Annotated in this window: 39 protein-coding genes and 3 pseudogenes (1 of these 42 cut by a window edge); 16 read left to right on the top strand and 26 right to left on the bottom strand. The window is 59.1% G+C overall.

The features are described from left to right. A protein-coding gene (locus tag WH265_RS18610; RefSeq protein ID WP_339559250.1) for a hypothetical protein crosses the window boundary here: on the top strand, window positions 1-240 show its 3' portion. It extends 78 nt beyond the left edge of the window; the window shows 240 of its 318 coding nt (coding positions 79-318); its start codon lies off the left edge, out of view; the stop codon is at window positions 238-240. A gap of 159 nt (window positions 241-399) precedes the next feature. Here WH265_RS18610 and WH265_RS18615 read toward each other — a convergent pair whose 3' ends face one another. The 3 genes from WH265_RS18615 to WH265_RS18625 all read right to left on the bottom strand — a co-directional run bounded on the left by WH265_RS18615 (window position 400) and on the right by WH265_RS18625 (window position 1,571). Beyond that, a complete protein-coding gene (locus WH265_RS18615) occupies window positions 400-738 on the bottom strand; it encodes a hypothetical protein (RefSeq protein ID WP_339559251.1) in 339 nt (112 codons plus the stop codon). A gap of 88 nt (window positions 739-826) precedes the next feature. After that, complete coding sequence (locus WH265_RS18620) at window positions 827-1,195, bottom strand: hypothetical protein (RefSeq protein ID WP_339559252.1); 369 nt, start codon at window positions 1,193-1,195, stop codon at window positions 827-829. Next, a complete protein-coding gene (locus WH265_RS18625; protein WP_339559253.1) occupies window positions 1,167-1,571 on the bottom strand; it encodes a hypothetical protein in 405 nt (134 codons plus the stop codon). Before WH265_RS18625 ends, WH265_RS18620 begins: the two co-directional genes overlap by 29 nt. A 559-nt stretch (window positions 1,572-2,130) precedes the next feature. On the opposite strand from WH265_RS18625, the gene WH265_RS18630 reads away from it, so the two are divergent. After that, entirely contained in the window at window positions 2,131-2,475 is a 345-nt protein-coding gene (locus tag WH265_RS18630) for a hypothetical protein (RefSeq protein WP_339559254.1), read from the top strand. A 15-nt stretch (window positions 2,476-2,490) separates the two neighbouring features. On the opposite strand, the gene WH265_RS18635 is transcribed toward WH265_RS18630, so the two are convergent. From WH265_RS18635 to WH265_RS18695, 13 genes are all read right to left on the bottom strand, one after another. Further along, window positions 2,491-3,093 (bottom strand): TetR/AcrR family transcriptional regulator, encoded by a 603-nt coding sequence (locus WH265_RS18635; protein ID WP_339559255.1) that lies wholly within the window; start codon window positions 3,091-3,093, stop codon window positions 2,491-2,493. After that, a complete protein-coding gene (locus WH265_RS18640; protein WP_339559256.1) occupies window positions 3,090-3,686 on the bottom strand; it encodes an NAD(P)H-dependent oxidoreductase in 597 nt (198 codons plus the stop codon). The genes WH265_RS18635 and WH265_RS18640 overlap by 4 nt, the downstream gene beginning before the upstream one ends. A gap of 317 nt (window positions 3,687-4,003) precedes the next feature. Further along, on the bottom strand, window positions 4,004-5,311 hold the full coding sequence (locus WH265_RS18645; protein WP_339559257.1) for an MFS transporter: 1,308 nt from the start codon (window positions 5,309-5,311) through the stop codon (window positions 4,004-4,006). Between the two features lie 163 nt (window positions 5,312-5,474). Then, window positions 5,475-6,449, bottom strand: a complete 975-nt coding sequence (locus WH265_RS18650) for an NADPH:quinone oxidoreductase family protein (RefSeq protein WP_339559258.1) — start codon at window positions 6,447-6,449, stop codon at window positions 5,475-5,477. Then, entirely contained in the window at window positions 6,449-6,970 is a 522-nt protein-coding gene (locus WH265_RS18655) for a MaoC family dehydratase (protein WP_339559259.1), read from the bottom strand. The genes WH265_RS18650 and WH265_RS18655 overlap by 1 nt, the downstream gene beginning before the upstream one ends. A 9-nt stretch (window positions 6,971-6,979) precedes the next feature. Next, window positions 6,980-7,786, bottom strand: a complete 807-nt coding sequence (locus WH265_RS18660; protein WP_339559260.1) for an enoyl-CoA hydratase/isomerase family protein — start codon at window positions 7,784-7,786, stop codon at window positions 6,980-6,982. Between the two features lie 14 nt (window positions 7,787-7,800). Then, window positions 7,801-9,441 (bottom strand): class I adenylate-forming enzyme family protein, encoded by a 1,641-nt coding sequence (locus WH265_RS18665; protein WP_339559261.1) that lies wholly within the window; start codon window positions 9,439-9,441, stop codon window positions 7,801-7,803. Window positions 9,442-9,446: 5 nt separating this feature from the next. Further along, entirely contained in the window at window positions 9,447-10,448 is a 1,002-nt protein-coding gene (locus tag WH265_RS18670; RefSeq protein ID WP_339559262.1) for an NAD(P)H-dependent flavin oxidoreductase, read from the bottom strand. A gap of 47 nt (window positions 10,449-10,495) precedes the next feature. After that, window positions 10,496-11,293 (bottom strand): enoyl-CoA hydratase/isomerase family protein, encoded by a 798-nt coding sequence (locus WH265_RS18675; protein ID WP_339559263.1) that lies wholly within the window; start codon window positions 11,291-11,293, stop codon window positions 10,496-10,498. Between the two features lie 10 nt (window positions 11,294-11,303). Then, on the bottom strand, window positions 11,304-12,554 hold the full coding sequence (locus WH265_RS18680) for an acyl-CoA dehydrogenase family protein (protein ID WP_339559264.1): 1,251 nt from the start codon (window positions 12,552-12,554) through the stop codon (window positions 11,304-11,306). 21 nt (window positions 12,555-12,575) lie between these two features. Then, the gene (locus WH265_RS18685; protein WP_339559265.1) at window positions 12,576-13,634 is read right to left on the bottom strand and encodes a phosphotransferase family protein; all 1,059 of its coding nucleotides are present in this window, start codon (window positions 13,632-13,634) and stop codon (window positions 12,576-12,578) included. Window positions 13,635-13,937: 303 nt separating this feature from the next. Then, a complete protein-coding gene (locus WH265_RS18690) occupies window positions 13,938-16,607 on the bottom strand; it encodes a LuxR C-terminal-related transcriptional regulator (RefSeq protein ID WP_339559266.1) in 2,670 nt (889 codons plus the stop codon). 53 nt (window positions 16,608-16,660) lie between these two features. Then, entirely contained in the window at window positions 16,661-17,839 is a 1,179-nt protein-coding gene (locus WH265_RS18695; RefSeq protein WP_339559267.1) for an acetyl-CoA C-acetyltransferase, read from the bottom strand. Between the two features lie 183 nt (window positions 17,840-18,022). Between WH265_RS18695 and proP the strand changes: the two genes are divergently transcribed. Then, window positions 18,023-19,594, top strand: a complete 1,572-nt coding sequence (proP, locus tag WH265_RS18700) for a glycine betaine/L-proline transporter ProP (RefSeq protein WP_339559268.1) — start codon at window positions 18,023-18,025, stop codon at window positions 19,592-19,594. A 58-nt stretch (window positions 19,595-19,652) separates the two neighbouring features. On the opposite strand, the gene WH265_RS18705 is transcribed toward proP, so the two are convergent. From WH265_RS18705 to WH265_RS18725, 5 genes are all read right to left on the bottom strand, one after another. Continuing rightward, window positions 19,653-20,738, bottom strand: a complete 1,086-nt coding sequence (locus WH265_RS18705; RefSeq protein ID WP_339559269.1) for a hypothetical protein — start codon at window positions 20,736-20,738, stop codon at window positions 19,653-19,655. After that, on the bottom strand, window positions 20,705-21,028 hold the full coding sequence (locus tag WH265_RS18710; RefSeq protein WP_339559270.1) for a hypothetical protein: 324 nt from the start codon (window positions 21,026-21,028) through the stop codon (window positions 20,705-20,707). Before WH265_RS18710 ends, WH265_RS18705 begins: the two co-directional genes overlap by 34 nt. Before the next feature lie 31 nt (window positions 21,029-21,059). After that, complete coding sequence (locus WH265_RS18715) at window positions 21,060-21,428, bottom strand: TM2 domain-containing protein (protein ID WP_339559271.1); 369 nt, start codon at window positions 21,426-21,428, stop codon at window positions 21,060-21,062. Window positions 21,429-21,467: 39 nt separating this feature from the next. Then, window positions 21,468-21,809 (bottom strand): DUF4190 domain-containing protein, encoded by a 342-nt coding sequence (locus WH265_RS18720; RefSeq protein WP_339559272.1) that lies wholly within the window; start codon window positions 21,807-21,809, stop codon window positions 21,468-21,470. A gap of 157 nt (window positions 21,810-21,966) precedes the next feature. After that, window positions 21,967-22,875: a helix-turn-helix transcriptional regulator gene (locus tag WH265_RS18725; RefSeq protein WP_339559273.1), complete on the bottom strand. Its 909-nt coding sequence runs from the start codon at window positions 22,873-22,875 to the stop codon at window positions 21,967-21,969. A 499-nt stretch (window positions 22,876-23,374) separates the two neighbouring features. Between WH265_RS18725 and WH265_RS18730 the strand changes: the two genes are divergently transcribed. The 5 genes from WH265_RS18730 (at window position 23,375) to WH265_RS18750 (ending at window position 29,752) form a co-directional block, all read left to right on the top strand. Beyond that, window positions 23,375-24,358: a GTPase family protein gene (locus WH265_RS18730; protein ID WP_339559274.1), complete on the top strand. Its 984-nt coding sequence runs from the start codon at window positions 23,375-23,377 to the stop codon at window positions 24,356-24,358. A 60-nt stretch (window positions 24,359-24,418) separates the two neighbouring features. Continuing rightward, the gene (locus tag WH265_RS18735; protein WP_339559275.1) at window positions 24,419-25,195 is read left to right on the top strand and encodes a DUF3944 domain-containing protein; all 777 of its coding nucleotides are present in this window, start codon (window positions 24,419-24,421) and stop codon (window positions 25,193-25,195) included. 122 nt (window positions 25,196-25,317) lie between these two features. Further along, entirely contained in the window at window positions 25,318-26,190 is an 873-nt protein-coding gene (locus tag WH265_RS18740) for a hypothetical protein (RefSeq protein ID WP_339559276.1), read from the top strand. A gap of 879 nt (window positions 26,191-27,069) precedes the next feature. After that, window positions 27,070-28,038 (top strand): tripartite tricarboxylate transporter substrate binding protein, encoded by a 969-nt coding sequence (locus WH265_RS18745; protein WP_339559277.1) that lies wholly within the window; start codon window positions 27,070-27,072, stop codon window positions 28,036-28,038. Window positions 28,039-28,555: 517 nt separating this feature from the next. Further along, the gene (locus WH265_RS18750) at window positions 28,556-29,752 is read left to right on the top strand and encodes a tyrosine-type recombinase/integrase (RefSeq protein ID WP_339559278.1); all 1,197 of its coding nucleotides are present in this window, start codon (window positions 28,556-28,558) and stop codon (window positions 29,750-29,752) included. Window positions 29,753-29,796: 44 nt separating this feature from the next. On the opposite strand, the gene WH265_RS18755 is transcribed toward WH265_RS18750, so the two are convergent. Continuing rightward, the gene (locus tag WH265_RS18755; protein ID WP_339559279.1) at window positions 29,797-30,885 is read right to left on the bottom strand and encodes a hypothetical protein; all 1,089 of its coding nucleotides are present in this window, start codon (window positions 30,883-30,885) and stop codon (window positions 29,797-29,799) included. 343 nt (window positions 30,886-31,228) lie between these two features. Here WH265_RS18755 and WH265_RS18760 point away from each other — a divergent pair, with 343 nt between their 5' ends. Continuing rightward, on the top strand, window positions 31,229-31,420 hold the full coding sequence (locus tag WH265_RS18760) for a helix-turn-helix transcriptional regulator (protein WP_339559280.1): 192 nt from the start codon (window positions 31,229-31,231) through the stop codon (window positions 31,418-31,420). Window positions 31,421-31,893: 473 nt separating this feature from the next. After that, a complete protein-coding gene (locus tag WH265_RS18765) occupies window positions 31,894-32,547 on the top strand; it encodes an inovirus Gp2 family protein (RefSeq protein ID WP_339559281.1) in 654 nt (217 codons plus the stop codon). A 611-nt stretch (window positions 32,548-33,158) separates the two neighbouring features. On the opposite strand, the gene WH265_RS18770 is transcribed toward WH265_RS18765, so the two are convergent. Then, window positions 33,159-34,028, bottom strand: a complete 870-nt coding sequence (locus WH265_RS18770; RefSeq protein WP_339559316.1) for a LysR family transcriptional regulator — start codon at window positions 34,026-34,028, stop codon at window positions 33,159-33,161. 144 nt (window positions 34,029-34,172) lie between these two features. Here WH265_RS18770 and WH265_RS18775 point away from each other — a divergent pair, with 144 nt between their 5' ends. From WH265_RS18775 to WH265_RS18800, 6 genes and pseudogenes are all read left to right on the top strand, one after another. Then, window positions 34,173-35,345, top strand: a complete 1,173-nt coding sequence (locus WH265_RS18775) for a multidrug effflux MFS transporter (protein WP_339559282.1) — start codon at window positions 34,173-34,175, stop codon at window positions 35,343-35,345. A 152-nt stretch (window positions 35,346-35,497) separates the two neighbouring features. Beyond that, window positions 35,498-36,136 carry an NADPH-dependent FMN reductase gene (locus WH265_RS18780; protein ID WP_339559283.1) on the top strand — a complete coding sequence of 213 codons (639 nt, stop codon included), beginning with the start codon at window positions 35,498-35,500 and terminating at the stop codon, window positions 36,134-36,136. Window positions 36,137-36,192: 56 nt separating this feature from the next. Beyond that, window positions 36,193-36,366: pseudogene (locus WH265_RS18785) on the top strand (transposase); the annotation flags it as partial. Next, window positions 36,356-37,066, top strand: a complete 711-nt coding sequence (locus WH265_RS18790; RefSeq protein WP_339559284.1) for a LysE family translocator — start codon at window positions 36,356-36,358, stop codon at window positions 37,064-37,066. The pseudogene WH265_RS18785 and the gene WH265_RS18790, both read left to right, overlap by 11 nt. A 47-nt stretch (window positions 37,067-37,113) precedes the next feature. Then, on the top strand, window positions 37,114-37,932 hold the full coding sequence (locus WH265_RS18795) for an AraC family transcriptional regulator (RefSeq protein ID WP_339559317.1): 819 nt from the start codon (window positions 37,114-37,116) through the stop codon (window positions 37,930-37,932). Between the two features lie 104 nt (window positions 37,933-38,036). Beyond that, the gene (locus WH265_RS18800; protein ID WP_339559285.1) at window positions 38,037-38,261 is read left to right on the top strand and encodes a hypothetical protein; all 225 of its coding nucleotides are present in this window, start codon (window positions 38,037-38,039) and stop codon (window positions 38,259-38,261) included. 1 nt (window position 38,262) lies between these two features. On the opposite strand, the pseudogene WH265_RS18805 reads toward WH265_RS18800, so the two are convergent. From WH265_RS18805 to WH265_RS18815, 3 genes and pseudogenes are all read right to left on the bottom strand, one after another. Next, window positions 38,263-38,484: pseudogene (locus tag WH265_RS18805) on the bottom strand (IS3 family transposase); the annotation flags it as partial. A gap of 12 nt (window positions 38,485-38,496) precedes the next feature. Then, window positions 38,497-39,555 (bottom strand): IS110 family transposase, encoded by a 1,059-nt coding sequence (locus WH265_RS18810; protein WP_339559286.1) that lies wholly within the window; start codon window positions 39,553-39,555, stop codon window positions 38,497-38,499. 212 nt (window positions 39,556-39,767) lie between these two features. Further along, window positions 39,768-40,382, bottom strand: a pseudogene (locus WH265_RS18815) (IS3 family transposase); the annotation flags it as partial. Between the last annotated feature and the right edge of the window lie 284 nt (window positions 40,383-40,666).

Raw genomic sequence — 40,666 nt, forward strand, 5'->3', positions numbered from 1 at the left:
TTACTTGGGGAGTTGTGGTCACTCGGAACTCCACCGCCAGAGTCTTTGCCAGTTCTTTTCGGCGTATTTGAAAGATTTCCTGGCGACGATGGCGCAGGCGTCCTTTGGTTGATTGTCCATGGCATTGAAAGCCTGCCTTATGCCTACGATGCATTGCTCACCGAATCCTATCGCCGCTGCCCCTCCGAAATGGCTGAAATAATGTTAGCCAGACTGGCCAAGTCGGTAGCAGCAAGGTAGCCAAATACTCAAAATCAACGTCGGTCCATGGACGAGCCGATGGTGGGGAGAATAGCTGCTTTTGCTTTGCGTGAAGGCCCTCATTGGGTAGGTCTGCGACAGTCGCGGACCGGCCATCAGCCGTAGCTGAAGGAATGAAGAGTTACATTCAACGCCAGGTTAAAACGCGGACCTGTCGTTGGCAGGACCGACAGCTTGAACCACTGGTTGGGCGGCACGTTCTAGCGCCGCTTCGACAAACCCACGAACAAGGTCGCTGCACATCGGCATTGAGTGCTGCAACTCGTTAAGCCGACGACACAAGTGCTTCACATCCTCCGGCGACAGCAGACCGTTCTCGGAAATGACGCTGCCGTAAACTGGCGTGTTGCGTGAGGCAATTGAGCGCACAAGTGTGAATCCTACCTCACCGCCAGCGCCCGATAGGCTTAGCCAGAGCGAGCCGCCATCGGACGCGGCTGCACAATTTGAAATTAGGTTGAATTCGGTATAGGCCATAGGTGGGTCGTCCAACGTTGAAATGCAGCCGACCGGACGGCGTCGCCAGCCAGAGGCAACTGCGATGACTTGTTAAGCGCTTTTGATTTCATACTGACTTGCCACTTCGCTCAATGATGGACACAAGCTCTTTAAAGCGCTCATTATTAAACCGTAGCGGGGCAACGAAATCCATTGCCTCTTCCCAGCTTAGATGTCGCACTGGTTTCTTGTCATTGACGCTTTCTAAAAAGATCACCGGGGGGAAATGGCTTTCTTGCGCCGTCGGAATTTCAAAGGCCCGAGTGCCCAAGAAGAGCTCATACCAATTGCCATCATCGGAATCAAAGCAAAATCCATATGAACCACCATCACGGTACACATCGGCCGCCCAAATCTTTGCAACTTTCATCAAGCGAATGTAAGGTGGGCGACGGAGCGATGGACGACTACCAGAAAATTTTTTCTTCCGGGACATAAACCGCTGCTTTAGCTTCTTGTGTTAGCCAATCAGAAATGAAAAGGACTTCATTGGTATATGTTCTTGAAGGGTCTTCACCAAACAAGACGCGAATACGATTGCCACAGCTCTTTACCCAACTGGGTGCTCCAGCAGTGATTTCTGCAATGTGAGCTGAATCCGAGAGGACATATTCATCTTGCTCTTTAAAGAATCGAACCCACCAACCAGGAAGCACCACAAGAAGATTTTTTTTACCCCCAAATGGAGAATCTTCAAAATCAAAGCTAGGCTTTGATTGGGAGCTCAATAGCGGGGCCAACGCTTCTTGAATTTGCTCAAGAGAGAAGGCCTTTTGATTTGGCGGAAGCAGCGCATAAAAGCTTAAAGACATTTGATTCCCCAAAGCCTAACGCATAAGTTAACCGGCAACGATGCCGTCAGGGTTGAACACAATGTTGGGCCAGACGCTTGTATGATAGCTATTTCCTTCAGTGTAAACATCTGCACCTCGCACGGAGCGGTTGCCCAAAACTTTCTCTTTATTTATCACGTCACACGGTTGCTGGACGAGATCCGCTAGCGAATTCGTTACTAACACTATAGCTTACGCACTGAGCTGGCCTAGAAAGCAAAGGGAGAGCATGTTTGCAAAAAGAAACTGCTTGCGGCATCCGCTAGACCATTAGGCAGGTGGAAATCGAACATATGCTGGACAACAAGCTGCGGATGGCGGTCGCCACACAACCAGGCTTCATGCTCCAAAATTCATAGTCGGAGGGTCCTTCAGCCCGTTGGACTCCTCAGCGTTGAACATGCCGCCTAACTGAACGACGGCTTTGGAGCTTCTGGCTCGATCGCTGCTCAGGCTCGTTCAGCAACTGCCGCAGACCGACCCGTTTGAGGCATTCACCATTTGTTTCTCTGAACTAACTCTGTAGGGGCTGATAAAGATGCCGTCGCTGTTGATTCGACTTAACCCTCAACTTTTGTCTAATCCAGATCTGGACATTCGCTATGAGCTCCCTGACAGATTGCATGAGCTGTCGAATGGCCTGTTGAGGCCTGATGGCTTCGACTACGAAGATGGAGCAGACGGACTGCTCATCTTCATGGAGGCAGATGATTTGGAGGCAGTGATTCCTGTGGTGATCAACGCTCTGGAGAATGAAGAAGTTTTAGGCAATCGCTTGGCAATGGTTGCGAGAGTGGGTGCTTCGCCCTTCGACAATGCTGATGTGTTATCCGACTTTGTGGTTATCTATCCGCAAGATGAGGCCGGATCGCAGATGGTTTAAATCTTCTCAAGAGAGCTATGGCCCCCGCTGCGCCAGCAACACCACCATGTCCCGCAACTCATCCTGTGCTTGGCTAGCGGTGATGTCCCCCACCATCGCCGCCTGCGACAGCGCATCGGCCGCGCCGAGCATGGCCCAGAGGCTGGCCTTGGGGAGGCTTGGCGTAGCGACCCAGGGCGCCAATGCTGCCTGGCATTTGTCCAGAAACCCCAGCTGGCATTGGCGCTTGAGCTGGGCCAGCTCGGGCGAGCCTTGCAGCGCTGCCAGCACACCGGGGATCTCGCGGCCCTCGGCCAGGCAGCAGCCGATATAGCTGCTGGCAATCACTTCGGCCCGCTGTTGCAGCGTTGGGCCGCTGGCGGCGATGGCGGCGTCGATGATCTGGTTTTGGCGCGCATCGAAATCACGGTACAAGGCCGCCAACAAGCCCTGGCGCGTGCCGAAATGGTCATACACCGTTGGCTTGGTGATGCCCGCCGCCTCGGCCAGGCGCCCCAGGCTGAGCGCATCGGTGCCTTCGCTGGCAACCAGCTGCCAGGCCACATCGAGCAGCTGCGCCAGGCGCTGCTCCTTGGTAAAGCGCTTGCGGGGGCCTGTCGTAGCAGTGGTATCAGTCATGGCGAGGTGGTGGTCTCGGCCGCAAAAAGCGCCGCGCCGATGCGGCGTGCCTCGTCAAAATGCGATTGCGCAAAGCCCTCGTCAGCCTGGCTCAGCAAGCTGGCGCTGACGACCCGTGCGCCACAGTAGTCAAATATGCCGTGCTCGATTTGCGTCTTCATCGCCGTATCGTAGCCGCGTTTGGCATAGGTCTTTCTGCCAGCGGCCCCCAGCGCCACCAGATGCACCGGCAGGCGCTGCAAAATGCCGCGCTCCTCATGGTCATAGGCCCAGCCGTTGGTGAAGACCCGGTCGATCCAGCCCTTGAGCAGCCCCGGAAAAGACCACCAGTACACCGGATAGACAAGTACCAGCGCATCGGCCCGGTCTATGCGCGCCTGCTCGGCAGCGATTTCGGCCGGCAAAGGGCCCTGGTTGCGAAAGTAGGCCAGGTCAGCCGCAGTCTGCCGGGGGTCAAAGCCTTCGGCTGCGAGATCAGCCACTTCAAAGCTGTTCTGCGGATCGGCGGCGCTGATGCCCTGGGCCAGCTCGGCCGCCACCGCATGGGTCAGGGAGGAGAGTTCGGGATGGGCGACGACGATCAATGCATGCATGGAAACTCCTGGGGTGTGTGGCAGGGGAGGTCTTATCCAGACCGAAGGTGACCTTGACCGAAGCGCGCGCCCAACAGATGTGCCGCAGCATTTTTAGGTCAAGTCGATAACATACCAAGAGTAGGATACCTTTAGTATTTAACACTCCTGCGGTGCTGAAAGCCCTACGGTATTTACTGAAAAGTCTGGTCGCCAAGCCCAAGGGCACCGCATCTGCACCAATGCCTTGCCCCATTAAAAAAGGCTGCAAACCCCAGCTTGCAGCCTTTGCTTGAGGGCGCCTGCTACAACAGGCCACCCAATGTTTCCACCCGTCCTCAGGTCACCGAACGCGCCGTATCGCGGCGGATCGATAGCACGCCAATCAGGCCAATAATGGCCGCGGCAATCACAAAATACGCGGGCGACTGCCGGTTCTCGGTCATCTGCACCAGCTTCACAGCCACATAGGGGGCGGTGCCGCCGGCGATGATCACGCCGAAATTCCAGCCGGTGGCAACGCCGGTGTAGCGGTACTGGGGCTGGAACAGCAAGGGCAGCAAGGTGTAGGCGCTGACCTGGGTGGCGACGGTGTTGAGCATCAGCACCACATAGGCCCAGGCGGCAACCATCAAGCTGCGCTCCATCAGTCCCATCATCGGGTAGGTCAGGATGATGTAGCCGATCAGGCCCACGAGCATCAGGCGGCGCAGGCCTATGCGGTCGCCGATATAGCCGCCCAGCGGCATCAGCAGCGCAGACAGGCCAATGGCCAAGGTGGCGACCCAGTACACATTGCCAGCGGGGTAGCCCAGCTGCTTGACCAGGTGGATGCTCATGTAGGTGAGGCCGATGTAGGCCGTGCCATTGGTGGCGGCGCTGATCGCGGTCGATTGCAGCAAGGCCTTGGTTTGCAGGCGGAAGACGGCGCCAATGGGCGAATGCTCCTTCTTCTCGGGCTTGCCCTCATAGGTTTCGCGCACGCGCGTGCGGGCCCAGATGCACAGCAGGGTCAAGGGCAGCGCCAGCAAAAAGGGAATGCGCCAGCCCCAGGCGCTCATCTGCTCGGGCGTGGTGAGTGCAGTGACCGCACCGGCCACGGCTGCTGCCACGGCAAAGCCGCCCGTCGATCCCATGGGGGTGAAGGCGCCAAAGGTGGCCTTCATGTGCGGGGGCGATGACTCCGAGATAAAGGTGGCCGAGCCCCCTACTTCGCCACCGGCCGAAAAGCCTTGCAGCAGCCGCACCAGCACCAGCAAGGCGGTGGCAAAGTAGCCCATCTGCTCAAAGGTCGGCAGCAGGCCCATCAAGGTGCTGCCAATGCCCATGCAAATGAGGGTGCCCAGCAGCGCCGTCTTACGGCCGTACTTGTCACCGATATGGCCAAACACGATGCCGCCCAGCGGCCGCACAAAGTAGGCCGTGCCAAACACCGCCAGTGCGGCCAGCAGCGATACCGTGGGGTCGCCGCTGGGGAAGAACAGCGGCGCAATCACCACCGCCATATAGCCGTAGAGGCTGAAATCGTAGTACTCGATCAAGGTGCCCACAAAACCCGAAACCGCTGCGCGTTTGGCATCGGCGGGTGCTCCGCTCTCGCTGGCCTGCGCTGCTATGTCAGCGCTCAAGGTGTTCGCATTCGTCATGATTCATCCATTCGGAAAGGTGGTTTGGATAAGGGCAGCTGCCTGAGAACCTGTTCAAAGGGCCACCCCGGGGTTCACATCGGCGCCGAGGGCTTTATTGCCCCCTTGTCTCGTGGCACCGGTGTTCAAGACGGAAACCGGGAAATGCTGGGGTGGGTAGGTGCTAGGGCACGACGACTCCTTTGCCAATGGCCTGGCGCTGGCGCACGGCCTCCAGCGCAGCAGGCGTTTCCTCCAGCGAGAAGCGCTGGGAAATCAGCGGCCGCAGCCGCCCCTGGGTGTAAAGCTCGGCCAACGCCTCGATGTCTGCCACCACATGGGCGCGCTCGCGCTGCAGGTAGTCGCCCCAGAACACGCCAACGATGGCGCAGCCTTTGAGCAAGGGCAGATTGAGTGCGATGCGCGGAATCTCGCCCCCGGCAAAGCCCAGCACCAGAAAGCGCCCGCGCCAGGCGGTGCTGCGCAGGGCCGGTTCGCTGAAGCGCCCGCCCACCACATCGCAGACCACATCCACGCCCCGCCCACCGGTGATGGCCTTGAGCCGCTCGCGCAGGTCCTCGCGTTCGTAGTCGATGGTTTCATCCGCGCCATACGCGCGGCAGGCGGCCAGTTTTTGCGGCGACGAGGCTGCCGCAATCACCCTTGCGCCCAGGGCCTTGGCCAGCTCAATGCAGGCAATGCCCACACCGCCTGCTGCGCCCAGCACCAGCACCGTCTCGCCCGCTGCCAGGTCTGCCCGGTCGCGCAGCGCGTGGTAGGCCGTGCCATAGGTCATCAAGAGGGAGCCCGCCACCTCAAACGGCAGGCCGGCCGGCATGGGGAAGAGCGCAGCAGGCTGCACGCAGATCTGCTGCGCAAACGCGCCCCAGCCCACAAAGCCGATCACCGCCTGGCCTTGGCGCACGCCCTGCACGTCGGCACCCAGCTCTTCGACCACGCCAGCAAATTCGCCCCCAGGGCTGAACGGCAGTGTCGGCTTGAACTGGTAACGGTTTTCGATGATGAGGGTGTCGGGGTAGTTGATGCCGGCCGCCTTGACAGCGACGACCACCTCGCCGGGCGCGGGCTGCAGCGCAGGCAGATCGCGCAGCTGCAGCGCCGATGGCGGGCCAAACTGTTCGCAGACGACGGCCTTCATCACGCGCCTCCTTGCTTGAACATCCGGCGCACCACCGACTCGGCCACACAGGCCGGTTTGCTCTGGCCCTCCAGCTCTACCGTGGCGTTGAAGAGCATCTGCACCCCGCCGGCCACCAGGCTGAGCTCCGCCAGCACAAAGCGGCTGCGCACCCGGCTGCCCGCCCGCACCGGCTGCATAAAGCGCACCCGGTTCAGGCCGTAGTTGATGCCCAGGTCGCAAAACGGCAGCAGCCCGGGCATAAAGTCCTCGTAATGCTTGCCGAGCAGCGACAGCGTGAGAAAGCCATGCGCAATCGTGCCGCCAAAGCCGGACTCCTGCGCCGCGCGCGCCGGGTCTACATGCAGCCACTGAAAATCCCCGGTCGCCTCGGCAAAGCGGTCGATGCGGGTCTGGTCCACCTCCACCCAAGGGCTGACATACAGCTCGGTGCCGGTCAGCGCCTGCAGATCGTCCACGCTCTGGCAGGCGGGCACCTGCAGGCCAGGGTCCTGGGCGGGCGGGTTCCGTAAATCGTTCATATCGCCTCCTTAGCGCCCCATGAACACGGGGCTGCGCTTGTGCAAAAAGGCCTGCACCGCTTCCTGGAAATCCTCGGTCATGAGGCCCAGCACCTGGGCATGGTTCTCCAGCTCCATGGCTGCGGCCAGGCTCGGGGCGTCCAGGTTTTGCCACATCAGACGCTTGGTGTGGGCGGTGGCATACGGCGCATGGGCGGCGATCTGGCGCGCGCACTGCAAGGCCCGCTCCAGCAGCTCGGCAGCAGGCAGCACCTCGCTCACCAGGCCTATGCGCAGCGCCTCGTCCGCAGCGACGGGCCGGCCGCTCAGCATCAGCTCAAAGGCGCGCCCCGCGCCAATGAGGCGCGGCAGGTGGTAGCTGATGCCGCATTCGCCGGCGGTGATGCCGATCTTGATGGCCCCCACATGGAAGGCCGCCTGCTGCGCGGCAAAGCGCACATCGGCCGCCAAGGCCAGCGCCATGCCGGCGCCGACTGCCACGCCGTTGACAACGGCGATCACCGCCACGCTGGTCTCGCGCAGGCGCTGCACCAGGCCGGCAAAGCTCTGCTGCAAGTCCATGTTCTCGCGCACGGTGGCCGGCAGCTGCCCGTTCTCGTCCAGCAAGGATTTGAGGTTCAGCCCGGCGCAAAAGCCCTCCCCCTCGCCGCTGATGACCAGCACGCGCAGGCTCGCATCCGCCAGGCAGGCATCCAGCAGCGCATGCAGAAACTGCAGATCGGGCAGGCTCAGCGCATTGAGGCGCGTGGCACGCGTCAGGCGCAGCAAGGCAATGCCCGGCTGCAGGGATTCCAGGGTAGCGGCATCATTTGGCATGCGGGCGCCCTCCTTCAAGCCTGGGCGGCCAGCAGCTCTTGGCGCAGCACGCGCTTGAGCAGCTTGCCGTTGGCATTGCGCGGCAGCAGATTACGGCTGATGGTGAAGCTCTCGGGCACCTTGTAGTCGGCCAGGCGTTCTGCGCAAAAGCGGCGCAGCGCCTCGGCCTCGGTGTGCCTGTCGTCGCGCAAGGTCACAAACACATGCACGCGCTCGCCCAGCACCGGGCAGGGTTTGGCCACGACGGCGGCCTCCAGCACATCGGGGTGTTCGCACAAGGCGTTCTCCACCTCCACGCTGAAGATCTTGTAGCCGCCCCGGTTGAGCATGTCCTTGCGCCGGTCCATCACATAGACAAAGCCCTGCGCGTCCATGCGGCCCACATCGCCGCTGCGCCAGTAGCCAGCCACAAAGTTCTCCTGCGTGGCCTGTAGGTTGTTCCAGTAGCCCTTGGCCACCATCGGGCCCTTGAGCCAGAGCTCGCCCACCTCATCGGCCGGCAAGGGTCGGCCATCGTCGTCCATCACCGCAATATCGGCGCAAGGCAGCGCCAGGCCCACGCTGGCCAGATGCTCGCGCGTCAGCTGCGCGGGCATCACCGCCACGGGCGACGTGGTCTCGGTCGCGCCATAGCAGTTGGACAGGCGCAGACCCGGCAGCCACTGCGCCAGCCGGTCGATGGTCTCGGGCGGCATCGGCGCGCCGCCAAAGCCGCCCACGGTCCAGTGCGACAGGTCATGCTGGCGGTAGTTCTCCTGCAGCAACAGCAACTGGTACATCGCCGGCACCATGATCGTGAAGCTGATGCGCTCCTGGGCGGCCAGCGGCAGCATCTCGGCCGCCTTGAAATGCGGTACCACCACCAGGGTGCCGCCCAGGCCCAGGGTCACCGCCATCAACGCCACCAGGCCGGTGACATGGCTGAGCGGCACTACCGCGCAGCCCCGCACCGAGGCATCCAGACCCAGCGCCTGCGCGTAGTGCAGGATGGTATGCACAATGCCCAGGTGGGTCAGCATCGCCCCCTTGGGGAAACCGGTGGTGCCCGAGGTGTAGACCAGCATCGCCAGGTCTTCCTCATCCAGCGCCTCGCACTGCGGCAGCGGCGCATGGGCCAGCAGCTGCGCAAAGGCCTGGGCGGCATCGGGCGCGCCGCCCACCACCACCTGGTGCCGCAGCGCTGGCGTCTCGCCCCTGCCGGCCACCACGGCGCCCAGCGCTGCGTCATGGACCAGCACCACCGCTTCGCAGTCGCGCAGGATGTAGCCAATGCCGGCCGATTGGTCGCGGATGCTCAGCGGCACCACCACCGCGCCGATGGCCATCGTGGCATAGGAGGCAATGACAAACTCGGGGCCATTGCCCAGCAGCAGCGCCACGCGGTCACCCTTGGCCACACCGCGTGCGCGCAGCGCAGCCGCCACGCGCATGACCTGGTCTTGCAGCTGCGCCCAACTCAGGCGCTGCGCGCCGCAGACCAGGGCCTCGGCCTCAGGTTGGCGCCGGGCGGCCTGCAGCCACATACGGATGACATCGTTGGGCCGCTCGGCAAAGCAGCGCATCACACGCTGGTCGTAATGGGTTTCCAGCCGCAGCTGGGGGGTGGTTGTGGGGATGGGGGTGGTGGTTGTAGTGACGGGGGTGGACGCGGTCATGGTCATCAAGCCTCCTGCAGCACGGCTGCCTCGGGCATGCCAGCGCGGCGCGCGGCGCTGGCCAGCGCCTCCTGGCACTCGGCCACCATGCGCTGCACCAGCGCTTCGCAGCTGGGCACATCGTTCACCAGGCCCACCACCTGGCCGGCCCAGACCAGGCCGCCATCGACATCGCCGCTGTGCAGCGCAGCGCGGCCGCGCTGGCCGGCGACCAGCGGGTGGATCTCGGCAAACTCGCAGCCGCCGGACCGGCGCTCGGTGGCCACCACCTGGTCCGAGATCGCGTTTTTCAGCACCCGGCCGGTGTTGCGGAAGCTGCGAAAGATCAGCTGGGTATCGCGCTCGCCAGCGTTGACCAGCGCGCGCTTGATGTCGTCGTGGATCGGTGCCTCGACCGTCGCGCAAAAGCGCGTGCCCATGTTCACGCCCTCGGCGCCCAAGGCCAGTGCTGCGGCCAACCCCTGCCCATCGGCAATGCCGCCCGATGCGATCACCGGAATGCGCAGCGCGCGGGCGGCCAGCGGGATCAGCACCAGGCCGGCCACATCGTCCTCGCCCGGGTGGCCGGCGCATTCAAAGCCATCGATGCTGACGGCATCGACCCCATTGCGCTCGGCCGACAGTGCATGGCGCACGCTGGTGCATTTGTGCACGATGCGCATATGGCCGCGCTTGGCTTTCTCGATAAAGGCCACGGGGCTGTTGCCGGCGGTCTCCAGCACGCGCACACCGCTGTCGATGACCGCATCCAGGTAGGCCTCATAGGGGGGCGGCTTGGCCGAGGGCAGAATTGTCAGGTTCACGCCAAAGGGCTGGTCCGTCATCTCCCGGCAGCGGGCGATCTCGCGTGCCAGCGCCTCGGGCGTGGGCTGGGTCAGCGCCGTCAGCACGCCCAGGCCGCCGGCGTTGGAGACGGCTGAGGCCAGCTCCGCCGTGCCCACCCACTGCATGCCGCCCTGGATGATGGGGTAGCGGATGCCCAGCAATTGCGTAATACGTGTCTTCATAGGATGCCTGTGGCTTGCGTTCATGAATGGGTTGATCGATCAACGGCTCAGCGGCCTTGAAACCGCGCTGCGCGCTTGTCGCGGAAGGCGCTGATGCCTTCCTGAAAATCGGCCGTTCCGGCGCACTGGGTAAAGCTCTCCGCTTCCTTGTCCAGATGGGCGTCCAGCCCGCGCTCCAAGGCGCTGCGCAGCAGCTGCTTCATATGGCCCAGCGCATGCGTGGGGCCCTGGGCCAGGCGCTGCACCAGGGTTTCGGCCTCGGCTGCCAGGCTATCCTTGGCGACCACGCGGTTGACGAGGCCCAGGCGCAGGGCCTCGGCCGCCTCCACCGTGTCGCCCAGCAGCGCCAGCTCCATCGCCTTGCGCAGGCCCAGCACACGCGGCAGGCCCCAGGAGGTGGAGCAGTCGCAGCTTGCGCCGATCAGCGGATAGGCCACGCCAAAGCGCGTGCCCTCGGCAGCAATCGCCAGGTCGCAGGCCAGCATCAGCCCCAGGCCGCCCCCCGCCACCGCGCCTTGCACCGCACAGACCACGGGGGCCTGCAAGGCGGTCAGCAGGCGGATGCCGCCATGCATGCCGGCAATCAGCGTTGCTGCGGCCTGCTGCGGATCGGCGCGCATTTCATCGAGGTCGCCTCCGGCCATAAAGGCCCTGCCCTCGCCTGTGATGAGTACGGCGCGCACCAGCGGGTCAGCGGCGATGTCCTGGCAGGCCTGGTGAAAGGCGGCTGCCATGCCACGGTCAATGGCGTTGAGCGCCTGGGGGCGGTTGAAGCGGATATGGGCCACGGCGCCGTTGCGCCAGTGCAGCACGCTGCCATCGGGGTTCTGGTCGGGATAGGTCATCGCAGGCGCTTCAGTGGCTGGTGCTGTAGTAGGCGGCGGTGGCGCCCAGGTTGTCGCGTGCGCGGGCCAGCTCGGCGCGGGCAATCGCACGCAGGTGCACTTCGTCCGGGCCGTCAAAAAAGCGCATCGCCCGACCCCAGGACCAGAGGTAGGACAAGGGGGTATCGGGCGTGATGCCCATGGCACCGAACACCTGGATGGCGCGGTCCAGCACGCGGGTCTGCAGCTGCGCCGCCACCAGCTTGATGGCCGACACATCGATGTGCGCGGCCTTGTTGCCGAACATGTCCATCTTCCAGGCGGCCTGCAGCACCAGCAACCGCGCCTGGTCGATCTCGACGCGGGACTGGGCGATCCAGTCCTGCACATTGGCGTAATCGCTCAGGTGCTTGCCAAAGGCGCGGCGGGTGAGTGCGCGCTCGCACATCATCTCGACCGCCAGCTCGCACTGGCCGATGGTGCGCATGCAGTGGTGCACCCGGCCAGGGCCCAGGCGTGCCTGCGCCAGCGCAAAGCCGCTGTGCTCCTCGCCCAACAGGTTGCTGACGGGCACGCGCACATCGGTGTAGGTCACCTCGCAATGCCCTTCGGGCGCATGGTGGTGCATGATCGCCACATTGCGCACGATGTTCAGGCCCGGTGTGTCCAGCGGCACGATGACCATCGAATGGCGCTGGTGGCGGGGCGCATCGGGGCTCTCGTCGCTCACCCCCATGACGATGGCGAACTTGCAGTTCGGGTGCAGCGCACCGGTGGTAAACCACTTGCGGCCGTTGATCACGTACTCATCGCCCTCGCGGCGGATCGTGGTGCAGATATTGGTGGCATCGGACGAGGCGACATCGGGCTCGGTCATCGAAAAGCAGGAGCGGATGCTGCCGTCGAGCAAGGGCTTGAGCCAGCGCTCGTGCTGCTCGGGCGTCGCAAACAGGTGCAGCAGCTCGGTGTTGCCGGTATCGGGCGCATTGCAGTTGAACACCTCGGCCGACCAGTAGACCCGGCCGATGATTTCGGCCAGCGGGCTGTACTGCATATTGCTCATGCGGGTGCCGGGTTCATCGTCTCGCAGGCCGGGCAGGAAGAGGTTCCACAAACCGGCCTCGCGCGCCAGCTGCTTGAGCGGCTCGACCACCTCGGTCGGGTAGGCGCCGGTGGCCGCGATGCGCTCGTAGTCGTGGTAGCGGGGCACCACATGGCGCTCCATGAACTGGCGCAGCGTGCGCTGCATCTGCTGCGTGTCCTCGGGGTACTGGAAGTTCAAGAGCGTCTCCTCGGTAAAAATTCAAAACACTGCGGCCGGGGCCTCGATGGCCTCCAGCCCGCGCCGGGCCAGGGCCTGGGCCATGGCGCCCACCTCCGAGGCGTTGTCGGCCACCGCATTGCCCCGCGCGGCGCGGGCAGCAATGCCTTCAAAAATGACGGCCCAGCGCATGAACGCAAAGGCCCAGTGGAAAGGCGCGGCCTGGCGGGCCGGATCGCGGCGACCGGCGCGCTGGTAGAAATGCGCCAGGTAGTCGGACTCGGACGGAATGCCCAGCGCTGCCAGATCCAGCCCGCGCAGCCCGCCAAACTCCTCGGGCAGGGTGCGCCAGGCCACGGTGTTGAAGGCCACATCGGCCAGCGGATGGCCCAGGGTGGACAGCTCCCAGTCCAGCACCGCGACCACCTTGGCTTCGGTGGGGTGGAACAGCAGGTTGTTGAGCTTGAAATCACCATGGGTCAGCGTGGTTTCGTCATCGCTGGGGCGGTTGGCGCCCAGCCAGGCCAACAGCGCATCGATGGCCGGGTTGGGTGCAATGCGCGACAGATCCCACTGCTTTTGCCAGCGGTGCAGCTGCCGCTCAAAAAAGCCGCCCTCCTTGCCAAAGCCCTCCAGCCCGGCGGCGCGCCAGTCCACCGCATGCAGGGTAGCCAGGGTGTCGGCCATCGCCAGGTAGATCGCGCGGCGCTCTGCCGGGCGCATGCCGGCGAGCGCGTTGTCGTTGAAGACGCGCCCCTCGACCTTTTCCATCAGGTAGAAAGGCGTGCCGACCACATCGCTGCCCGCGTGGTAGAGCAGCATCTGCGGCACGGGCAGCGCCGTGCCTGCCAGCGCCTTCATCACGCGGTACTCGCGGTCTACCGCATGGGCCGATGGCAATACCTCGCCCGCAGGCTTTTTGCGCAGCACCATGTGCCGGCTGCCATAGCTCACAAAAAAGGTCGGGTTGGACTGCCCGCCGCCAATCGCCTGCAGCGCCATCTCACCCTGCAAGCCTGGCAACTGCGCGCGCAGAAAGTCGTCCAGGCGGGCTGGGTCAAAGGCTTGCGGGTGGCTAGAGGGGGTGCTGGAGGAGGTCATCGAGCAAGGGGTTGGGGTGGGTTGCAATGGCGTGCAGGCAAAGCTGCGCCCCGGCCGTCCGCAGACGGCATCGTGGGGTTGAGCTTGGAGAAAAGGCGCTTAGTGGCGCGCAGGACGGCGGGCCGCCAGGGCGGCCGAGCCAGGGCGGTGCAAGGGAGCAGCTGGGCTTTCCGCCAGGCGGATGAGGAATGCAAACATGGCTTGTCTCCTGTCTTTGCTATTTTTTGCCATCATGGGGCCAGCCACCCCACCCAGCCCCCACCCGATGTGGGTGGCTCGGGTTTCCCCCTGCGGTGTTGGCGATCAGCCCTGCACCAGGCCGAGGTCGCGCGCGCGGGCCACGGCATCATCGCGCCCCACCACCTTGAGCTTGCCGTAGACATTGCGCAGATGCCATTTGACGGTCTCAGGCGAGATGCCCAGCACCTGCGCAATGCGCTTGTTCGACATGCTGTGCGCAAGCGCCCGCAGGATCTCCAGCTCCCGCTCGGACAGAGGCTCGCTCAGCCCCGCATCGGCGGGCTGCGGCTGGGCACGGTAGCGCTGCGATTGCTGCTGCAGCCGCTCGACATAAAACGCGAGCAAGGGATCGGAGCCGCCAAAGGCCTGGGCGCAGGCCCCGGCCAGCACCAGCGCGGGCTCGCCCAAGTCCAGAATGCTGCGCACCAGGCCCAGCTGCTGGCCCTGCAGCAAGGCATCACGCATGACCTCCAGCGCCTGGTCCTGGTGCCCCAGGCGGCTCAGCAGCAGGGCACGCAGCACCAAGGTGGCGCAGCGGTCGCGCCGCTGCAAGAGCGCGCTGTCGTCCTTGCCGCGCTCGCCCAGCGCCTCCAGCGCGGCGCGGTCGTCGAGGTTGGCCTCGTGGTACAGCGCCTGCGTGTAGCGGGCCATGCCGGTGATGCGCAGGCTCACGGGGCTGCGGGCATCGGCATGGCGCTGGGCCAGCAGCTCGATCTGGCGCAGCATCTGGCGCGCGCCTTCCCTGTCGCGCATCTGCAGCAGGCAGCGCACGCGCTCGCCCATCGCAAAGGCCAGCAGCCGGTCCAGCGAGCGGCGCTGCGCGATTTCTTCGATCCGCGCCAGGCCCTCGATCGCTTCGAGCGGGTTGCCATCGAGCCGGCTCAGACGTGCGCAGACCAGGGCCACGGTCACCAGCGCATCGGGCAGTACCACGCGCTCGGTGGTGTCCAGCCGGCCATCGAGCAGCTGGCGCAGCTCGTCGAGCTCATTCGTCTCATACAGCACGGCCGCCAGATAGGCGGCGGCATTGCAGGCCATCTCGCTGTGGCGGCCCAGCGTTTTTTCAGCATGGGCGAGCGCCTCGCGCAGCACCGGCTCGGCCTGGCGCACATCGCCGGCATAGAGCCACGAGAGACCACGCAGCGATTCGGTCATCAGATGGCCAAAGGCCGAATCGAGCAGCGGCGAGCCGTCGTCGCGCAGCGGGGGCGAGCCGCGCAGCACCTCGCGGGCCTTGTCGTACTCGGCGCTGTGCCCATACATCCAGCCCAGCAGATTGCGCTTGCCACCCACCAGCACGGCGTCATCGCCCTGCTGGATGGACATCAGCTCGGGCAGCAAGGCCTGCGCGGTGCCCAGGTCGTCCTCCTGCAAGGCCAGCGAGAAGGCCAGCAGCACGCAATGCGCGCGGCCTTCATGGTCGCGCTCGCCCAGCTGCGCGCGCAGCGCATTCAAGGTCTCATGGCAGGCGGTGAGCTTGTAGTAGCACAGCTGGGTCCAGCCCAGCCACAGCAGCAGCGCGGGACGCGCATGGACGGTGGCACGCGGCAGCTCGGACACCGCGCGCACCAGCTGCTGCAGCTGGCCGTTCAAAAACAGCTCGCGCGCCCAGCGCTCCACCCAGTGCACGGCCTGGTCCATGTCCCCTGCCTCGACCGCATGGTGCACGGCATCGCGCAGATGGCGCCGGGCGCCCAGCCATTGCGCCAGGGCCGCGTGGGTGCGCTGGCGCTCGGCCTGCGGCAGCGATTGGAAGCGGGTGAGCAGCAGCTCGCGAAACAGCGGGTGAAAGCGGTACCAGCCCTGGCTGTCGGCATCCTGCAGCGGTAGCACAAACAGGTTCTCGCGCTGCAGGCGCTCGAGCAAGGCGGGGCCCACGGGCTCACCGGCAATCGTGATCGCCAGCGCCTGGTTGAAGCTGCGCGCCGCAGCCAGCCGCGTCATTGCGTCGATCTCATCCTTGTCGACCCGGCACAGCACCTCGCGGTTGAAGTAGGCGGTAAAGTCCTGCGCGTTCTGCACCGGCGACGCGGGCGTGCGCGGCTGCAGTGCCAGCAGCTGCAGGCCAGCGGCCCAGCCATCGGTTACCTCGAGAAGCTGACGCGCCACGGCCGGGCTGGTGCTGCGCGGCTGGCGGGCCTGCAAAAACTGCTGCACTTCTTCCAAGGTAAAGCGCAGCTCGGTAGGCCCGATCTCTTCGAGCAAGCCCTGGTCGCGCAGGCGCGCCAGGCGCAGCTGGGGCATGCTGCGCGAGACGATCACCAGCCGCAAGGCGGGCGGCGCAAAATCCAGCAAGGTCTGCAGCGCCGCGCCCGCGCGCATGTCGCCCATGTTCTGCCAATCATCGATCACCACCAGCAAAGGTCGGCTGCGCGCCAGAAAAGCGCGCAGCAAGGCGATCACGATGGCATCGGCCCGCGCCTCGCCGCCCCGGTTGGACAGCAGGCGTGCCTCGCGCGCGATGTCGCTGTCAATGCGGTCCAGCGAATCGAAGAGCGCCGCCATCAGCGCCTGGCCATCATCGCCGGGCTGCACCGTCACCCAGGCTTCGTCATGGCCAAAGGTCAGCGCTTGCGCGCGCCACTGCAGCGCCAGCGAGGTTTTGCCACTGCCCGCCGGCCCGTGGATCAGCAGGCAGGTTTTATGGCGGGCCTCGGACAGGCGCGCCAGCAGATGCTTGCGCTCAATGCGCCGGGGCTCCAGTCGGGGAAGTGTGTGGTTTGTCTCGGTCACTGTTTTTATCAATGCGCGGCATGTTTATCCCCTAATAGTGCCACGACTCAGTGTTAGAGACGCTCGATCACCGTCACATTCGCCATGCCCCCGCCCTCGCACATGGTCTGCAGCCCGTAGCGGCCGCCGCGCTGGTGCAGCGCATGGACCAGGGTGGCCATCAGCTTGGCGCCGGTGCCGCCAAGCGGATGGCCCAGCGCAATGGCGCCGCCGTTCACATTCATGCGCTCGGGATCGGCCTGCAGCGCCTGCAGCCAGGCCAGCGGGATCGAGGCAAAGGCCTCGTTGACTTCGTAGAGGTCGATGTCGCTCAGGCGCATGCCGGCCTTCTTCAAGGCCAGCTGGGTGGCGGGCACCGGGGCCTCCAGCATGATGACAGGGTCATGGCCCAGCACGGTCATATGGTGGATGCGCGCCAGGGGCTTGGCGCCCAGGCGGCGCAGGCCGCGCTCGTTGACGATCAGCACGCCGCTGGCGCCATCGCACATCTGGCTGGCATTGGCTGCGGTGATCAAGCCGCCCTCCTGCAGCAGCTTGACGCTCTGAATGCCTTCCAAGGTGGCTTCAAAGCGGATGCCCTCGTCCACCGCATGCAGCTCCTGCGTCAAGGCGCCCGTGGCATCGCGCACTGCAACGGGCAAAATCTCTGCGGCAAAGTGGCCGGCGCGGCTGGCAGCTGCGGCGCGCTGGTGGCTTTGCAAGGCGTAGCGGTCCAGCGCATCCTTGTCCAGGCCGTACTTGCGCGCCACCATCTCGGCACCAATAAACTGGCTAAAGACCGTATCGCCATAGCGGCTGGCGATGCCGGGGCTGTGGTAATGGCCCAGCCCGGCCTTTTGCGCCAGGCCGCCCGGGCTGCCCATGGGCACGCGGGTCATCGATTCGACGCCGGCGGCAATCACCATGTCCATCGCGCCCGACATCACCGCCTGCGCGGCAAAGTGGATGGCCTGCTGCGAGGAGCCGCATTGGCGGTCGATGCTGGTGCCGGGCACCGATTCGGGCAGCTTGGAGGCCAGCACCACATTGCGCGCCACATTGCTGGACTGCTCGCCCACCTGGCTGACGCAGCCCAGAAACACATCGTCCACAGCGGCCGGGTCGGCATCGACACCTTCCACCAGCGCATTGATGACCTGTGCGGCCAGATCCACGGGATGCCAGCCGGCCAGTTGGCCACCTCGGCGGCCACCCGCCGTGCGTTGCGCCGCCACGATAAAAGCTTCGGACATGGGACTCCTTTGTCTCGTCATTTTTAGAACATGCTCAGGAAGAGTTTAGGCGCCCCCCGCCCCGGCCTGACCACCCATAACGGGTGGCTGGCGATGTTTGGCGGCAGCGCGCAGCCCCCTCGTCCTACAGACGGGCGGGCAGCGATTGGCGAAGATGGCGACCCATAATTACCGGGGAACCGCATGGATACCATCAACAACAATACAGCGGCCGATCCGACGCCTCCTTCGCCGCCGCTGATCCCCACCCAAAGCGGCACCTTGGAGCTGCACGACATCACCATCGTCGACAAGGTCAAGCTCAGAAAGGCAATTTCTGCCGCCGCGCTGGGCAATGCCATGGAGTGGTTCGACTTTGGCGTCTATGGCTTTGTCGCCTTTGCGCTGGGCAAGGTATTTTTCCCCGATGCATCGCCCAGTGTGCAGATGATTGCCGCGCTGGGCACCTTTTCGATCCCGTTCCTGGTGCGCCCTTTGGGCGGCATCTTCTTTGGCGTGATGGGTGACAAGTTCGGCCGCCAGAAGGTGCTGTCGATCACCATCATCATCATGGCCGCCAGCACCTTCTGTATTGGCCTGATACCGTCCTACGCCAGCATTGGCATCTGGGCGCCGATCCTGCTGCTGCTGTGCAAGCTGGCGCAGGGCTTCTCGGTGGGCGGTGAATACACCGGCGCCGCCATATTTGTGGCCGAGTTTGCGCCCGACCGCAAGCGCGGGTTTCTGGGCAGCTTTCTGGACTTTGGCTCCATCGTGGGCTTTGTCACCGGCGCGGGCGTCGTGGTCCTGCTGCAAAGCCTGCTGAGCGAGGCGAGCTTTCTGGACTGGGGCTGGCGTGTGCCCTTCTTCCTGGCCGCGCCCCTGGGCCTGGTAGGCCTGTACCTGCGCCATGCGGCCGAAGAAACGCCCGCTTTTCAGCAGCAGCTCGACCAGATGGAAAAGGACGACCAGGAGGACGTGGAGAACCGCCCGCGCATCTCCTTCAAGGAAATCGCGACACGCTACTGGCGCCCCTTGCTGGTATCGGTGGGCCTGGTGCTGACCACCAATATCACCTACTACATGCTGCTGACCTACATGCCCAGCTACCTGTCACACAACCTGCACTACTCCGAAGACCATGGCGTGCTGATCATCATCGCCGTGATGATCGGCATGCTCTTTGTGCAGCCGGTGATCGGCCTGGCCAGCGACCGCTTTGGCCGCAAGCCCTTTGTGATCGTTGGCTCCATAGGCCTCTTGGTGCTGGCCATCCCCGCGTTCCGGCTGATCATCAACGGCCAGATCGCGCTCATCTTTGTTGGCCTGTTCATGCTGGCCATTGTGCTGAACTGCTTTACCGGCGTGATGGCCTCCACCCTGCCCGCGATGTTCCCGACCCGCATCCGCTACAGCGCGCTGGCCGCCTCGTTCAACATCGCCATCATCGTCGCAGGCCTCACGCCCACCATCACCGCCGCCTTGGTCGATTCGACCGGCAGCCTCTACCTGCCCGCCTACTACCTGATGTTTGTCGCAGTCGTCGGCATCATCACCGGCATCTTCATGAAGGAAACCGCCAACCGCCCCCTGCGCGGCGCCACGCCAGCGGCCTCCAGCAAGCAGGAGGCCAAGGAGCTGCTGATCCAGACGCTGGACCACATCGAGCAAAGCGTGGAAGACATCGATGGCGAGATTGCCAAGCTGCAAGAGCAGATTGCGGCGCTGGAGTTGCGCAAGCAGAAGTATGTTGATTTGCATCCTCGGCTGGATTGAGTCGGAGATCGCAGCGCTCAGGCATTCCACACGTCTGGAGGCACTGAGCGCAGGCGCATTAACCGGCTTCCCAGGCGGATCGGAATGTCACGGTCGCTCCGCGCTGGATTGGCGACCCTGGTGCGGGTGAGATGCGATAGGCGCAGCCGTAGCCGGCAAAATCGCGGTCGTCAGGGCCGTGGATGGACTTCTCTTTGGGCACCAGACCCTTGGACTGGAGATAGGCGCCGTATTCCATATCGCAATCGGCACGCGGCTTGGGCACCGTCAGCGTTGAGGTGACGGTGGCGGCAGATGCAGGGGCTTGCGACTGCAGCGCTGGTACGCATGCAGGGGTCTCCAGGCCTTGGCCAAAGCTGAGAACTGCAGGATGCATACCTGCGAATTCCTGCACAGCCACATGGCGGTACTTCTGCGGTGTGCAGTTGAACCCCAGTTCGCTGACCACCCAGTCCTCGGATTCCGATTTCTCCATCGCATCGCGCCAACGGCTTGCGGCCTCGATCACGGCATCCTCGACAATCGGAACACTCAGCGCGACCGACATGAAGCCCTCCGCACGGCTGCCCTCCGCAGTCCAGTAAATGCTGGGGTCATAGGCGTTGCCACACATTGACAGGCAATCTGCCAAATAATTGCCCGGCCGAAAATACTGCTCCGCCATTGCAAAGGTCAGTTCGCTGGGCTTGATCGGCTTGTCGGCGCCGATGAGCGGCCCCACATCGACCGAGCAAGCGCTGGACAAGGCCAGTTGCACGCCCACAATGGACTGCTTGGCGTCATCTGTTGTCAGCAAAAACTCGCAGCCCTGCAGATCAAACTGCTGCTGATTGCCCTCGATGCGCTTGGCCGGTCCTGCTATGCGCTCCACGTACTGGAGATTCAAGCCAATGGCCTCTCTGGACGCAAGCATGGCTTGCAGCTGCCCGGTGGGGTTCTTGTTGGCCGGTGCCTCTGCCTGCATGGGGGACTGGGGCGCTTCTGCCTTGCCAGATTTGTCCCAGCAGCCTGTCAATCCGACAGCTGCCAGCACACAAAACGCCGTCTTGGATAGCGCCATTTTTTTCAGCTTCTTCAATTCCATCATCTCGCTTATCTTTCTTTGAGGACTCATTGCTGCAGATCGCTGCGGCAATGCTTGCACTTGATCGCCTTGCGCTGAATCGGCTCGGCACAGAACGGGCAGCTCTTCAGATCGGACCCAGCAGCTGTTGGCGCACCAGAGCTATGCGCATATGACGGCGGCGCCTGGTAGCTTGATCGGCGCTCCTCACGGCTGCCAAAGATCAGCCGAAACCAGAAGCTCCAGATCTTGACAAACAACCAGAGCAGCAAGGGCAGAAAGACAAGCACCAGCAGGATGCCCCCGCCTCCTCCGCCGGCATGGGCAGCCCCTGGAAACAACAGCAGTGGCAATAAACGCTCAAGCTTCATAACGCGTCCTTTCTTGAATCTGTGGGGCGGTTCACCAGAGCCAGGCAAAGGGGCCCTTCATGGCGGCAGCCTTGCGCGCAAACTCTTGTTTGGAAAGCACCAGGTAGCGGATACCTTCCACCACGGCGATGAGCCCCGGGACGTAGGTCCAGCACAAGAGGATGTAGACAATCCCCCAGCCCCATGCGCCGGTGTAGAACTTGTGGATGCCAAGGCCCCCCAGGAGCAGCGCCAGCACACCTGCGGTGACCTTGCTTTTCTCGGATTCGCCTGCATCCAGTGCTTCGCTCATGCGCTGCCCAGCCCCGCAGCTCGGGCAGGCCAACGCAGACAAGTGCAATGGCTTTGCACAGGCGTGGCAAAACACCATGGTGGGGCTCTCAAAAGCTTGTTGATCCATTTTTCTTACCTCCGTTGTATGAACTGACTGCCTGAGACATCAAAGCTGCGATCCGATCGCACCCAGCAAGCCGACGACACCCAGAATCAGCCCGGCAATGGCCATGCCGGCACCCTTGTTTTGCTTGGCCAGGCTGATACCGCCAAGCACGATGGCAACGACAGCGATCAGCGCGCATCCAATGACCTGGTCCTGGTCCCAATCGTTGGGATCAAACAGCGCAAGCGCCACGATGACGCCGCAAACCAGCGATGGCACTGGCAACCACAAGGAGCCGCCCTGTGCGTGGGCCAATGTGCTGTGCGCAGTGACCGCACCGCATTGCGGGCAGCTTTGTGCTGTCTCATGAATCTGATGGCCGCAGCCTCGGCAAAAGGACATGGTTTTCTCCTGGTTATCGGTTGTCAAAAAAGTGGGCAAAGCTCCGCCTATCCGCGCATCAGGCGGTTCTCATCAAAAAAGCGAAGGCAAAGCATTCCCCTACCGGCTTTCGCCGGCAGAAATTCCTAATGGGGGAAACGCTGGAAAGGGGGCGTGCTTAGTCGCTCAGCCCCACATAGGTTTTCAGCTGGGCATCCAGTTCTGCCTGAAGTCCGTCAGGACGGACGACACGCACATAAGGAATCCAGTAGCGCACGATGGGGAGGATTTGGTTTTGGTGGGCAATCAAGCCCGACACCAGAATCTCGCCATCCTTGAAGGTCATCTCGATCTTTTGGCTGCCAATCAGCTGGCGCCGTTGGAAATAGGATGCCGCTGGCGGCAGTACCTTGAGCACCACCTCGGTTTTCTCCTGGTTGAGCCAGACCGTGTCTTCCTTCTGCAGGTAATCCACCACCTCGGTATCCGGCGTGAATGCATCCATGCTCACCAGCAGGCGGTCAATGCGCGATACCGCATAGGACTTGACCTTGCCTTGGTCGGTGGCCTGCAAGTACCAAACGCCTTCGTTCAGCACCAGCTTGTAAGGATTCACTTTGAGAATCTTGCGTGTGTCATCTGGCTTGCTGTATTCAAATTCCACTACCAAGCGGTCCTGAATCGCCGCACGCAGCTTGGCAATATCGGGCTCCTTGTCGCGAATATCCTCGGCCTTGGTGCCATGCACCAGCAGGGAACCGCGCAGACTGTCATCGAGCAAATCCCCCAGAAACTCGCCCGACAAAGCTGGCGACATGCCCTGGAGCCCTGCCAGCGATGCAATGCGCTGCACGTCGCGCTGGCTGTAGGTGCCCAACTTATAGGGCGGCAGCGAATAGCGATTGCTCTTCTTCTCCAGATTTAAAAAGCTGAAACGTTCATTGAGATCGCGGCGGATCGTGCGTTCGGTCACTCCGAATTCGTCCGCCAGACGCTTGATGACAAGCGTCTCTCCTGCGTTCAGCCGCCGAAGAATGGCGCTCAAACGGTAGGCGATGGTGTCGATGGAGGAAGTGGAAGAGGACATTGCTAGTGAGTCGTTTTTGGGGTCAACGAAACACATCGTAAGCGAATGAATGGTCAGCCTGCGTCCGAAAAAAAACTTTTTTGCCTCGTATAAACGGACAGTTAGACCGCACAATGACCACACACTTTGACGAAGCAATTGCACCCTTGTATCAAGGGAATGCAGAATGTAACGTCGCCGTCAACGCCCAAAACAACGAAGGAGTTGAAAAATGGTCCGTCCTGTCGGCCCCAGATCCTGGACCTGCACATCCTGCGGATGGAAGCATGTCACAGCCGGTGGGTCTGATGTGCTCGCCCCCTGGATCGATATCGTTCCCTACTGCCCGGAGTGTGGGAGTGAGGACTTCGAGACCAAGGCAATACCAGGTTTCGTGGCACCTTTGGTGTCGAGGTATGCACGGTTTTTGCAAGCGGTGGGCAAGAAGCGAAATTAAACGAATAGCTGTCATTTTTCAGCTATCAAATCAAAAATCGAAGCTAACTAGCAAATAACTTATATGAATGAAAAATTCGAGTCTTTACGCGATAGCGGCCTGAGCAATGAGGATCTCAAGAAAATTCTTGAGCAAGTGAAGAATACTGAAGTGAATGTGTTGTTGATCGGTGGAACGGGAGCCGGCAAGAGTTCCACCGTCAACGCGCTTTTTGCGACTCAGGGCAGTACTATGCAACACGCCGCTGTGGGGGAAACTGCAAGGCCTGAAACCATGGAGGTAGTTCAGCACCGCCTCAAGAATCTGGTAATTTGGGATACCCCTGGTCTTGGCGATAGTGCTGAAAAAGATAAGCAACATTGCCACAAGATTGAGGAGGCACTGCAGCAAAAAGACGGCAAGGGACGACCACTGATTGATCTTGTGTTGCTGGTACTGGATGGATCAAGCCGCGACTTCGGGTCTGCCTACACCTTGATAAAGAACGTGGTCGGCCCTCAACTGGCAATAGGAGACGAGAACCGGCTGCTTATCGGCATTAACAAAGCCGATAAAATTATGCATCATAAATTCTGGGATGAAGATACCAACCAGCCAAAACCTGAACTGACGGCGAAGCTTGAAGCACAAGCACATGATGTTAAACAACGCATTCAGGATGACACCGGTTTCAGCCCTGACGTTGTCTACTACTCGGCTGGCGAGTGGCACGAGGGCCAGCGGATTCAAGAGCCTTACAATCTGCTGAAGTTACTGAGCTTTGTGCTCGATCACCTCCCTAACAAAAAGCGCGCAGCGCTGGCCAACGACATTAATCGCGATGAAGATAATTTTAAATCAAACGATGCCAAAGCTGACTACCAGGCAGAAGTAAAAAAATCCGTACTCGATTCTCTTGGTGAGATTGCATCAGATGTTCTGCAAAAAGCAGGTTCAATAATTGGCACTGTCTTGTCAGACCCCAAAGTTACGGGGCTGCTACTGACCGCGGCAACTGGATTTATCGAATCGCTTCTGAGCCCAAAAAAAGATAAAAAAGATAAGTAATCCATTAATCAATCATAAATAACGGAGTACCGCGACGGACTCCACCTCAAGAAAATAAAAATGGCATATCGCAAAGACAAAGATCTCGAATTTTTTGGTGACATGACCGATGAGGCACTCCACGACCTGGTGGAGGCGGTTACCAAAGACAAGGATGGAAAAACCTGGATTTCGGAAGAACTGACAGGAAAAGATATCTACAAAAAAAACTATCCCAAGCATTCTAAATACTGGCAGGATGTTGCTGCCGAAATCCAATGCTTCGGTGCCAACAGCATCGTCACGTTGTTTCGGGGCGGTGAAGGAGTTTTATACCGCGAGGTACTTGAAGATGTGTGCGACAAGGCAAAGGTGAATTACAACAGCAACCAGCCAGTTGCCAAGATCGAAGAACAACTATTGATCAAGATGCTCGGAGACGCAACAGAGGCGATGTCGGCAGAGGATCGTGAGAAATTCGCAAAAACAGCTGGCTTGAATGCTGCAGCAGGCCTGACTCCTGAAGGACTATTGTTTGCGACTCAGGCCGCATTTCTTGCGGGAGGGATGCAATCTTACAAGCTGACTTTCATGATTGCCAACTATATGAGCCGAATGTTGCTTGGACGAGGGCTGACATTCGCAGCAGGAGCCACAGTATCACGTACCCTTGGCGTACTCGCTGGCCCCATTGGCTGGACGGTAACCGGTGCCTGGACTGCCTTTGATCTCGCTAGCCCTGCGTTCCGTGTAACTCTGCCAGCAGTTATTCATGTAGCGATGTTACGTAAACAGCACCAGGCTCAACGCGAGGGAATTTTCCGCGCATTCGAAGACGAATTCAAGGACTTTCGGTAAAACGGCAGATTAAAGAGTAGCTGTTAGCTGTCACAACCCGGACGACCTTCTTTCTAGAAGATCCCTATCCAAGCTGCTCCCCTTACTACCAACGCAAATAAAAATTAAAAAATGAGGAAAATATGTCACTATTAGGAACCATTTTGGAATGGGGTACTAAAGCATTTAAATTTGTTAATTCTATAGTACCAAAGGCTAAAAAATTCATCGACACCATCGCAGATATGGGAGCGGATGCGGGAAAATCCATCAATACTGGTGATATTCGCAACCTACCTGAGCACCCCAACAGAAGAGAAAAGCTTCCTTGGGAAGCGCCCCCTTTGGAAATACCATCAAAAAATCGGACCAACTGGTCAGCTATTAAGCTTGAAAACAAGGTTAATCAACTTGAACACGCATTGACACAAACCCAGCATAGGCATCACGAAATTCAACATAATTCCTATATACGTGCAGAATTACTTGAAATTGTCATGCGAATGCAGGCATTGGCGCGATACAGTTCTAACATCAGCATTCACATGGCGAATTTGGAGATTCATCTACAGACCATTCGTAATGTCAGCGGCTTGCTCAATGATGTAAATCGACAACGCACTGCGGTAAAGGTTGTGATGAGAACCCTCAACCACATGATCAATGTGTTGGGCGTGGATTCCAAGGTTCCACGTATTCAAGGTATAGATATCGACAGTAAAGATGGTGCGATTTCCATCATGGCTGCTTACAAGGCATTCCAGAAGACGCAGGACCTCATCCGCAAGGAAGTGCTTGCATTCGGCGCAGAAAATGAGGATCTGAGAAAGAAGGCCGTGGCCCTCAGGCTCCAATGCAATACCGCACAAAAATTCTGGATCGATGATTTTGTCCTCAAGCGAGTGAGCTACAGCAATGAAGTTGCCAAACAGCTTTTCGAAGGCCTTTCTGCAGTGCCTCTGTTGGGGCGGGATGCAGAGCATCAATTAAGACTAGGCAACATTGGAAGTGACTGAATTGACTAGATGTCTGGCAACTTGACCTTTGCTCTCTGGTCGCACACGATCTGCGGGGTCCGCTTCCTGCTGATCGGTGGATTAGCGGGAGTGAAGCGGGTTCTGTCATGGCGGGCCTTGGTCCATAGCAAATGACAGGTACCTCTATCAGCGTCGGAACCGATAGTCTTGCGCCACGAACCAATCATTGAGCCTGTCCACAGTTGTGCTGGTCGCGGAGCGTAGGATTTGCCAGATATGGCTTTGCCAGTATCTGTGCTCTTTCAAATTGCTCCTCGGGGTATGGCGAACCCAAAGTCTTCGTAGCTGTACACAGCCTTGCCAACGCAACTGATGGCAGAGCTGCCTTATTGCGTTGGCATCTGACCATCAAAACAACTTGTCATCGCGACGCTGGTTGTGACTGCCGGTGATCCGACCGTCCGGTGGCTGAAACTCGAATTTTTCAGTCTGAGCTCGATACTCTGGCTCCTCACGAAGAAAAATCCAGGTGTGAGAACACTCAGGGTTTTGCTTCATGGCGAACAACGAACGGGTTCGAGCACAAAAAGAACGAGTTTTAGAGCGTACACAAGCAGATTTCCCCGCGGGGCCGCAGCCCACGCAGGTACGCTGGAATTCGCTCATCTTGGAGCAGGTCGAGAGATTGTGAATGCCGACCAGCGACAGCTCGCTAGCTCTTCAACGCTTGCCCCCGGGCTATGGATGCTCCAGCGCGGCACTGGAGCTGCGACCCTCCCTCCTCAACCGGGCACCCCACCCTTTGCGAACAAGATGACCCCACCACCGGTGCCATCCTGCTGTCACCCGTGTTGGGGATACGCAGCGGTGGCTTCGCTAGACTGCAGAGACAACAACCATTGATGCAAGGAGACAACCATGCAACGCCGTACTTTTGCCGCTGTAGCAGCCAGCATTGCCGTTGTGGGCGCTGCGGGTTTTGCCGCGCCCGCCGTGGCACAGGCTGATTACCCCAACCGGCCTATCGTGCTGATCGTGCCCTATGGGGCGGGGGGTGTGAGTGATGTGGTGGCCCGGGCGCTGGCCCTGTCGATGGGCAAGCAGTTGGGCCAGTCGATCATCATCGAGAACAAACCGGGTGCCGGGGCCTCGATGGGGGTGATGGACATGAAGAATGCCAAGCCCGACGGCTACCGGCTGACCTTGAGCCCGGTAGCGATATTCCGGCAGCCGCATATCCAGAAGGTGGCCTACGATCCGGTGGCCGACCTGAGCTATGTGGCGGCCTTTATGTCGTATGACTTTCTGCTGGCCGTGGCGCAGGATTCGCCGTACAAATCGGTCAAGGACATTGTCGATCAGTCCAAAAAGCAGCCCGGCTCGGTCGATTACGGCACACCCGGCAAGTTTTCGGCCAACCATGTGCTGATGGCTTTGCTGGAGAAGAAGGCGGGCGTGCAGTTCACCCACGTGCCGTACAAGGGCGATGCCGAGGCGGTGAATGCCTTGATTGCGGGCCACACCAAGACGGGAGTGTTTGGCAATACGGTGCTACCGCATATGCAGTCAGGCAAACTGCGTGCGCTGGCCATTGCCTCGGAAACACGCCCTCCCGCCTTTGCCAATGTGCCGACCTTCCGTGAGCAGGGCTATGACGTGGTAACGCCATCGCCGCTGGGCATTGCAGGCCCCAGGGGCCTGCCGCCAGAGATTGTGCGCAAGCTCGAAGTCGCCGTGAAGTCTGCCATGGACGACCCCACCTTTCAGCAGTCGGCCGCAAACTATGGCGTGCGGCTGGAGTACCGCAATGCCCAGGATTACAGCGCCTTCGCGAAGAAGGCCTTTGCCGAAGAGGGCACGATTGTGCAGAGCATTGGGCTGGATTAAAGCGTCGCTGGTAGATTGACAGGTGCCGGGGTGAGTGCCGGAGCCGTCATCAGCTTTTGTGCAGACTGGCCACCCTCCCATCCCGCCCTATAGCGTCGATAAGGAACTGAGCAGCGCGCAGCCCTGAGGCTGTGTGGCTGCCGCCCTGAAGGCAAGCCAACGCACATGGATGGCGTCCTTCATGTCGAACCGCGTAAGCATGGCCCAGCGCCTGGTCACGGACATGCGCCGCAATCAACGCAGGCCACACCCCGACAAGACGCGATTCAGCGATGAGTGAAGAACACACCACCCCCAGACGAAGAAAAACCCCTGAGTGCGAACACTCAGGGGTTTGATTCTTGGCGGAAACGGAGTCCGCCATGATGATGTTCAAAGCAGACCAGAGAAGACCATTTAATTGTTGATTTTTATGTAATTTTTATCATATCACGTTCGCCGACGTTCGCACAATTTCATCAACAGCCAATGTTTTATGTGGGCATAATGTGGGAATAGATCTACTACTTCATGCACCATGCCCAAAGTCGCCAAACAACTTTCAGACCGTGCTGTCGCGGCCATCAAAACGGAAGGCAGACACGCCGTAGGAGGCATTGCCGGACTGCACCTTCGCATCTCTGCTGGCTATCGCGGATGGATACTGCGAGTGCAGGTTGGCGACCAGCGCAAAGACATGGGCCTTGGCCCGTATCCGGCAGTCAGCTTACTGGAGGCTCGAGACAAGGCCAGAAAGATCCACGATGATCTTCGAAATGGTCAGGTCCCCATATCTCCCAAGGTACGACAACGCAGTCTTATCGCATCCAAGGCAGCCACCGAAAAGACCTTCTACTGGTGCGCTTCCGAATACCTCAAGACAAAAGCACCAGAGTGGAAGAACGCTAAGCACCGCCAGCAGTGGGAGAACACCCTTGAAGCCTATGCGATGCCGCATCTGGGACAACTGAGTGTTTCGGTCATCGATCTTCCACACATCCTTGCTTGCTTAGAACCCATCTGGAGCACGAAGAACGAAACTGCGAGTCGCCTGCGGGGACGAATTGAGTCGGTGCTCGATTGGGCTACTGTCCGCAAATATCGTAGTGGTGAGAACCCAGCTCGCTGGAAAGGCCATCTCGACAAAGTGCTGGCAGCCCCAGGCAAGATTCAGAATGTAGAACACCACAGGGCCATACCAGTAGATGACATGCCTACCTTTATGCAGGACTTACGCACGCGCGCAGGCATTGCAGCTAGAGCTCTTGAATTTCTCATCTATACAGCAGCACGCTCCGGAGAAGTGAGAGGTGCGCAGTGGTCTGAAATCGACCTAAACAAAGCAGTATGGACTATTCCTGCTGCACGAATGAAGGCCGGAGTGGAGCACCGGGTACCGCTATCTCAGGTCTCATTGAAGCTACTGGCTGATATGCCTAGTATTGAAGGCAGCAATCTAATATTTCCAGGAACTAAAGGCCAGGTCCTTTCCGACATGACTATGACCGCCGTAATGCGGCGGATGAAATCTCCCGCCGTTCCTCACGGATTCAGATCAACTTTTCGTGATTGGGTTGGAGAAAAAACTCAATTTCCACGAGAACTGGCAGAGCAAGCATTAGCACATACATTGGAAAGTAAGGTAGAAGCTGCTTATCGGCGAGGAGATGCACTGGAGAAGCGTCGTGAAATGATGGAAGAATGGTCCAAATTCATTACCTTGACAATACCGTAAAAACATATTGACATTAGATCACCTAAGATATCGGCAATGGAAATCTAAATCTCACCCCCTTCATCGCTTGAGGATGTTTTGGGCCGAACGACGTTTTTCTTAGAATTCTCTGACATAGATAGGCGATACTCCATGGCAGGTGATCCGCCCCAAAACTGATTAGGTAAATTTAAAAGAGATTTATACATGGTTGCATTGACTTGTGATTGATAAGCAACCCTACCTCTCTCACATAGAATTTTTAAATCATTTTTATTAACCGAATTGAATATTAAGTCTAGTAAATTTGCTCTTGTTACACCAACTTTTGCTGCCAATTGCTCAATTACAAGCTCGGTCTTCCGTTCAATTGAAAAACTACATGGCTTTTTTTTGCCGTTATCCCGGGTATTTTTGTTATTATAATTTGACCTAATTTTTCTAAAGATCAATTCCCTTTCAGCCTCAGAACCATGCAAATGAAAAAACCTTCTGATATCAGCAAGATTAAAAAATGGAATGTATATAGATCCAGATTTTGAAAAGAAATTATTAGCCGCATCTAACCTGCCTTGATCTAAACCAACTCCAGACCTAAACCAATTAATTCTCGAGTTCCATTTAACCAAATGCCGCAATTTAATTTTCAGAGAATCAAATTCTTTATTAACGACGTCTATCGAGTAATTTGAGACATCACAGAAGCAAGCTACCGTGTGCTCCAAGTCATATTGCAAATTAGAAATTTCATCCACATTACAATTACCAAATGCATGAATTTTCGATAGTTCAGCGAAAACAACTTCCCTGTCCAAGTGAAAAAGAAAATCAAATTTATCTACAGAAGTTGATTCTTTTACCCCAATCCAATGCAGATCGGAATAAACTTTATGGGCTTCATCAGACCCTTGAACATTAGCATCGAGACAGCGCGAATGAATGCAACTCCCAACAAATGCCCTCAACCCCTCAATGGGAATTAAAGACAAATTCAAATCGAGGCGCAAATAAATCGCCATAGATCTCAATTTCCTGAGTGTTAAATTCACCTTTGGAAATATCTGTTGCAATGCAGCTTCAGCAGTATGGGCTTCTTGAATAAATTCAGAGGGATGAATCCTTGAAGAATTTAGCCTGATAAAATTATTTTTCATTTAACTTATATCGCGATATAATTTCAGTGTAATTATGATGTAATTTCATTTATTTTTCAATACTTTTTTCATATTTTTATCCTCCATACATACCCAGGTACGCCACTGCGACTCTTCTCACACCAAGCGACAACACCTTAGCCAAGACTTTTTGGCACTCCGAACGTTGCCAAAAATACAACGTCACCTAGTGATGTCTATGCTTGAACATAGCTCTCCTAGCTCTGATACAAGAGTGTGCACGATCACGAAAGGTCTTTACCTCAGCGGTCGCGAATCAGCCATAAAAAAACTAACAAGTCAGACCGCATCAATCCGTTGTCAAAGACACCGGAGTTTCATCATGCGCGTATTGAAGTTGAAAGATGTTCTTTCCAAGACAGGATTGGGTAAAACGTCCCTCTACAAACTCGTCAGCCTCTCGGAATTCCCGAAACCTATCAGCTTGGGCTTGCGATCCGTTGGCTGGCTTGAGAGCGAAATCGAGGCTTGGATTCAAGAGAAAATTCACGTCCGTGACCAGCAGCTGGTTTGATATTTATTCAGAGTGTGATAGAAAACATAAAACAGCAGATTACAGGGGCTCTCTCCTCTGTGATCTGCTGTTTTATGGTCTAGATCTTGTGTCCTATCGTGTATGTTTAAGTTCTATTAATTAGTATAGAGATGGTACTCAGCATGGAAGAGATTTAGAGACGTTGTGATATCTAATTGATATCTCCATGGATGAGTACAGGCTAGTTCACTAGCCATGGAATAGATCCATCAATGGCCACTAGTGCATCCTCTAGATGAATGTGGTTAAAATGAGTCTATACCACTTCTGAGCCTCAAGCTCAGATGGAAGATCATCACAGCGTCACTTGCTGATCTGCATTGAAGGAACTCAATGCAGTCATTAGAGAGAGCAGGAAGAGATTCATCTGCCCTACTGCACTTTTTCTCCATAAAAGAGCAAGCCTGTTTACCGCTCTCAACTGTGTGTCAACAGTCACCAAGACACACAGCATGAAACGCAATCCTTTGAATACCAACCATCAACTGCTCCATGGAGATCATTTTCTCGGATCTCCTGTTCAGACGAAACATGGGCATCTGATTACCAACCACCTCCAGCGCATCCATGATTGCCTATATCGCACTTTTGAGCATCACAGCCGCATCTGCGTGATGCGATTTGATTTGTATGTGCCCGACCATGTCTCACCTGATGTATTGCTCAGCAATACACTCATCTCGAAGTTCCTTGCATCCATGCGTGCCAAGATCGAGCACTCTCAGGCTCAGAGCAGAAATCAAGATCGTCGCGTTCATGAAGCTGATATGCGTTACATGTGGTGCAGAGAGACGAGCAGCACTGGCCGTGTGCACTACCACGTGGCGCTGGTGTTGAACCATGCTGCCTACGCATTTGTGGGGAAGTTTGATTTGGCAAGCAGAAACATGTACGCAAGAATCCATGGAGCTTGGGCGTCGGCTCTTGGTATGTACATTGACGACATGCAAGGATATGTACATGTCCCGCTAAAACCAACTTATCAGATCATCAGAGATGATGCTGATTCATTTCTCCATGTTTTCTACCGGCTGAGCTACTTTGCGAAGATGCACACTAAGGAATACAACCAAGGGTTCCACACTTTTGGTTGCAGCACCAACTAGGAAAGGCCGGAGAGCACAAGAGCAGTGATTTCTCACTGCTCCGTGTTGATGCGCGGTCTGAGAGCCTTGTTCTGTATTGAGTGCTTCAGTGGCCTTTGCCTCGATTTCGTTCATTGCGGTTGCCAAAAGGAACTGATGAAAGGCAATGCCTATGGTGCTGGGTGATGTCGCCGTATAAGGTAGAAATACTTCTAGCTTCCTATCAAGCAGCCATGTAGGTTCTCTGACGTCAGCTAGTGTCTCCTATTCAGCGGTTGCTACCACTCATGACTTCATCACTAGCGTTCGGTCATAACCGCATATCGGTCGCCCGCGCACCGATGTTCGAGCTGGCCCAGTGACGGCTTTCAGGGTAGCAACCGACGCTGACCATCAGGGCACTCCGACTGCTAGATGTCCGCTATTGCAGTGTATGAATAGGCGCTACCGACCCATCGCTGTCGGTCGTACCTCGGCAGCTTATGTTTGCTTTACGACGGCGGTTGCCAGCGCCGTCTATGACGGGATGACGCGCTGCTGGTCAAGATTGCATCGACCCTAACAGCTAAGTCGACTTTGCAGCATTTGAATTGCCCCCCATAGCAACTAAGTGGCTTGCGCATGCCTGACGTTTAATCGGCAAAAGCCGATGTAATTGCTTCCACGACGACACGGACTCTGGATGTACGTGCCAGGTCCTGGTGCAGCACCAGCCACGCCTCGTAAGGCATTGCCCGACGGCGCTCCGGCCACAACCGCACTAGTGCAGGATCGCGCCTAGCCAGGTACTCAGGTAACTCGCCTATGGCCAAGCCGGCCCGCACGAATGTGGCGAGCATCAAACTCGAATCCAGTTCGGCGACCACGCGAGCCTGAGACCTGGATTCACCCGCCAGCGTGTCATCTTGCCGGCCGGTGACGCCTTGCTGGTAAAGCGCAATATCGTGATTCGCAAGGCCTTGCCCGGGGCGCGGTTCACCATGTTTTGCCAGATAGTCTTCTGTGGCGTAAAGCCCGACCTCCCAGCAGCCGAGTTGACGAACGATTAAGTCCGGCTGCTCCGGCCGCAAGGTACGTACCGCAATGTCGGCCTCCCGTCGCGCCAGATCGAGCAACCGAGTCGTGGTGCTCAGGATCACCCTCACCTCAGGATGGCTGGCGCGCAGTTGTTTAATGGCTGGAACCACGAAGTCCACCGCCAGGGCGTCGGTGGTGGTCACACGCACCTCACCGGCCACGCGCGCATCGGCACCTTCGCCGCGGCGCTCGAAGGAGACAGCCATGCGTTCCATGTCCTCGGCCATGCGCAGCACTTCCAGGCCTGTGTCGGTCAGTACCAAGCCGCCCGTGGTGCGCAGGAACAGCCGACTGCCCAAAGCTCGCTCCAATCCGGTCAGACGCCGGCTCACCGTGGTCTGGTCGATGACCAGTTGCTGCGCCGCCCCGCGCAAGGTGCCGGCGCGCTGAATTGCCAGAAATATCCGAACGTCGTCCCAATTCATCATCGCCTCATTGCTCATACTGCAAATATGCAGCAATAAGCTGCTTTTCTGTGCATTTTCACATGGATGGTAAATGCGTAGCATGGACTCAACCCTTTCGAATCTTTGATGCGCAGCCGGCCCGCCAGGCTGCCGGGAGCTGTCATGCCTCGCTTATCTTTCATTCTGACCGTCGCCATGCTGAGTGCCTTCGGCCTGATTGCGTCAGACGTCTATCTTCCCGCTATGCCAGGCATGGCCAAGGAGTTTGGCGTAGCCGACTGGCAAATGCCTCAAACCATCTCGTTCTACCTGTTGGCACTGGCAATTGCCCAGTTGACCTATGGGCCCCTGTCAGATCGCAATGGCCGCAGGCCCATACTGCTGACTGGCATCGCCCTCTACATAGTCGGCTCAGTGGGTTGTGCAGTCTCGGCGAGCTACCACGGGTTCCTGGCCTGGCGCATGCTGGAAGCAGTCGGTGCAGCTGCCGGCCTGGTCGTTGGACGTGCACTGATCGCCGACACCTGTGACAGGCGCACTTCTGCCAAGGTCTATGCGGTGATCTACCCATTGGTCTCGCTGTCGCCAGCCCTGGCACCGGCCATCGGCGGGCACCTAGCTGCGGCTTTTGGCTGGCGGTCTGACTTCCTGTTCGTCGCCGCGTTCGGGGTCGCTGCACTGATGATGGTGATAACGCTGTTACCTGAAACGCTCCCCATTGCTGGCCATACCAGGACGTCTCCCTTTGCCGGCTTCAGTAATGTCCTGCGTGACCGAACTTTTCGCCGTTATACCTTGGTGGTCTGCGCAATCTATTGCGCCTGGTTTGTCTACTTGACTCAGTCGCCGTTTCTGTTCGCGAGTTTAGGCTTGAGTGAGGAGCAAAGCGGCTGGCTTTACCTGCCGCTGACAGCCGGCATCATCGGTGCAAACCTGCTGGCCAAGCGCTTGCTTGATCGCTGGCCCTACGACCGCATCCTTGCGGCCGGCATCAAGTGCTTCGTGCTTGGCGGTGTAGCATTTCTTGCCGTGATGGCATTGGGGCTACATAGCGCGGCCTCCGTGGTTCTGCCGATGTGCTTGGTTAGCCTCGCAAATGGTTCGTCGCTGTCGCTGGCCGTGTCAGGGGCCATTTCCAGCGAGCACGGGTATGCGGCGACCGCCTCTGGGCTGGTGGGGTTCTTTCAGATCGGCAGCGCCGCACTGGTAGCAATGGGCGTCAGCGCGGCCTTCGGCACTGGCCTTGGCGTGCTTGGCTGCGCGGTTTTGGTGCTCAGCCTGATTGCGCTGTTAACCTGTCTGCCATCGCCTAGAAACCGGACGGGTGCGGTCTAACTACCCTCAAAGCCGCTGGAACTACTTCGCCCGGGCTGTGAATGCTTCCAGCAGTTGAGATTGGTTTGGTAGCAGCATTCGTTTCGTCATAGGTCTGTCGCAGCCGCTTGCCAGCAGCTGGACTGAATTCGTTTGGGCACAAAGAGGACATCGTGAAAATTTTGGCTATCTCAGGCAGCTCACGTGAAGCATCCACGAATACGGCGTTGTTGCAAACCATGAAAAACCTAGCTCCACTGGGTGTTGATATCTCAGTTTTCTGTCACCTGCATACATTACCAGTGTTTTCGCCTGATGACGAAGGGGAGAATACACCCTTGGTAGTTCGTGAATTTCTAGAATTAGTCTCCGCTAACGATGGCATCGTCATCTCAAGCCCCGAGTACATCCGTGCAATTCCCGGTGGCCTCAAGAATGCAATTGACTGGATGGTTTCGCGCTTTGAAGTTATTGGAAAGCCCATTGTTTTGGTACATGCATCACATCGAGGTGATGATTTGTTGGCTTCGCTAAGAATGGTTCTTTCGACGTTAAGCAGTAATTTTCTTGAGCATCTATTTTTACGCATCCCTCTCATTGGGAAATCCCCAGAGGAAGTCGTGAATTTTTTATACCTACCAGAGAATGAGGCACAGATCAGATCGTTTCTACTCAAATTTGCTGCGGCAGTTCATCAAAGTAGCGGAGCCAGTTTTTCGCCGCTAACACAATCCCTCAGAAATCCGAATAAAGTATTTATGCGTCACGCATCACGACAAGATGAACCATTAAAAAAATCTGGTTGCAATTAAAACTCTTGGCGGCTTTGTTGCACAAATGCCGTCCTCAGCTAGCGTAGGCTGGGGAGATGAGTGAGACGAGCTGGGGTCGGTGCAAATGCCGCACAACAAACTGGAAGGCGTACAACGCAGCGTTGAAGGCGCGAGGGGGCCTGACCGTCTGGCTGGATAGGGACATGCAGTGGCTAGTTCCACCCACGGGCAAGCGTGGCCGTTGCCAGAAGTTCTCAGATGCGGCCATCCACTGCAATTGCGTTCAATACAAACGCACACTTCTTCTTCAGACTGCGGGTCCGTAAACAACTTTCAGTCGTTTTTTCCATGCTGACCTCCTTGCTCGCCATGTCCGGATTCGCGCTGGCCGGAGCGATTACGCCCGGCCCCGTCAACGTGCTCGCGCTACGCCATGGAACGCAGCCCCACCGTAGCGTGGCATGGCTCTATGTTCTGGGTGCCAGCATCAGCTATGCCGCGGTGGTTTGGGTCATGGGCCAAAGCGGGCAACTCTTGCTACGGGTTCCGGTACTTGCAGCGTCGGCGCCGTGGGTCTGCGCGATCTACCTGCTGTGGCTTGCCTGGCGTGTGGCGACAGCGCCGGTATCGTCACCGTCATCGCAAGCTCAGGTCACCCCTTCCCTTCGACCCATGCAGGCCTTCGGGCAAGGGGCCGCCGTGCAGGCGCTCAACCCCAAGGCCTGGCTGGTGGCATTGTCCGGAGTCGGCATGTTCGTGATTCCGTTGACAGCGCGTGGCACTGCAGCGGCATCCGCACTCGCCTGGTTTTGCGGTATTTCCCTGCTGGCCTGCCTGGTGGGCATCGGCTGCTGGGCCATTCTGGGCAAAGTACTCGCACGTTGGCTTCAAACGCCCCAACGCCAGCGGCTCTTCAACGGATTGCTTGCGGCATTGCTGGCTGGCAGCGTGCTTGGAGTGCTGGCATGATGAAGGGCAGCGAACGCCCATCGCACAGCCGCGTATTCTTGCCCTCAATGACACAGCAGATCCATCATTTCCATCGACATCACCTGGCTCCATGGATGGAGTTGCGTGTCAGCGGGCCTTCGCCGCACTGTTTCCGGCTCCATGCCCATGACGAGTACTCGATCGGCATCGTGGACCACGGCAGCGCCGTGTTCCATCATGCGGACGGCCCGGAGCGCGTCAACAAAGGCAGCATCGTGCTGATCGAGCCGGGACGCTGGCATGCATGCAACCCCGATCAGGTCACCGACTGGGCCTATCGCATGCTGTTTGTGCGTGCCGAGTGGGTGCACGAGCAGTTGCAGGCCACATCCATGACCTTTCCCCAGCGGGCACTGCATGATGCCAAGCTGGGGGCAACAGTTGATCGCCTTTGCCGACCGTTGGACGGCCAGCAAGCCGGAGTCACAAGCCACGTTCGGCTTTTGCGGGATTTTCTTCAGCACGTGAGTTCTTTGTCCGTTGCCGATGAAGAAAAAAACACCAGCAGCTTCCATGCCGTGCGCGAGGCGCTGGAGACCTTGCACCGGCATCCAGGCGCCGCTACCAGCGTGCAGTCGCTGGCACAAGCAACAGGCATGAGCGCCTCGCGCTTCATCCGGCACTTCAAGGCGGCAACGGGTGTCACGCCAGGAGCCTATCGCCTCAACCTGCGCCTGAACGGCGCGCGGCGCCTGCTGGCGCAAGGCATGCATTTGGCCGACGCGGCGCATTGCATGGGATTTGCGGATCAGGCCCACATGCAACGCGCCTTCAAGGCCCACCACTCGCTCACGCCTGGCAACTATGCCTCGGCCGCGGAAGCGCCTGAGGCCAGGACTGGATAGCCCCTGCCAAGCCTACCCGGGCCGCAGCTCGAATTTCGAGCTGGCGCCTGGATTCCGCAAGAACACCAATACTTGAGGGTTTCTCCTAAAGACGTCGGAGGCACATGGCCAATTTCCAAGATATCCAGCAACGCGAAACCGGTCTGAAGCAGCAGGGGAGCAGGGTAGTACAGTTCAAACAGGTGATGCTCACTGCAGAACTGGCAACGGATCAGGCCATCCATGCAGCAGGGCAGTGGGCTGAGCTCGCTGGCGTGTGGAGAGGGCTCAAGTCGCGGCAGGACGTGTTGATGAACCGCACTGGGTTTCGTGGAGGCAGTTTGGTTTAAGTCAGACTGCCACCTCGGTGGCCTGACTGGCGAGTTGCCGGTAGTGGTTTGCCTCAGCTTCTGCAGGCGGGCTGTACCCGATGGGCTCGAGCAGCCTGTGGTGGTTAAACCAAGACACCCATTGCAGCGTGGCCAGCTCCAAGGATTCCCTGGTCTTCCACCGTGCCCGGCGATGGATCAACTCGGCTATGTACAAGCCGTTGATGGTCTCGGCCAAGGCGTTGACGCTCCTATGTCAAGAGGGGCTGTGTGATCCGTGCAGGTCAGCCAGTATCAACGGGTATAGCTCGCGAACGATGTACCGCTTTAGGCATCTCTGGATTTCTTTGGTTGACAGGCCCTGTGCCGTACGGCGAGCGACGTACTCGCGCGTGCGCGGATCACTGCGCATTCGAACCATGGTAATGGTCCAAAGAGCATTGTTCGCGGAGCGGTCGCCCCCTCGATTCAAGCGATGGCGTTGAGTCTTTCCCGATGAGGCTTGCAGTGGACTGACACCACAGAGTGCGGCCAGGGAAGCCTCACTTTTCAGGCGATCCGGGTTGTCGCCAGCAACACAGGCGAGGACTGCAGCGGTCTGGGCGCCGACGCCAAACTTTTGGCGAAGCCGCGAAGCATGTTGGCTTGTGAGCTCCGCGAGTTCCGCGAGTTCCGCGTCCAGAACCTTGATCTCGGCTTTCAACGCCAGCCAGCGCTTGGCGAGGAGGCGCAGTGTTGCCATAAGCGGCTGCAGCAATGGCGCTGTTCCCAAGCATCTCGCTCGCGAGCACCTGTTGACGCAATCTTCCGCGTTGGTGTGCAGCAGGCGATCGCGGACATCTTGCGGCGCACTGATCAGAATCCCGCGCAGTTGGTTGATGGCCTGCGTCTTGGCCTTCACCGCGCTACGGCGCGCTACCGAGACGGCGCGCATCGCGTATGCTGCGCCAGACTGCTCTTTGGGCTTTGCCGTTGCTCGCCCCGCAAGTACCGCACACGCAGCGCTATGGGCATCTGTAGAGTCGGACTTGCCACGCATCCGCCGCGCGGCGCGGTCGAGTCGGTTGACTTCAAAAACTTCGACGCCATGATCGAGCAGCAAACGCGTTAGCCCAGAACCGTAGGTAGCCGTCCCCTCAATACCAGCACGCAGGAGCTCTCCGTGCGATCGGGCCCAGTTCAGTAGTTCCAGGTAACCACCCCCCGTTGTTTCCACCGCCTTGGTTGCAAGCAGCTTACCAGTGGAATTGATCACTGCGCCAACATGCACGTCCAGATGGGTGTCAACCCCAAGAATGACTTCGTCCTGATTCATACAAGTTCCTCCGTGTTGCAGAAGGCATCGCGAACCTCAATCGCCGGACAGGACACTCAGGGTGCAGAACAAGTCTCCTATTAGGTCACATGCATTGAGCCCGACGGTGCTCGGGGAACATCCGACGTAATCGACAGGTCAACGCAAAGGCAGCAAGTCCAGTCGTAGCTCGGGTCAGATAACGTCGGCGTCCAACGCAATTGGAACTGAGTGTCGTAACTGTCACCACGGCTGCCCACCGAGGGCTCAATGCCTGCCTCGGCAAGCCGCTCGGAGTAGCGAATGCTGACGTATTGAGACCCCCTGTCGGAATGATGGGTCAAGGACCCGTCGCGCTCAGGCTGTCGGGCGTACAGGGCTTGTTCCAGCGCATCGAGGACGAAGTCGGTGCGCATCGAACTGCTCACCCGCCAACAACCGATTCTCCGGGCGTACACAACAATGACGAAGTCCACGTACTGCCAACCTTGCCACGTCGATACGTATGTGAGATCACTGACCCAAAGCTGGTTCGGACGCTCGGCACGGAACTGCCGAATGACACGATCCAGCGGGCATGGAGACTTGGCATCGCTGATCGTGGTGCGGACTACCTTGCCGAGCATCACGCCTCGCAGGCCAAGGCGGCGCATCAGCCGCTCGACAGTACAACGGGCCACGCTTGTTCCCTCACGGGCCAGCTGACGCCAGACCTTCACGGCACCGTAGACCTGCATATTGGCCTGCCAGACGCGTTGTATCGCCGGCATAAGGGCGTCTTCACGACACGCTCTGGCGCAGCGCTTGTATGGCTCGCGCTGCAGCGCCGCGTAGCGCCGATATCCCGACGAGGGGGGGGGGGGGAAAGGGGGGGGGGGGGGGGGGGGCCGGGGGTTTTTTGGCCGCGGCGGGGCCGGGCCCCGCGGGGCCCCCCCCCCCCCCCCGGGCGGGGGTGGGGCGCCCGGGGGGGGGGGGGGGGTGGGCGGGGGGGTTGGAGGCGGGGGGGGCGTTCGTGGTCTTGGTCTTCACGCCTGCTGCAGCAGGGCTGCCTCGGGCATGCCAGCGCGGGGCGCGGCGCTGGCCAGCGCCTCCTGGCACTCGGCCACCATGCGCTGCACCAGCGCTTCGCAGC

It is taken from the genome of Comamonas sp. MYb396 (genome assembly GCF_037479555.1).
In the GTDB taxonomy this organism is placed as follows: domain Bacteria; phylum Pseudomonadota; class Gammaproteobacteria; order Burkholderiales; family Burkholderiaceae_C; genus Comamonas.

Excerpts from the sequence above, each read along its gene's own strand:
- WH265_RS18615 (WP_339559251.1), bottom strand. The coding sequence starts at position 738 with ATGGCCTATACCGAATTCAACCTAATTTCAAATTGTGCAGCCGCGTCC.
- WH265_RS18620 (WP_339559252.1), bottom strand. The coding sequence starts at position 1,195 with ATGTCCCGGAAGAAAAAATTTTCTGGTAGTCGTCCATCGCTCCGTCGC.
- WH265_RS18625 (WP_339559253.1), bottom strand. The coding sequence starts at position 1,571 with ATGTCTTTAAGCTTTTATGCGCTGCTTCCGCCAAATCAAAAGGCCTTC.
- WH265_RS18630 (WP_339559254.1), top strand. The coding sequence starts at position 2,131 with ATGCCGTCGCTGTTGATTCGACTTAACCCTCAACTTTTGTCTAATCCA.
- WH265_RS18635 (WP_339559255.1), bottom strand. The coding sequence starts at position 3,093 with ATGACTGATACCACTGCTACGACAGGCCCCCGCAAGCGCTTTACCAAG.
- WH265_RS18640 (WP_339559256.1), bottom strand. The coding sequence starts at position 3,686 with ATGCATGCATTGATCGTCGTCGCCCATCCCGAACTCTCCTCCCTGACC.
- WH265_RS18645 (WP_339559257.1), bottom strand. The coding sequence starts at position 5,311 with ATGACGAATGCGAACACCTTGAGCGCTGACATAGCAGCGCAGGCCAGC.
- WH265_RS18650 (WP_339559258.1), bottom strand. The coding sequence starts at position 6,449 with ATGAAGGCCGTCGTCTGCGAACAGTTTGGCCCGCCATCGGCGCTGCAG.
- WH265_RS18655 (WP_339559259.1), bottom strand. The coding sequence starts at position 6,970 with ATGAACGATTTACGGAACCCGCCCGCCCAGGACCCTGGCCTGCAGGTG.
- WH265_RS18660 (WP_339559260.1), bottom strand. The coding sequence starts at position 7,786 with ATGCCAAATGATGCCGCTACCCTGGAATCCCTGCAGCCGGGCATTGCC.
- WH265_RS18665 (WP_339559261.1), bottom strand. The coding sequence starts at position 9,441 with ATGACCGCGTCCACCCCCGTCACTACAACCACCACCCCCATCCCCACA.
- WH265_RS18670 (WP_339559262.1), bottom strand. The coding sequence starts at position 10,448 with ATGAAGACACGTATTACGCAATTGCTGGGCATCCGCTACCCCATCATC.
- WH265_RS18675 (WP_339559263.1), bottom strand. The coding sequence starts at position 11,293 with ATGACCTATCCCGACCAGAACCCCGATGGCAGCGTGCTGCACTGGCGC.
- WH265_RS18685 (WP_339559265.1), bottom strand. The coding sequence starts at position 13,634 with ATGACCTCCTCCAGCACCCCCTCTAGCCACCCGCAAGCCTTTGACCCA.
- WH265_RS18695 (WP_339559267.1), bottom strand. The coding sequence starts at position 17,839 with ATGTCCGAAGCTTTTATCGTGGCGGCGCAACGCACGGCGGGTGGCCGC.
- proP (WP_339559268.1), top strand. The coding sequence starts at position 18,023 with ATGGATACCATCAACAACAATACAGCGGCCGATCCGACGCCTCCTTCG.
- WH265_RS18710 (WP_339559270.1), bottom strand. The coding sequence starts at position 21,028 with ATGAAGCTTGAGCGTTTATTGCCACTGCTGTTGTTTCCAGGGGCTGCC.
- WH265_RS18715 (WP_339559271.1), bottom strand. The coding sequence starts at position 21,428 with ATGGATCAACAAGCTTTTGAGAGCCCCACCATGGTGTTTTGCCACGCC.
- WH265_RS18720 (WP_339559272.1), bottom strand. The coding sequence starts at position 21,809 with ATGTCCTTTTGCCGAGGCTGCGGCCATCAGATTCATGAGACAGCACAA.
- WH265_RS18725 (WP_339559273.1), bottom strand. The coding sequence starts at position 22,875 with ATGTCCTCTTCCACTTCCTCCATCGACACCATCGCCTACCGTTTGAGC.
- WH265_RS18730 (WP_339559274.1), top strand. The coding sequence starts at position 23,375 with ATGAATGAAAAATTCGAGTCTTTACGCGATAGCGGCCTGAGCAATGAG.
- WH265_RS18735 (WP_339559275.1), top strand. The coding sequence starts at position 24,419 with ATGGCATATCGCAAAGACAAAGATCTCGAATTTTTTGGTGACATGACC.
- WH265_RS18740 (WP_339559276.1), top strand. The coding sequence starts at position 25,318 with ATGTCACTATTAGGAACCATTTTGGAATGGGGTACTAAAGCATTTAAA.
- WH265_RS18745 (WP_339559277.1), top strand. The coding sequence starts at position 27,070 with ATGCAACGCCGTACTTTTGCCGCTGTAGCAGCCAGCATTGCCGTTGTG.
- WH265_RS18750 (WP_339559278.1), top strand. The coding sequence starts at position 28,556 with ATGCCCAAAGTCGCCAAACAACTTTCAGACCGTGCTGTCGCGGCCATC.
- WH265_RS18755 (WP_339559279.1), bottom strand. The coding sequence starts at position 30,885 with ATGAAAAATAATTTTATCAGGCTAAATTCTTCAAGGATTCATCCCTCT.
- WH265_RS18760 (WP_339559280.1), top strand. The coding sequence starts at position 31,229 with ATGCGCGTATTGAAGTTGAAAGATGTTCTTTCCAAGACAGGATTGGGT.
- WH265_RS18765 (WP_339559281.1), top strand. The coding sequence starts at position 31,894 with ATGAAACGCAATCCTTTGAATACCAACCATCAACTGCTCCATGGAGAT.
- WH265_RS18770 (WP_339559316.1), bottom strand. The coding sequence starts at position 34,028 with ATGAATTGGGACGACGTTCGGATATTTCTGGCAATTCAGCGCGCCGGC.
- WH265_RS18775 (WP_339559282.1), top strand. The coding sequence starts at position 34,173 with ATGCCTCGCTTATCTTTCATTCTGACCGTCGCCATGCTGAGTGCCTTC.
- WH265_RS18790 (WP_339559284.1), top strand. The coding sequence starts at position 36,356 with ATGCGGCCATCCACTGCAATTGCGTTCAATACAAACGCACACTTCTTC.
- WH265_RS18795 (WP_339559317.1), top strand. The coding sequence starts at position 37,114 with ATGACACAGCAGATCCATCATTTCCATCGACATCACCTGGCTCCATGG.
- WH265_RS18800 (WP_339559285.1), top strand. The coding sequence starts at position 38,037 with ATGGCCAATTTCCAAGATATCCAGCAACGCGAAACCGGTCTGAAGCAG.
- WH265_RS18810 (WP_339559286.1), bottom strand. The coding sequence starts at position 39,555 with ATGAATCAGGACGAAGTCATTCTTGGGGTTGACACCCATCTGGACGTG.